At 44.3% G+C, this 57,671-nt stretch carries 62 protein-coding genes and 2 pseudogenes (2 of these 64 only partly in view); 7 read left to right on the top strand and 57 right to left on the bottom strand.

Annotated features, from left to right (window positions below):
- Positions 1-1,144 carry the 3' portion of an asparagine synthase (glutamine-hydrolyzing) gene (gene asnB / locus DHAF_RS04975; protein WP_005807776.1) on the top strand. 710 nt of this gene lie to the left of the window's left edge, so only the last 1,144 of its 1,854 coding nucleotides appear in the window; the start codon falls outside the window, past its left edge; the stop codon is at positions 1,142-1,144.
- 156 nt (positions 1,145-1,300) lie between these two features.
- On the opposite strand, the gene DHAF_RS04970 is transcribed toward asnB, so the two are convergent.
- The 12 genes from DHAF_RS04970 to DHAF_RS04910 all read right to left on the bottom strand — a co-directional run bounded on the left by DHAF_RS04970 (position 1,301) and on the right by DHAF_RS04910 (position 11,187).
- Positions 1,301-2,902, bottom strand: a complete 1,602-nt coding sequence (locus tag DHAF_RS04970) for a hypothetical protein (protein ID WP_005807777.1) — start codon at positions 2,900-2,902, stop codon at positions 1,301-1,303.
- A gap of 204 nt (positions 2,903-3,106) precedes the next feature.
- Entirely contained in the window at positions 3,107-3,673 is a 567-nt protein-coding gene (locus tag DHAF_RS04965) for a hypothetical protein (protein ID WP_011461759.1), read from the bottom strand.
- Positions 3,674-3,683: 10 nt separating this feature from the next.
- Positions 3,684-4,205, bottom strand: coding sequence for an NUDIX hydrolase (locus DHAF_RS04960; protein ID WP_005807782.1), 522 nt, complete (start codon positions 4,203-4,205; stop codon positions 3,684-3,686).
- Positions 4,206-4,943: 738 nt separating this feature from the next.
- Entirely contained in the window at positions 4,944-5,465 is a 522-nt protein-coding gene (locus DHAF_RS04950; protein WP_015943137.1) for a hypothetical protein, read from the bottom strand.
- A gap of 41 nt (positions 5,466-5,506) precedes the next feature.
- On the bottom strand, positions 5,507-5,872 hold the full coding sequence (locus DHAF_RS04945; RefSeq protein ID WP_015943136.1) for a hypothetical protein: 366 nt from the start codon (positions 5,870-5,872) through the stop codon (positions 5,507-5,509).
- 13 nt (positions 5,873-5,885) lie between these two features.
- The gene (locus tag DHAF_RS04940) at positions 5,886-6,539 is read right to left on the bottom strand and encodes a C39 family peptidase (RefSeq protein ID WP_011461761.1); all 654 of its coding nucleotides are present in this window, start codon (positions 6,537-6,539) and stop codon (positions 5,886-5,888) included.
- Between the two features lie 14 nt (positions 6,540-6,553).
- On the bottom strand, positions 6,554-7,624 hold the full coding sequence (locus DHAF_RS04935) for an EFR1 family ferrodoxin (RefSeq protein WP_005807789.1): 1,071 nt from the start codon (positions 7,622-7,624) through the stop codon (positions 6,554-6,556).
- A gap of 20 nt (positions 7,625-7,644) precedes the next feature.
- Positions 7,645-8,052 carry a molybdenum cofactor biosynthesis protein MoaE gene (locus DHAF_RS04930; protein ID WP_005807790.1) on the bottom strand — a complete coding sequence of 136 codons (408 nt, stop codon included), beginning with the start codon at positions 8,050-8,052 and terminating at the stop codon, positions 7,645-7,647.
- 78 nt (positions 8,053-8,130) lie between these two features.
- Positions 8,131-9,036, bottom strand: coding sequence for a hypothetical protein (locus tag DHAF_RS04925; RefSeq protein ID WP_242659982.1), 906 nt, complete (start codon positions 9,034-9,036; stop codon positions 8,131-8,133).
- A 312-nt stretch (positions 9,037-9,348) separates the two neighbouring features.
- A complete protein-coding gene (locus DHAF_RS04920; protein WP_011461763.1) occupies positions 9,349-10,014 on the bottom strand; it encodes a class I SAM-dependent methyltransferase in 666 nt (221 codons plus the stop codon).
- Positions 10,015-10,133: 119 nt separating this feature from the next.
- Positions 10,134-10,481 (bottom strand): SHOCT domain-containing protein, encoded by a 348-nt coding sequence (locus tag DHAF_RS04915; protein ID WP_015943133.1) that lies wholly within the window; start codon positions 10,479-10,481, stop codon positions 10,134-10,136.
- 184 nt (positions 10,482-10,665) lie between these two features.
- Positions 10,666-11,187: a hypothetical protein gene (locus DHAF_RS04910; RefSeq protein ID WP_015943132.1), complete on the bottom strand. Its 522-nt coding sequence runs from the start codon at positions 11,185-11,187 to the stop codon at positions 10,666-10,668.
- Between the two features lie 202 nt (positions 11,188-11,389).
- Between DHAF_RS04910 and DHAF_RS04905 the strand changes: the two genes are divergently transcribed.
- Positions 11,390-12,748, top strand: coding sequence for an IS1182-like element ISDha11 family transposase (locus DHAF_RS04905; protein WP_015942619.1), 1,359 nt, complete (start codon positions 11,390-11,392; stop codon positions 12,746-12,748).
- Between the two features lie 71 nt (positions 12,749-12,819).
- Here DHAF_RS04905 and DHAF_RS04900 read toward each other — a convergent pair whose 3' ends face one another.
- The 7 genes from DHAF_RS04900 to DHAF_RS26315 all read right to left on the bottom strand — a co-directional run bounded on the left by DHAF_RS04900 (position 12,820) and on the right by DHAF_RS26315 (position 16,095).
- On the bottom strand, positions 12,820-13,029 hold the full coding sequence (locus tag DHAF_RS04900; protein WP_242659937.1) for a hypothetical protein: 210 nt from the start codon (positions 13,027-13,029) through the stop codon (positions 12,820-12,822).
- Positions 13,030-13,140: 111 nt separating this feature from the next.
- The gene (locus DHAF_RS04895; protein ID WP_015943130.1) at positions 13,141-13,716 is read right to left on the bottom strand and encodes a hypothetical protein; all 576 of its coding nucleotides are present in this window, start codon (positions 13,714-13,716) and stop codon (positions 13,141-13,143) included.
- A 116-nt stretch (positions 13,717-13,832) separates the two neighbouring features.
- Positions 13,833-14,453, bottom strand: coding sequence for a hypothetical protein (locus DHAF_RS04890; protein WP_015943129.1), 621 nt, complete (start codon positions 14,451-14,453; stop codon positions 13,833-13,835).
- Between the two features lie 276 nt (positions 14,454-14,729).
- A complete protein-coding gene (locus DHAF_RS04885) occupies positions 14,730-15,188 on the bottom strand; it encodes a GNAT family N-acetyltransferase (RefSeq protein WP_041271921.1) in 459 nt (152 codons plus the stop codon).
- A 96-nt stretch (positions 15,189-15,284) separates the two neighbouring features.
- Positions 15,285-15,641, bottom strand: coding sequence for a cupin domain-containing protein (locus DHAF_RS04880; protein ID WP_015943127.1), 357 nt, complete (start codon positions 15,639-15,641; stop codon positions 15,285-15,287).
- 47 nt (positions 15,642-15,688) lie between these two features.
- A complete protein-coding gene (locus DHAF_RS26255; protein ID WP_242659936.1) occupies positions 15,689-15,862 on the bottom strand; it encodes a M20/M25/M40 family metallo-hydrolase in 174 nt (57 codons plus the stop codon).
- Positions 15,814-16,095, bottom strand: a complete 282-nt coding sequence (locus tag DHAF_RS26315; RefSeq protein WP_041271920.1) for a hypothetical protein — start codon at positions 16,093-16,095, stop codon at positions 15,814-15,816. Before DHAF_RS26315 ends, DHAF_RS26255 begins: the two co-directional genes overlap by 49 nt.
- A 230-nt stretch (positions 16,096-16,325) precedes the next feature.
- Here DHAF_RS26315 and DHAF_RS04870 point away from each other — a divergent pair, with 230 nt between their 5' ends.
- Complete coding sequence (locus DHAF_RS04870; protein WP_005808763.1) at positions 16,326-18,077, top strand: bifunctional 3'-5' exonuclease/DNA polymerase; 1,752 nt, start codon at positions 16,326-16,328, stop codon at positions 18,075-18,077.
- Positions 18,078-18,084: 7 nt separating this feature from the next.
- Here DHAF_RS04870 and DHAF_RS04865 read toward each other — a convergent pair whose 3' ends face one another.
- The 16 genes from DHAF_RS04865 to DHAF_RS04790 form a co-directional block, all read right to left on the bottom strand.
- On the bottom strand, positions 18,085-18,468 hold the full coding sequence (locus DHAF_RS04865) for a hypothetical protein (protein WP_015943126.1): 384 nt from the start codon (positions 18,466-18,468) through the stop codon (positions 18,085-18,087).
- Between the two features lie 27 nt (positions 18,469-18,495).
- The gene (locus DHAF_RS04860; RefSeq protein WP_015943125.1) at positions 18,496-18,948 is read right to left on the bottom strand and encodes a GNAT family N-acetyltransferase; all 453 of its coding nucleotides are present in this window, start codon (positions 18,946-18,948) and stop codon (positions 18,496-18,498) included.
- Positions 18,949-19,097: 149 nt separating this feature from the next.
- A complete protein-coding gene (locus DHAF_RS04855) occupies positions 19,098-19,427 on the bottom strand; it encodes a GNAT family N-acetyltransferase (protein WP_015943124.1) in 330 nt (109 codons plus the stop codon).
- A gap of 52 nt (positions 19,428-19,479) precedes the next feature.
- Positions 19,480-19,950, bottom strand: coding sequence for a hypothetical protein (locus tag DHAF_RS04850; RefSeq protein ID WP_005808757.1), 471 nt, complete (start codon positions 19,948-19,950; stop codon positions 19,480-19,482).
- Between the two features lie 16 nt (positions 19,951-19,966).
- Positions 19,967-20,800: a methyltransferase domain-containing protein gene (locus DHAF_RS04845; protein ID WP_005808755.1), complete on the bottom strand. Its 834-nt coding sequence runs from the start codon at positions 20,798-20,800 to the stop codon at positions 19,967-19,969.
- Positions 20,801-20,987: 187 nt separating this feature from the next.
- The gene (locus DHAF_RS04840) at positions 20,988-22,346 is read right to left on the bottom strand and encodes an IS1182-like element ISDha11 family transposase (protein WP_015942619.1); all 1,359 of its coding nucleotides are present in this window, start codon (positions 22,344-22,346) and stop codon (positions 20,988-20,990) included.
- 215 nt (positions 22,347-22,561) lie between these two features.
- Positions 22,562-23,251 (bottom strand): hypothetical protein, encoded by a 690-nt coding sequence (locus DHAF_RS04835; protein ID WP_005808753.1) that lies wholly within the window; start codon positions 23,249-23,251, stop codon positions 22,562-22,564.
- A gap of 858 nt (positions 23,252-24,109) precedes the next feature.
- Complete coding sequence (locus DHAF_RS04830; protein WP_015943123.1) at positions 24,110-25,393, bottom strand: IS110 family RNA-guided transposase; 1,284 nt, start codon at positions 25,391-25,393, stop codon at positions 24,110-24,112.
- Positions 25,394-25,485: 92 nt separating this feature from the next.
- Complete coding sequence (locus tag DHAF_RS04825; RefSeq protein WP_015943122.1) at positions 25,486-26,853, bottom strand: FtsW/RodA/SpoVE family cell cycle protein; 1,368 nt, start codon at positions 26,851-26,853, stop codon at positions 25,486-25,488.
- Entirely contained in the window at positions 26,837-27,184 is a 348-nt protein-coding gene (locus DHAF_RS04820) for a PadR family transcriptional regulator (RefSeq protein ID WP_015943121.1), read from the bottom strand. Before DHAF_RS04820 ends, DHAF_RS04825 begins: the two co-directional genes overlap by 17 nt.
- Before the next feature lie 76 nt (positions 27,185-27,260).
- A complete protein-coding gene (locus DHAF_RS04815; RefSeq protein WP_018306497.1) occupies positions 27,261-27,797 on the bottom strand; it encodes a GNAT family N-acetyltransferase in 537 nt (178 codons plus the stop codon).
- An 82-nt stretch (positions 27,798-27,879) separates the two neighbouring features.
- Positions 27,880-28,341 carry a GNAT family N-acetyltransferase gene (locus DHAF_RS04810; RefSeq protein WP_005808744.1) on the bottom strand — a complete coding sequence of 154 codons (462 nt, stop codon included), beginning with the start codon at positions 28,339-28,341 and terminating at the stop codon, positions 27,880-27,882.
- 150 nt (positions 28,342-28,491) lie between these two features.
- Positions 28,492-28,932, bottom strand: coding sequence for a DUF4275 family protein (locus DHAF_RS04805; RefSeq protein WP_005808743.1), 441 nt, complete (start codon positions 28,930-28,932; stop codon positions 28,492-28,494).
- Positions 28,933-29,041: 109 nt separating this feature from the next.
- Positions 29,042-29,428, bottom strand: coding sequence for a nucleoside 2-deoxyribosyltransferase (locus DHAF_RS04800; protein WP_005808741.1), 387 nt, complete (start codon positions 29,426-29,428; stop codon positions 29,042-29,044).
- Positions 29,429-29,487: 59 nt separating this feature from the next.
- Positions 29,488-30,270, bottom strand: coding sequence for an aminoglycoside nucleotidyltransferase ANT(9) (ant(9), locus tag DHAF_RS04795; protein WP_015943119.1), 783 nt, complete (start codon positions 30,268-30,270; stop codon positions 29,488-29,490).
- Between the two features lie 109 nt (positions 30,271-30,379).
- Positions 30,380-30,760, bottom strand: coding sequence for a stage III sporulation protein AH (locus DHAF_RS04790; protein ID WP_242659935.1), 381 nt, complete (start codon positions 30,758-30,760; stop codon positions 30,380-30,382).
- Positions 30,761-30,811: 51 nt separating this feature from the next.
- Between DHAF_RS04790 and DHAF_RS04780 the strand changes: the two genes are divergently transcribed.
- Positions 30,812-31,992, top strand: a protein-coding gene (locus DHAF_RS04780; protein WP_085930657.1) for an IS3-like element ISDha7 family transposase whose coding sequence is annotated in 2 segments (ribosomal slippage) — positions 30,812-31,064 and positions 31,064-31,992 — 1,182 coding nt in all. Because the reading frame shifts where the segments join, the coding sequence is not laid out codon by codon here.
- A 258-nt stretch (positions 31,993-32,250) separates the two neighbouring features.
- On the opposite strand, the pseudogene DHAF_RS26020 reads toward DHAF_RS04780, so the two are convergent.
- The 8 genes and pseudogenes from DHAF_RS26020 to DHAF_RS04745 form a co-directional block, all read right to left on the bottom strand.
- Positions 32,251-32,358, bottom strand: a pseudogene (locus DHAF_RS26020) (TrmH family RNA methyltransferase); the annotation flags it as partial.
- A 540-nt stretch (positions 32,359-32,898) separates the two neighbouring features.
- A complete protein-coding gene (locus DHAF_RS04775; protein ID WP_005807942.1) occupies positions 32,899-33,096 on the bottom strand; it encodes a hypothetical protein in 198 nt (65 codons plus the stop codon).
- Between the two features lie 365 nt (positions 33,097-33,461).
- Positions 33,462-34,178, bottom strand: a complete 717-nt coding sequence (locus DHAF_RS04770; protein ID WP_005807940.1) for a hypothetical protein — start codon at positions 34,176-34,178, stop codon at positions 33,462-33,464.
- A 280-nt stretch (positions 34,179-34,458) separates the two neighbouring features.
- A pseudogene (gene fosX / locus DHAF_RS26725) lies at positions 34,459-34,865 on the bottom strand (FosX/FosE/FosI family fosfomycin resistance hydrolase).
- Positions 34,849-35,595 carry a hypothetical protein gene (locus DHAF_RS04760; protein ID WP_005807934.1) on the bottom strand — a complete coding sequence of 249 codons (747 nt, stop codon included), beginning with the start codon at positions 35,593-35,595 and terminating at the stop codon, positions 34,849-34,851. The pseudogene fosX and the gene DHAF_RS04760 overlap by 17 nt, the downstream one beginning before the upstream one ends.
- A 636-nt stretch (positions 35,596-36,231) precedes the next feature.
- A complete protein-coding gene (locus DHAF_RS04755) occupies positions 36,232-37,749 on the bottom strand; it encodes a glutamate synthase subunit beta (RefSeq protein ID WP_015943115.1) in 1,518 nt (505 codons plus the stop codon).
- Between the two features lie 12 nt (positions 37,750-37,761).
- Positions 37,762-42,381: a glutamate synthase large subunit gene (gltB, locus tag DHAF_RS04750; RefSeq protein WP_015943114.1), complete on the bottom strand. Its 4,620-nt coding sequence runs from the start codon at positions 42,379-42,381 to the stop codon at positions 37,762-37,764.
- A 222-nt stretch (positions 42,382-42,603) separates the two neighbouring features.
- A complete protein-coding gene (locus tag DHAF_RS04745) occupies positions 42,604-43,158 on the bottom strand; it encodes a helix-turn-helix domain-containing protein (protein ID WP_015943113.1) in 555 nt (184 codons plus the stop codon).
- A gap of 169 nt (positions 43,159-43,327) precedes the next feature.
- Here DHAF_RS04745 and DHAF_RS04740 point away from each other — a divergent pair, with 169 nt between their 5' ends.
- Positions 43,328-44,035 carry an AzlC family ABC transporter permease gene (locus DHAF_RS04740; RefSeq protein ID WP_015943112.1) on the top strand — a complete coding sequence of 236 codons (708 nt, stop codon included), beginning with the start codon at positions 43,328-43,330 and terminating at the stop codon, positions 44,033-44,035.
- Positions 44,032-44,334, top strand: a complete 303-nt coding sequence (locus DHAF_RS04735) for an AzlD domain-containing protein (RefSeq protein ID WP_005807927.1) — start codon at positions 44,032-44,034, stop codon at positions 44,332-44,334. Before DHAF_RS04740 ends, DHAF_RS04735 begins: the two co-directional genes overlap by 4 nt.
- Positions 44,335-44,360: 26 nt before the next feature.
- Here DHAF_RS04735 and DHAF_RS04730 read toward each other — a convergent pair whose 3' ends face one another.
- The 3 genes from DHAF_RS04730 to DHAF_RS04720 all read right to left on the bottom strand — a co-directional run bounded on the left by DHAF_RS04730 (position 44,361) and on the right by DHAF_RS04720 (position 47,973).
- Positions 44,361-45,494 carry a mechanosensitive ion channel family protein gene (locus DHAF_RS04730; RefSeq protein ID WP_005807926.1) on the bottom strand — a complete coding sequence of 378 codons (1,134 nt, stop codon included), beginning with the start codon at positions 45,492-45,494 and terminating at the stop codon, positions 44,361-44,363.
- 150 nt (positions 45,495-45,644) lie between these two features.
- Positions 45,645-47,267 carry a sensor histidine kinase gene (locus DHAF_RS04725; protein WP_005807924.1) on the bottom strand — a complete coding sequence of 541 codons (1,623 nt, stop codon included), beginning with the start codon at positions 47,265-47,267 and terminating at the stop codon, positions 45,645-45,647.
- Positions 47,260-47,973 carry a response regulator transcription factor gene (locus DHAF_RS04720; protein ID WP_005807923.1) on the bottom strand — a complete coding sequence of 238 codons (714 nt, stop codon included), beginning with the start codon at positions 47,971-47,973 and terminating at the stop codon, positions 47,260-47,262. The genes DHAF_RS04725 and DHAF_RS04720 overlap by 8 nt, the downstream gene beginning before the upstream one ends.
- A 366-nt stretch (positions 47,974-48,339) precedes the next feature.
- Between DHAF_RS04720 and DHAF_RS04715 the strand changes: the two genes are divergently transcribed.
- Positions 48,340-49,053, top strand: coding sequence for a poly-gamma-glutamate hydrolase family protein (locus tag DHAF_RS04715; protein WP_015943111.1), 714 nt, complete (start codon positions 48,340-48,342; stop codon positions 49,051-49,053).
- Positions 49,054-49,205: 152 nt separating this feature from the next.
- Here the strand turns inward: DHAF_RS04715 and DHAF_RS04710 are convergent, their stop codons facing one another.
- From DHAF_RS04710 to DHAF_RS04665, 11 genes are all read right to left on the bottom strand, one after another.
- A complete protein-coding gene (locus tag DHAF_RS04710; protein ID WP_015943110.1) occupies positions 49,206-50,042 on the bottom strand; it encodes a poly-gamma-glutamate hydrolase family protein in 837 nt (278 codons plus the stop codon).
- Between the two features lie 17 nt (positions 50,043-50,059).
- Positions 50,060-50,194, bottom strand: a complete 135-nt coding sequence (locus DHAF_RS26545) for a hypothetical protein (RefSeq protein ID WP_005807916.1) — start codon at positions 50,192-50,194, stop codon at positions 50,060-50,062.
- Positions 50,195-50,209: 15 nt separating this feature from the next.
- Entirely contained in the window at positions 50,210-50,665 is a 456-nt protein-coding gene (pgsC, locus tag DHAF_RS04705; RefSeq protein ID WP_015943109.1) for a poly-gamma-glutamate biosynthesis protein PgsC, read from the bottom strand.
- On the bottom strand, positions 50,646-51,863 hold the full coding sequence (gene pgsB, locus DHAF_RS04700) for a poly-gamma-glutamate synthase PgsB (RefSeq protein ID WP_015943108.1): 1,218 nt from the start codon (positions 51,861-51,863) through the stop codon (positions 50,646-50,648). The genes pgsC and pgsB overlap by 20 nt, the downstream gene beginning before the upstream one ends.
- Positions 51,864-52,068: 205 nt before the next feature.
- Positions 52,069-52,986: a LysR family transcriptional regulator gene (locus DHAF_RS04695; protein WP_011461798.1), complete on the bottom strand. Its 918-nt coding sequence runs from the start codon at positions 52,984-52,986 to the stop codon at positions 52,069-52,071.
- Positions 52,987-53,303: 317 nt separating this feature from the next.
- Positions 53,304-53,672 (bottom strand): hypothetical protein, encoded by a 369-nt coding sequence (locus tag DHAF_RS04690; RefSeq protein WP_011461799.1) that lies wholly within the window; start codon positions 53,670-53,672, stop codon positions 53,304-53,306.
- A 53-nt stretch (positions 53,673-53,725) separates the two neighbouring features.
- Entirely contained in the window at positions 53,726-54,937 is a 1,212-nt protein-coding gene (locus DHAF_RS04685) for a GNAT family N-acetyltransferase (protein ID WP_015943106.1), read from the bottom strand.
- 12 nt (positions 54,938-54,949) lie between these two features.
- On the bottom strand, positions 54,950-55,333 hold the full coding sequence (locus DHAF_RS04680; RefSeq protein ID WP_015943105.1) for a hypothetical protein: 384 nt from the start codon (positions 55,331-55,333) through the stop codon (positions 54,950-54,952).
- A 168-nt stretch (positions 55,334-55,501) separates the two neighbouring features.
- Positions 55,502-56,860 carry an IS1182-like element ISDha8 family transposase gene (locus DHAF_RS04675; RefSeq protein ID WP_015942731.1) on the bottom strand — a complete coding sequence of 453 codons (1,359 nt, stop codon included), beginning with the start codon at positions 56,858-56,860 and terminating at the stop codon, positions 55,502-55,504.
- A gap of 262 nt (positions 56,861-57,122) precedes the next feature.
- Positions 57,123-57,500 (bottom strand): ArsR/SmtB family transcription factor, encoded by a 378-nt coding sequence (locus tag DHAF_RS04670; RefSeq protein WP_015943104.1) that lies wholly within the window; start codon positions 57,498-57,500, stop codon positions 57,123-57,125.
- A gap of 80 nt (positions 57,501-57,580) precedes the next feature.
- Positions 57,581-57,671 carry the end of a heavy metal translocating P-type ATPase gene (locus tag DHAF_RS04665; RefSeq protein WP_015943103.1) on the bottom strand. 2,312 nt of this gene lie beyond the right edge of the window, so the window shows 91 of its 2,403 coding nt (coding positions 2,313-2,403); the start codon falls outside the window, past its right edge; the stop codon is at positions 57,581-57,583.

Genomic DNA, 57,671 nt, shown 5'->3' with positions numbered 1-57,671 from the left:
GAATCAGGACAGCGAAGCTGCTATCGTCGCCACCACCCGGGATCTGTTGGTGGATGCCATTGAACGTCAGCTGGTCTCCGATGTCCCTCTTTGCACTTTCCTTTCCGGAGGATTGGATTCTTCAATCATCACCGCCGTGGCAGCGCAAAAATATCAAGCCGAAGGACGGCAGCTTGCTACCTATTCCTTTGAACATGAAGGCAATAAAGACCATTTTAAGCAGACTCTTTTCCAACCGCAAAGTGATGACGAGTTTGCCGTTTATCTGGCTCAGCACCTGCACACACAGCATCAGATTCTGACCGCTAAAAAGGAGCATTTGGTGGACTACCTGGATGAAGCCGTAAGGTATAGGGACTATCCCGGCATGGCAGATATCGATTCCTCCCTGCTCTTTTATTGCCGTCAGGTAAAAGAACACCACACGGTGGCTTTATCCGGAGAATGCTCTGATGAAGTCTTCGGGGGCTACCCCTGGTTTTATCGTCCGGAAATGCTCACACGGGGGTTTTTCCCTTGGATCCACGAACCCCATGCCCGGATTAGTCTGTTCAAGCCTGAACTGGTTCGCCCCCAGGAGGGCTTTGCGTACACTTCGGAGATTTACCGCCGGAGCGTCGAGGCCTGCCCCTTGCTTCCAGATGAGTCGGAGACTATGCAGAACTCCCGCATCGCCAGCTGGCTTTCCATTAATTACTTTATGACCTCCTTGCTGGAACGCAAAGATCGCATGAGCATGGCTTCGGGCTTGGAAGTCCGGGTTCCTTTCTCCGATCACCGCTTGGTTCAGTACGTCTATAATGTGCCATGGGAGATTAAATTCAAGGATGGCGTCGAAAAGGCACTGCTTCGGGCCGCCATGCAGGACTATCTGCCTCCTAAAATCCTCTATCGTAAAAAAAGCCCCTTCCCTAAAACCCATGATCCTCATTATGAAGAGCTGGTATTCCATCTTTTCCGGAAGCGGCTGGACTCCGGCAGCGGCATGCTGGCAGAGCTATTGCAAAAGGATGTGCTCAATCGCCTTATAAGTCCTGGAAATAACACCTGGTTTGGCCAGTTGATGGGGCTTCCGCAATTGCTGGCTTGGCTGGTGCAGCTGGACTATTGGTTTGAAGCCTACCAGGTGCAATTGGTAGGCTAAGCCCCCTTATTCCCTTTTCATTGCCAAGGCAAGGCATAAAAAAGAGCATCGCCCTGCTCATGATCGAGCAGGGCGATACTCCTTTTTGGCTTTATCCTCAATCGGGTATGGTCAGGGACAGGAATCTTAAAATCCCCTGTACCTTAATTACTACCTCTATTGCAGCCTCATTATCTCATGCACACCCTTATATTTCTCCACATAGCGGCCTTGGATTTCATCACCAATCTTTAAGAAAGGTAACTTCTCCGAGACCTTGATGCTGGCGACAAAGATGTCGCTCCGGCCGTCGAGAAGAATATAGAAATAGGTGTTGCCATCCATAACCACATTCTGTATATCCGTGATCTTCCCTTGGATGTCGAATTCCTCTTTTGGTTCCTCAGGCGTGGTTTCTGTCACCGTTCCCGATCGGCCGGTAAATGCTCTCAAGGCCTCTTCAAGAGTATTGCCCACGACAACCTTCTGGTAATTCTGAGCATCCACCAGGGCATACATCTTGATCAACCCTGCCGCATCCTTCAGAGACATAAAATAGACCGGATTCCCTTCAATATTGAGGAGAAGAGGAAACGTAGATACATAGCCTTTTTCCTGAACTGCCCCCTGTGCACTGCCCATAGCTGAATACTCTTCGGCCGAGGGAATGCCATAGAAGGTTGTTTCTTTTGTCCGCATATTGATCAGAATAAATCCGATGTTGGACTCATCCCGTACCACGGAAGTGATCCCCGTATACAGATACACATCATCGTGAAGAGCCAGGTAATTATACCCTTCGGTGGTGGCAAGAACACCCTTCTGACCAAAAATTGAGTTGATGAAGCCGTTTTGATAGCGGCCGTTATAATTGACCTGACCCACCACAAGGTCGGCATCATAGACCCGGTCCACCCATTCCGGAACCTCTTCTAATTTAAGCTTCTGATGTTCGCCGGTGGTCGCATTAAGCATGATAGCTTCCTTAATATCCGTTCCTCCGAAAAGTCCGATGGTATTATGCCGCACAGAGACAATCCAATAAGGTACCCCTTGCTCATCGACTTCAAAGCTGAAATCACCAAAAATAGCCATCGGATAATGCATGCGCAAATAACGCCGCACATTTTCAAAAAAGAGTTCACTCTCGGAGTATTTGATGCTCTGTTCCGGAGTAACGAGCTCCACGTTTCCAGTGACCATGTCCACCCTGATATAGCTGGGAAGTCCTTCTTTGGTGTTGCTCAGCCATTTGAAGAAGTCTGCATACTCCAGTGGAGACACACGGACCGGCTTTCCCTGATAATTGATTTGGGTGTAATCGGGTGCCACATTGAATTGGGAGACCAGTTCGACGATCTCACCCATTTTTCGATCCCCAAGTCTCAAGGCCGTATCCCGGTCTACCGTGGGAATTTGATTAATAGGTAGTTCCTCTACATCCTTGGCAAAATCCCCTTCCTGCTTGTCAATGAGATTGGCATAAGCTTTGGCATGGAAGACGGGCAGGGAGTAAAGGAGCATAATCCCCCCTACGATAGTCACAAGCAAGGTAGCCATAACGAGATAGGAACCGATATGCTTGGTGAGGGTGAGCCTCTTTTCAACAAATACTTGATGAAGCAAAAACAGCCCGGCACCTACCCCTAGAACGTAAATCAAAAATACCCAGAAACCGGGCGACTGCAGGTTAATAGGGACGAGTGCAAAATAATAAGAGATTAAAGTGAACGCTATCCAAATTGCAGCGAGGATAAGCTTGCCCTTGGAATTTCTCATAGCCTTTTCCTTTCTTTTTAAAACTCATAAGGTCTTGGTTAAAACAATGATTATCTTAATAGTTTACCATGCTTTATATAAAAACTCCAAATTCCCCCCTTCAGGAGGGGCTATCTCCTAAGTATCGTCCCCAAAGATGAAGGGCGCCTCTTAAGCACATTGTGCTCATAAAGCGTCCTCTAAGCCCCTCCGCTATCACAGATCTTAGATGAGGAACATAATGAGTTGATATTCCGGTATACTTTTGATGTATTCTAAGTTGCTTGAAACCATGCCGGACATTATCAAATCAAAGGTCAGGGAATTATCATTGGCCAATACGACCACACCACTATCTCTCAATGGATTGCCAAACTTCCCTTTTAGAGTCAAAAGATGCTTAAAGGGCCTTCCACTCAAATCCTTCGCACTGGAATCAAATAAATAGTAGTAACCCTCATTGTAGAATAAGTCAGCGAAGAAGGGGCTGTTTCCATACTCTGAATAGAATTTTGCCATGCGCAGGGAAGTATTTTTCCCTTGGGAAGAAGCCGCCAGAAAATCATCCCACAAACCGCCGTTGGCAACTACCTCTGAATCACTCATGACATAGTATCCGGCATTTTGAGCCATTTCCGGTGTATATCTGGATGGTATGCTATTAAATCCGGTGTACTGCCCCCTATTGTCGAAAGCAAATTCCAGGGAAGAGCTTTGCTGTACCACAGTAACACCGCCTGCCAGCAACACTAAGAAGCAAACCAGACAAACGATAATATAATTTTTCATCATTAATCCCCTTTCATCCCGTAAAGCGATATCCGGCTCTGTGTTTCCGAATGTCAAAAAGCTGTTCCATAAACCAATAACCAATGAATTGACCTTCTTCAATAAGCTGCATGATTTCATCCTTACTTGCCCATTTCACACATTGAACTTCTTCATATTGCAAGCATAAGCCATTGATGTCGATATCTCTCTCAACGAGGTAATAGTCATCAAAGCCTCTTTCAAAATTCACGGTGAAAAATGGGCGTTCAGCGGACAAATCAATTTTATAGCCTATTTCTTCAAAGGTTTCTCTTTCGGCGGCTTCCGCACTGGTTTCACCGGCCAAAGCACTTCCCCCGACAGTGATATCCCACATATTAGGCCATCCCTTTTTCCAGGGTTGCCGTTTTTGAATCAACAGTTCGTTTTTTGAGTTGAAGATACAAACATGAATAACCAGATGATAATCGCCTTTAGCAAATTGGCTTCCCCGTTCCATTGTTCTCCCGGTTAAAGTTCTGTTTTTATCGTAGATATCCCATAGTTCTGTCATTATTCTACTTCCTTATGATGAAATTTGGTTTCTCTCTTCCGGAATATTTGATGATGTACTTGCCTCCTGAGTGCATCCGTTTAAGCCCACTATTAGTATGAGAAGTATAAGGATTATCCTTCTTTTCATTCCCTCACCTTTTTCAAGATGGATATGAGGATTTCCCAAAGACATTATAGGAAAGAAAAGTATACTATAAATGAGAGTGCAATGAATAGAATCCCCATGAACATATTCCACAGCAGATCCTCATCCGAGCTCTTGATTAATATAATCGAAAAGAAAACGATTATAAAAAGCAGAACAAAAGCAACAAGTGCAAAGGATATGAATTGATTTATACCCGACAGTAATCCAGGAGCGCTGTCCAACATCGATACCCTGTATCCATTAAGAGCAAGGATCGCCAATATATAGAAATTCATGGTGCTATACCTTCTCTTCTTCCTATAAAGGCTGCTACCCTTCTCGCCACAGCTTCGATAGAATCCTGGATTCAGAAAAGCAGAAAATCTCTCATAGAAAGCTCTATTAACACTTAACAACATAGCCAATACCAAGGAGCCAACTGCCAAAACCAGCATAGTTACGCCCGATTTAAGTATTAGCATGATAATGATAAGTTGCAGCAGTAATGCCAGTATAATAAATGACTTCAGATTTGACTTTAGATTCATCTCATCCTCCACTCTTTAAAGTTTGGCTCGCTCTTCATCCTGCCCATATAATTCCATCAATCTATAATGCTTGGGGGATTGTTGGCAACACGCTACCGTCTTTATCGTAAATTTTTATCGCACCTGAGCCCACAGGTAGAACAATCGCAAAGGGTTTTGTATGATCAATATCAATAATTTCGACAGTGTTGCCATTATCAATTTCAATTTTTGCAACCTGCTGCTTGTTCATTGAAAGATAAGCCTTTTCCTGACGTCCCTCTGCTCTGTATTCAGTAATACCTTCATTTTCCGTATTTGTTGAGCCTCCGCTGCGGAAGAAGTAGCCAAATGATAGCCCTTTTCTATTTTCATAGATTGAGAAGATGTAGTTACTACTGTCTTTATCATAAAAAAGCATGGCAGACATGGCATCCGTTGTTGATTTTGCTACTTGCCAGCTGGAATCAATTTTATGAGAAATTCTTGCATCCTTCTCAATCTTTGCTTTAGGAGTACCAATAGCATTGTTAAAGTATAAACTCAGAAATAAACCGGCTATCATAACTGCAACGATACCCGTATACTTAACTGCTTTTTTCACAAAATCACCTCGCCCAAATGACCATCTATACACCTTACCACCTATCTCCGGACCTTCCTATCCAATGTTAATAAAATGGCAGAAGCTAAATAACCAAGTGAAACCAACAAAAAAAATCTAAGGACGCTTGGCGTCATTGCTGCGTAAAGGCTGAGTGGCAGAGAATAAACAAACACACCATACATTAACCGAATGATTCCATAGAATGAAGCCACTAGTCCAAGAATCACCGGGAGCCCAAATCCTATAAAAATTATGGGTATCGTTTCATTGAATGTATATTGAATTGCCCATAATGCCCATAAAATAAACACTATAATTCCGCTTACAGTAGCTGCTATGCCAATAAATATTCCGACCCGTCCTATCCTGTTCAGGCTTTGAAAGGACCCCATAAAGACTTTCATCGGAACCCCTCCCCTACTGCTCCACTACAAAGTAAATTTGTTCAAAAAAAGGTATTTCATTTTTCCACTGAGATAAGAATTCCTCATTGGTCATTGTTCTGTTATACCCTCTGGAATTATCAGTATCCATATTTGAATCATAGAGAAAAATAGTGTCTTCATCGTATCCGACAACCGTTACATAGTGTTGCCAGCTGACAAAATGTCCTATTAACACAATAACCGGCTTTCCCTGATTTAGCCGTGTTTTCAGCTGTTCCAGATTCCCACTAAACATGTTCACTTGATAATTATATTTCTCAAAAATGTCTATTAGTGCTTGGGGCATTACATACCCATTGGAAAATTTGTGCCCAAGTTCTTGATAATTGTCCCTCCCGCTTATTTCTTCGCCCAAAACTCTAAGAACATAAGCAGAAGAAAAGCCGGCACATTGCCCCTTTTCCTGTTTTTCGAAATAGCTCTTTGTTTCCATGAAATACCCAGGGCTGTAGTTTATGGCTTTCGTATCTTCCCGGGGCAAGGTTTGAGCATAAATATCTAAAACCGTTAATCCAGCTCCGCTCAGTGTTAAAACTAATTGAAGTGCAATGTTGAATGCGATCACCGTACTAAGTAAAAAAAGTACGATTTTCTTGAATAGATTCATCTTTTTTAAGTATCTCAATAGTTTGCACTCCCCTAGACTTGTTTTTTGAGCATATCCCCTAATTTTGTATCAGGCTCATGATACCGGCGGTAAATATGGGTCAATGTCGTGTAGGTGCAAAGCTTATTAAGCAGAGGAATTTGAATAAGCAAAAAAAGAACAAGGTTGGCTATAAAAAACACAAACAAGATGTAACTATAATTAAGCAGAGCACTCACAACAAACAAATAGGGTCCCATGGGCGCGGATTCACCTAGTTCATTTAATATATAGACGGATACCGGCAGTGTCGCCAAAAAATACAAGATAACGGCAAAGGGGTGGCTCACTTCAACGGCTTGGTTAGGACAATAGCCCATGCATCTCATGCAGCTTTCACAAGCAAATGTCCAATATGGTCGGGGTTTGTTATTCCCCACCATTTTTATAGCCTTAACCGGACAGCTTTCAGCACACAAACCACAACCCGTACAATCCCCGGAGGCAAAAAACAGTTTCGACAGAAAAAAACGCCCTATAATCAGATAGCCCAAAGAAACGGGACTCAGCATCAGGCCCAGGATGAGGGGGACAATCCCTCTAAACCCTTTCTTACCTTCTAAAATGCTGTTTATGAAAGCATCCGCCTTAGCCTTTGCCCTATCAATGATGAATCCGGAATTAACAGAATTCAGCCCCCAGTGCAATGCTATCCAGTTGGATGGCATATCAAGCCCCATAACTCCCCGAACACTGTATCCCTTCAAAATCAGTATAAGGGCAATAAGATAACCCGCAGTCCCCTCCATTCCGGGAAACGGAATAGAAGCGATTCTACTCCCGGCTCTTGTGGCCACCACAAAAGCATGTTTTCCCCTTCCCAAAGGCAGACGCAGCGCGTACCTAATCACATGCCAAGGTGCTGTAAATCCATGGGTGGGAAACACCACTCCCAACAGCTCACCGGAGCCTTTATCCACATCAGACTCCTCCCGGCATCTGGCGATCGGATACAGCTCCGACCTTATCCCTCTTTGCTTACCCATTTTCGTCATCCATGCGGCGGCTCTGAAGGAGTTTCCTGTTCCGCTCATAAAGTTTATTAACAGGGATTTATAATCCATACCGGCCTCCCTTTGCCTGACTACTTCCGCTCAATTTCGGTAACGCATTCGTTTTTGATCCTTCCCACCAGATATTGGAGAGCATCCACCACATGAGGCCTGATATCTCCTCCTATCAGGACAACCATGATATCATCACCCAGCTCAAGCTGACCTTCATTAAGCCAAACCCTGACATGGAAAATCCCGTCCATCTTATAAGTTTCCGCAATTACTTCATCAACCTTTGCCGCATCATAAGCGAATTCCATGCCTTTTACCATGGACCCGTCATCAATTCCCTGGCGCACTTTTGCCTTAGGCGTTTGACGCACAACGCCATTATGAACCAGAAACATTCCCTCCTGTACTGCCGCCGGATCAGCTTTTGCCTCTTTGAGCCACTCATCAATCGATGGCGGCGTTTTTTTCATTTTTCCATTAATCATAAATCAAAACACTCCTTCATTGATATTTAAAGCAAATACTTAAAGCACCCTGCTTCTGTACGGCCACTCCCTGAGCAGCTAAAAAATTCCGGGTATCAAATAAGCCATATAGAGCCCCAAACCAAAGGATACCGCATTGGCAACCAGGGCATAGAAGGGAATAAGCCATCTTCTCTTCAAATCCTTACCGCTGTATTTAGGCAGAAGAGCAGAATACACCCCTGCTTCAATGACAAACACAAGAAATTCCATCCAAATATAGTTAAATACAAACATCATACTCCCTTGATTATAGTTGATAACATTGAGCAGGATGTTCAGGATCGATTGAGTAACAACATTTACAGTTCCTATAAGCAAAAGCTGCTTTTTGGCTCTGAAACCAAACAGTAGCGCAATCAGAACTTCAATCGCCACAGTTGCGATAATTCTGGCCAGAAGAGAAATCAGTTCCCATGTATAATCATAATTCCTCACCGCTTCGATATTCTCAATGGGTGTAATTGATTCTAACTCCAAACCTTTCACATCGGTACTATAATAACTGTGAAAAGCATAGCGTTCATATGCTTCTCCACTAACGGCAAATTGATCATATGCAGGAAAGTAAATTAAAATTTTAAACTTGGGCGGTGGATAGTACCCCCAGGTAAACTGGGCTGTCTCGCTGCATTCTCCGAAATACTGCAAAAAATAATATCCGTCTTTGTCCTGATAGGAAAGGAGCTTTTCCCAAATCTCATAATCTTCATCACCTTCATGATATCTTTGGTTACCAGGATGTTCTCCTAAGGCACTATGAGGTCCAGTGGAAGCTATCTCAGACAGCAGAGTTACATAATATTTTTCGTCTTCAAGACCCTTGAAGTCAATAACCACGGAAGGCTTAGGGCCTATATCGGCATAGACTGCCATGGGCATGACGGTAAACATAAGTATAATGCCCAGCACTATGGAAAATACTTTCCTTTGCAAAAGCTCCACCACCTTCCACTAACCTTACTTACTCGTACTGCGCAAATGATTCATAGACCGCAGAGCCATTCTTATCCAAACTTTAGCTATCTTTGCCCGGAAGCTTATCTATCAGCTCCTCGATTTTTATGATAATTAATTCATCATTTTGGGTTTTCCTCTTCATAAAATTAATGATACTTATCATAAAGAATATTATGAAAGCGAAAAATGCTAAATAGATTATAAGGATAATTTCAGGCATCTTTTTCCTCCTCTCATCTACATCCCATCATGGACGGCAGAAGTTCCTGGCGATAATGGCAATCTGTTGTGACGGTTTCAAATATGTTCTGGGCCGTCGCCTGTTACACACTGCTTCTTTGCAAGAAAAAACATATCGTTCGTTTTGCTTCCATCACTTTCAAGATATTCATCACGTTGAACTTCATTAATCTTTAAACCGTTCGTACATAATACATTCGATATGAACTCTTCCGAATAGTAATTAAAAAATATAAAATCATTCGAACTAAAACTTGTCGTCTCGAAACCAGATCTGCAGCCTTCCATACAACTTAGGTACAATAGCCCCCCTTCACGTAATACTTTGCTAATATCTTGGATAAACGTCCCAGCTTCCTCATCTGTTAAGTGCGGTAAGCAAAAGGATGCTATTACTGCGTCGAAGGCATTTTCCTCTAAATCCATATTCCTAATATCTCCTACCCTAAACTCGACGCAGGGGGAAATTACATTTACCTTTGCATGCCTGATCATTTCACTGGAAAGATCTATCCCTAAAACCTCGAATTCCTTATCCAATTCAACCAATTGCTTGGCTACATTTCCAGGACCACACCCAAGGTCAAGGACTTTTGCTCCAGCCGCTAAAATTCTGCCAAAGGATTGAATTCTCTTAGCATACCCAGGAAAATTCATAAACTTTTCCTCATACAAACTAGCATGTAAGTCGTATGTTTCGATAGTCCGCTCTGTTTTGTCCACTTTAGTCTCTCACCTCATCGATCACTTTCTCGATAGACCTTATCCGCAGTAACTAAGCAATATCACTATATTTATCAAAGTAAAAAAGGCAAAAGCTTTCCGCATTATACTCTCTCCCATTACCATTCCGACTTCATGATATCAGCACGTTTCTTTGCAAATTCAGAATCTGTGATTAATCCGTCCTCTTTAAGCCTATTAAGCTTGCGTAGCTTTGCCTCAAAATCCTCTTCCCTATTAATACCTTGATGATTAGGCTCTACATCTATCTCCCAAGAAGCTACACCTTTATCAGTAAAGTAATTATAAGCATGCATTCCTGCTATAGCCATCGCCATTATGGTCCAAAAAATACCGAACATCCCCATCATGGGTATAATACTAAATCCGATAATAACAAAAACGGCCCCACCGATCATCCCAACAAAAGACTGAGATTTACTCGGTTTAACACGCACTCTTCTCACTCTGATCCCCTCCATCCATATTTAGCCCTATCTATAAAAACAGGCTTCTTAATCAGGTTCCGGCCATGGAGCAATATAGTAAAACCAGCTCTCCCCTATAAAGTGCCTATACAGTACAATTCAATATATACTTAAACATTCCTCCAATTTATCCACTTATTTTACATATCGTACCTGCCCTGGCTCAATAATCAAACTTATTTTGCCATTGCTCAAGCCAATCACTATAATTTATGGAGTGAACTTCTTCCAATGTCTTGCCATCAAGAGACCAATAGCCGCCGGCCATTGGTTCGTCGATAGCCGGATAGGAAATTCCGCCGACAACCTCTTTATCAGCAATATATACCCAGACACGGGTTTCACCCTTTGACTTTACGATATTCTCAGGATACCTGCTTGTAGACTGCCAGTTATCAAAAGGATGATTCTTAATGATGAACTTTTCCACATACACCTCTTTGCCCAGGTGCTTGCTGGGATCTTCCCTTTGCAATCCCCAGTAAATCATATAAGGCATGCTCATGAGCTTTTCCTTAGTCAGGATATAGTTTTCTGCGTTACCCTCATACGCAATAATTTCGTAGCCCTTATCTTTTAGGTAATCCGCTCCTATGACGCTATTTTCACTCGTTATCTCTTTAGTAGAACACCCGCTAAGCAAGAGAGCTATAATCATAACCGCAAAAGCAACTATTTTCTTCACTTTACTCGCCTCCATTTAATATAGACGCTGATGGCCATATCTTTCTTCCCGATAATTTCATATAGTTGAATTAGTTTCATAACTTGAACCCATTGATATTTCTACTTTTTTTGACAACTAAAAAAGGAGTACCTCCCCAACATCTCGAAATTGTAGTCGTCCAAAACACAAACACCGAGAGGTGGGAAAGGAGTACTCCCTGATGTTTAATATTCGCCAAGAACGTCTATTTTCCTTGGAGGAAATTTTAGAAACTTCTCCAAGAGATTCATATTCTCTAATTCTTGGGTCTTTGGACATTATTCCTTTACTCAATGCAGTTTCTAAAAAGGCTATCTTTGGAGCCCCAACTCAACTAAACTATTCTGCTATGATCTACTCATTAATCATTCGAGTAATTGAAAGAATCCCTACAATTAAGGATTTGCGTAAGCGGTTAAAGAACAGCTTAGAGTTTCGATTCGACTGTGGATTCACTCTTGCTGACTCTGTTCCTAGTGAAGCATCCTATTGCCGGATGATTAAGAAAATCCAAGATTCCTCTGCCTTGGCAAATTCTCAGGATGATTTGGTGCTTCAGGCATTCAAAGAAGGGTTTATCGGTCCGAAATGTGCTGTTGCAATCGATGCTACCCATATCGAAGCCAGAGATCGCAAGCCTGAAAAAAAGAAGGAAAAAACAGTGGTTGAGCAAGCTCCCAAAAAGCGTGGTCGAAAGCCCAAAGCAGAACGCGAGGCTTGGCTCAAAGAACAGGAGGAGCTAGAAAAGAATCGCCCCATATTTGAAAAGAAGATTGAAGATCAACTTCCCTACAGCTTTACAGAATTAGTACAACACATCCCACTTGATCCTCAATGGGGTATTAAGAAGAATTCAGAAGGTAAAAACGTGTTCTGGTATGGCTTCAAAGGGCACCTCCTTGTCGATTGTAAGGGCCAATACGTTTTAAGCTCCTTACTCTCTTCGGGGAATATAAATGACGGAAAAATGGCCATTCCTCTAATTAAAGCTCTGAGTGAAAAGCACCCTTATTTGAACCCCTCCCATATCCTTGCGGATGCAGGATATGACTATGCTCCAATTTACGAGCAAGCTAGAAGTATAGGAGCACAAGCGCTGATTGATTACAATCGACGAAATGAGCAACTTCCAGAGGGCAAAGATAAATATTTTCGTCCAATATGCCAGAAGGGTTATTCATACCGCTACGACAGCTATGATCCATGCTATGACACTGTAAAATATACTCAACCCAAGGAATGCAAGGAGTGTTCACTTAGGGAAAGCAATACCTGTCAAAGGGTGTTTAAGATGAAGGTTTCATCAGATCCTAGAAAATACACTGTACCAGCTAGGGGAAGTGACCGTTACTTTGAACTTTACAAACAACGAACTGCTGTAGAGCGAGTCAATGCGTATCTCAAGGAGTATTTCCAGCTCAACAATATCCGTCATCGTGGAAAACGTGCCCAAGTAGATTTTCAGTTTTCAATCTTGGCCTATACCCTATGCAAATTAGCTGTCGATCGCCTAAATAAGTCAACGAGTATGGCCGCTTAGTTTTTTAAAAAACGGAAATTCCGAAATTCTGTTAGTCTGTTTTATTTTCGGACTAACATTATGAAATTAACTCAGTTCAAATAATCATACCGGCGACAATCTGCCGGATTTCCCGCCAACACCACCGGATAGAAAGCTAAAGGCGGGATACTTCCCGCCTTTAGACCTGTTTTTTCTTTAGCATCCTTTTCATCTGGCATTGTTTTTCTCAGCAACATACCGCACCGCTCTTCAACAGCAGCCTTAGCACCGATCATAGAGCTTTCAGATATCCTGTTCACAATTGACTACCACACCATCGGATTGGCTAAAAAACAAAATTCCCAAACGTTTGGGAATTTGACCTATACTTGAACTGTCCTGCTCCTGAGCCTATATGGCCACCCGCCACCTCAACCTGAAGACTCTCTCCCCCAATAATTATCATGGAAAAGCTGCCATAAAACTTCACCATCCTTAGACTTACAACGAATTTGATAATAGTCCTTATTCCCAGGTTCTGTTTGAAACGCAACAAACCTACGGGAATTTACTTCAGCAATAGACAATAGTTTCTTTTCCGTATCCGTTTCATATTCAACAATTATGATTTCCGGGTCAATTACTTCGAGTATTCCGAAGCAGTCCAGGCTCGACATTCTTACCGGATCTTCAGGCTTATAAGGCTGTTGCCCCATGTGTGCAAAAGTCCACTTATCGGATTTCCATTTATACACAGATGACCCAAAGATCTTGGTTCCATCAGCAAACTCACCATCAAATAGTTCAAACTTTTTCTCCCCATTTGGGGTTAACAACCGAAGTACCGGCCCCTGCTCCTCAATACCGGTCTCTATTATGAACGGCTGCGATCCTCTTATCGGAGGATCATCCAAAACGAAGCAGGTTGTTAAGGCTAATAATCCTCCCAGCATAACACTAACTATTGCTAGATATATTAGTCCTTTAACACCGGCTTGCAGATGCATCAGTAATTCCCCCAAATCACTACCTATAACTATTTAAAGCTTCCTAGGCATTTGCTAATGATAATTCTCTGATAGCATTCCTGGGATTCCCAATATGTCCCGTTATCAAACTCTTTCTACAGTATATCGATAAATGAAGTTTCCGTGAAAACGCTGCCATATCTACGCAAATCATTTAAATCACTCTGCAATAGACCATTATGATCATACAGTTCGATCGCTTCAACTTCCGCAACCGGTTTCAAAGAAATGATATAGCCCAGTCCCACAGGTTCTTCGATTATTTCTCCATTTTTAAACTTAATCAAAATGCTCTGTATATCAACGGTTTTTTTAGTATCTGTCTCTATCTCCCACTTAGTATCATTGAAACTTCCAAATACTATAGCATTATTTTCATATTCCAATAGATTGACAGTAAAACACATACTAAGGGGTGTAAAACCTGTTGCCCTCTTTTCGATACTTTTTTCGCTATTGATCAGGAACAACTCTGTTGATGAATGACCGTCGCCCGAATATTTTTCCGCCAAAACTAAAACCTTATCGTCTAACGGCCTTTGGGCAAGAATCATTAACTCACCTTCGTTCGTAGGCTCAAACCTCTTATAGTAAGATTCTACAATCTCATTTATGGTATCCTTTGCAGAATCTGGGTGTTCTGCACACCCTATTGTAAAACTCAATAAGCTATATAGAATAACTATGAAAGTCACTGCTCGCCTTTTTCTTGCCATTATATGCACTCCTCTGTTTTACAATATTCGTGATATCCCACAGACGGCGCGCCCTAGACTATCATCTTTTTCACCTTTACAAAAATACCACGTATCACTCAAATGTCACGGGCACAACCTTCGATCTCGTTAGCCTCTTACCCATACTTTTCTTTTACATATACGCATATTATCACAGCAACAATTATTCCTATTCTATACCTGGTAGACAAATAAGCCTCTCCCTTATTATTGGAATTTTAATTTCTTCGACGATAGATCGGGGACTTCAAGGCCCTAAACAGGCTTTCGCATCATGAATACTGATTCGACTCCCTCAAAGCCAAACTGTTCATACAACCCATGAGCATCTCGGGTTACTAAAGCGATCCTGACATTTTTGAACTCTGGTGTCTCCAGAATACATGCTATCAGCTTTTTACCAAGCCCTTTCCTCCTATGATTTCTATCGATATAAACATCACTTATCCATACTATCGTTGCATAGTCGGTCACAACACGAGCAAAACCAACCTGCTCTTCTCTATAATATACTCCGTAACAAAATGAATGCTCTATCGTCTTTTCAATAAGCTCCTTTGTTCTGTCACCAGCCCAGTAACTATCGGACAAAAATTCCTTCACCCGATCCGCTGACACCAACGACTTATCAGTATTTATAATATACTCCCTAAATTCCCACCTCATCATAAAGCCTCCAAACTTATTTTTATGGATAAGCTGTTTTAATGCCATTATACCATTTTCTTCTCCAAGTACATTTATGATTACTTAACCCCGCTCCTCATACAAAACCCGGTGCGCAACTGCCGCACCGGGTTCTTTTTTATATTATTCTTTTACCGAATAAAGGATTACCGCCAGATATTCCAAATCAACGTCACCAATATTCTCGATGGAATGAAAATCCCCCTCTTTGCATTGAGTCATATCCCCAGGCCCAAGTTCACAGATGTTACCATTATCGTTAACAAGGGCTTTTCCTTTGAGAATATAGTAGGTCTCGAAGTCACCGGCATGGGTATGCTGACCGATGGAGCCTCCCGGGGGAATGATGCTGACCCCGAAAAGACGACCGGTGCCGTACATCTCATCCTTCTGCAGAATATTAACAATACGGACCGTATCCTTGCCACCTTTTAAATTCGGTTCCAATTCGATAGGCAAATCTTTGGCTTTCTTAATCATGATTATCCTTACCTTTCTCATAGTGATTATTGCATGGTGTATAAGTATTATTGCATATTCAGAATCAAATCATAGATAACAGCAACCGCTTTGGCTATATCAGCGTATTCGCTCCATTCGACAGGGCAGTGGCTCCTGCCGTCCTTACTCGGCACAAATACCATTACTGTATCTAGAACCTGACCGATAGCCAAGGTATCGTGTCCTGCTCCGGAAGGCATACGCTGCCAACTGTAGCCATGAGTTTAACAAGACCCATTTCTATTTTTTTCTGCTCAAGCACCGGACCTTGCTCAATATGCATTTCGATAAATGCCTTGATTGTGCTCAGATCTACCTTCGCTTTCAGAACATTCTCCGGAACAAGGCCATATTCCTGCATAGCTTCGTAAACTGATATATCGTCTTTATCTTTATACTGATGCAGATCCTCAAGGGTAATCTGCCCCAGCATTGCTTTGGAGCCATCGATTTCAAATCAGCCTCAGTAAAAGTCTTCTCCAAATCCATATCCAATACGGCTGCGACAACCAGGAGAGGAGCGTTCAACCCATTTATCGGTTCTCTCCGCTGTGATATAATCGGTATGCCCCTAACTCCACTAATGTAAACGCTAAATCGGCTTGTCCCCATGATTCCACAGGCTTGCTATGATTTGATTTATGGTGGCCGAAAGGAGGAACTATGGATCTAAACGCTATGGATATAAAACGCATCCTCCACCCTGCTGATCTAGTGCCCTATATGGAAAAGCTGACAGCCGCCAAGGTCATCGCGGTGGATACCGAGACCACCGGACTGGACCCCCACACCTGCCAGCTCCGGCTGATCCAGTTGGCAGCGGAAGACCTCCCGGTGCTTGTGATCGACTGCTTTTCTTTCCTGCCCGAAGGCCGGGAGCTTATCAACGCTATCCTATCCACTTCAGGCGTCAAAGTCTTTCAGAATGCCAAGTTCGATCTGCAATTTCTGATGGCACTGGACATCTTTCCCCCAACTCTCTTTGATACCATGCTGGCCTCCCAGCTTCTGCGGGGCTCAGGGGGCCCTGTTCAGTCCAATTTGAAGGCGCTGGCCCAGCATTATTTAAATGAGGATCTGGATAAAGAGGAACAGACCAGCAACTGGCAGGGAGAGCTGACGGAATCCCAGATCCTCTATGCCGCCCGGGATGCGGAGATTCTCCTGAGATTGCGCAAGGTGATGATCCCGCAAATCCTGGAAAACCACCTGACCCAAATCGCCGAGATCGAGTTCCGTTGCGTCAAAGCCATGGCCCATCTTGAGTACCGGGGTATCTATCTTGATCGGCAAAAATGGCAGGAGCTTTATGAGAAAACGGAGGCAGAACGTAAAACAGCCCTTGACGAGCTCTATACCTATGTAGAAAGGCCTCTGATGCAGATGAGCCTCTGGGGGGAAGACGTGGCCATCAATCAAAACTTTGAAAGCCAGCAATTTGTTTTGAACGTACTGCACGAGCACGGCATTCCGGTGGCTGCTACGGCCAAACAAGACCTCTATCCCCATCGCCGGCATCCCTTAGTCAAAACTCTGCTCTCTTACCGGAAAGCCGCCAAATCCATCTCCGCCTTTTTGCAGCCTTTTACACCCCTGATCCACCCAGTGACGGGACGGCTCCATCCCCGCTACGGCCAGATCAGCGCCTGGAGCGGCAGAATGAGCTGCTGGAATCCCAACATCCAGCAAATTCCCCGGGATTCGGAATTCAGAGCCTGTTTTGCCGCACCACCGGGGCGGAAATTGATTTTAGCCGATTACTCCCAAATCGAATTGCGGGTAGCAGCGCAAATCTCCGGAGATACCCGGATGATTTCAGCCTATCAGCAAGGCGAGGATCTGCATCTGCTGACCGCTTCCCTTGTCGCTCATAAACCCATTGAAGAAATATCTCCTCAAGAACGCCAGGCTGCTAAAGCCGTGAATTTCGGGCTGATCTTCGGCATGGGGGCACCCGGGCTCCAACAATATGCCCAGCAAAATTACGGTGTGGAGATGTCCCTGGAACAAGCAACAGAATTCCGGGAGCGTTTTTTCAAAGCCTATACCGGAATCCACCGCTGGCACCAGTCCATTAAGGCTCATCTCCCAAAAGAAGGGCGAACCTTGGCCGGCAGAAAATTCGTCTATTATGAAAAAGCCGGGTTGCCCGGATACTATAATACACCTGTCCAGGGAACCGCGGCGGATATTGTGAAAAAAGCCTTGGGGCTTTTGATTGAACGCTTAGCGGGAACCGATACCTATATCGTCGGGATCGTTCATGATGAGATTCTGCTGGAAAGCCCGGCAGAAGAAGCTCATACAATGGCTGCTTTACTTAAGTCCACCATGGAGGAAGCCGCTAACGCCATTTTGCCCAAAGTGCCGACGAAAGTTGATGTGCTGGTTTCGGAGAGCTGGGCGGAGAAATAGAATTAAGCTATTTTATAGGAACAGAGTTTTGTGGCAGTTGCAGCATAAGCACAATACTATGCAAAGCCGCTACGCAAACACCAACTTGACTGATGGATTTCCATGATAAGACCGAAGCTATAATACATACTACTAAGCAAACTCGCACTGCCTTTCCCGTATTCGCTTTTCTGATACCGAGTAAGAGCAGAAAAACGACAACAATGGATAAAAGAGCTGTGATAATGGGGAGCCAGTTACCATATCCGAAGGGCATCAGACTAAAATATGAAAAATATCTAGTTACAAGTTCTGTGGGACCAGGTGCAAATGTCATAGCTATACCATATGGCGTCGCCATCAAAATTATGGCAATCAACATACAGCAAATTGAAATACCTTTTTTCACCATAATCGGTCCCCTCCTCTACCATAGGGTTCATTCAAACTCCATTCCCAATAATACATATTCCTCATTGAAACCACATCTTCGATAGAATCCCTGCGCTCCTTCATTGGCCCTCTCTGTTCCTACTTCAACTTCATCAAAGCCTCTTTTTAAAGCTTCCTCTTGAACCATTTGAACCAATCTTTTGCCGATTCCTTTCCCACGCTCAGCCTGGGTAATGATCAACTCATTAATGAGTGCCGTACCACCCTTATGAAAAACCGTTCTATAGAAAATCGCGGAAATGAATCCTACCACTTTTCCCGAAATCTCCGCAACTACATTTAAATATAGCTCTGGTCGTTGCTCCATTTCCGTAAAGATTTTGTTCACGTCTCGGAAGGCGATTTCATCACCTTGGACTACTTCCCTGAGCTCATTCATCAACTTAACTACGTCAGACAAATCATCCCTCTCACACAGTCTGATAATTACTTCCGACATAAAAATACCTCTTTTCACTTTGTTCCAAGTATCTTTCTTTCCACATTTCATTGCAGAATCATTTTAATATGAGGAAGTCCTGTTTTAGGGGATGAAAAACTATCTCCAGTGACCCACAAAAGCGAATTTTTTATAAAATTTGGTTGCTTCTACTTTTGCGCTAAGGTTACTCTATCCTTTTTATCCAAGCGGGCTTTATCAAGTAAACACTTTACCAATTCACTTCCCAAACCTTGATTCCAATATTCCTCGTCCACAACTATCTGTGATAATATTGCTTCCTGACCTTCATAATTCAATCTGGCATATCCATTAATTTTTCCCTCCGTAAGACAAATCATATGAATTGCTGTGTCCTCATATGAGTCAAAGATTATCTCTTGCTTAATATTCCATGGCCTGAAAAAGATCCGGTAACGCAAATCCACGGCCTGTTGATATAAGGGGTTATCCATATTTATAAATACATATTCAAACATTGTGGCCTCCTAAATCAGGTGTCAAAATACTTGGCAATGATAGCAACTGAGCTTACCCGTTAATTTCCTTGCGGTGCTGCAAGTGGATACCGATATGCCCGATTCCTAAAACCACGACCGCTATCAAAAGCCAGGCTACTTTCCCATAGATGCCAAGCAAAAAGAACGCCATAACAGGCAGTGTCGCACCGGCTACAGGAACACCGCAAAAGCTGCTATAAAAGTCCCCCAATGTCTTTTGGCTTCTGAAATACCGAAACCACCAAACTTCATACATAAGCATTAGTATCACTGCAGCAACAAGCCACAGCGTCCATAAAGACCACGGGCGAAGATTAAAGTCTGAGAAAATAAGGGCCGTACAGGTAACAAGAACCTGACCGATACGCTCAAAGAACAACAGGACCTTATTCTCGATTCGAAAATCATACCCCTGGGGCTGATGTCTTATCCATAGGAGGTTAGGAATTGTCAGCATCAGCAGAAAAATCAGCCCTATATATGAAAAACCCAGATGGCCCATTGCTTTACCCTCACTTCTACGTTCTCTTGCACCGGCATTTCTGAGCAATCACCTTATTCATCGCATGTTGGTGCAGTATGCCGGAGGAATCACAGTCAAAAATCACTTCTGAACATTCTTGAATCAACCAATCATGATAATGTGTAAATAGTTCACCTGAAACCCATTTGCACGCGGTCGGCTCTTTTTCCGGAGGTGGATCTATAAACGGTTTGTTTACAAACACATTAAAGATATGCAAACCATTAGGGTTGGTAAATTGTTTATAGTTGCTGAATATCTCTTTCCGCAATTGAGGTTTAACATAATGCAAAACACCACTTGAAAATAGGATATCAAAATTAGTATCCAAGCGGTAATCCAAAATATCTGCCTTAAATACTTTAACTTGGATACCGGCATTGTCAGCGAGACGCTTTGTTTTCTCGATGCCGGCATCAGAAATATCAAATGCGGTTACGTCATAACCATTCCTTGCAAAGAACACAGCGTCTTTCCCTTCACCGCATCCGATATCCAATAGTTTTAAACGAGTAGTTGGCGGTATTAACTCAAGTACACGCAAACACATTTTTGAAGGCACAATACCCCAGTAATACTCCTGAGTCTTATATTCTTCCTCATAGATAGTTATTTGCTTATCATAAGAAACGAAACCCAGTAACTTATCAATGCTTATATCCAATAGTTGTGACAACCCCGGCAACAGGGTTATGTCCGGCAAAGTCTGAGACGTTTCCCACTTTGAAACGGCTTGAAATGTTACTCCCAGTTTCCTGGCAAGCTCCTCTTGCGTAAATCCTTTTTCCTTGCGATATCTGCAAATATTTTTAGCCAATTCGCCTTTCATGCTTTCACGCTCCTCTCTACAGGACTTATTTTATTGTTCGGAAAGGAGCGATTCAATAACTCCACAGTTGAAAATCCTATCTATTCAACCTATGGTTGAATAACCTTAATAGTTGAGTTAATTTCATAATGTTAGTCCGAAAATAAAACAGACTAACAGAATTTCGGAATTTCCGTTTTTTAAAAAACTAAGCGGCCATACTCGTTGACTTATTTAGGCGATCGACAGCTAATTTGCATAGGGTATAGGCCAAGATTGAAAACTGAAAATCTACTTGGGCACGTTTTCCACGATGACGGATATTGTTGAGCTGGAAATACTCCTTGAGATACGCATTGACTCGCTCTACAGCAGTTCGTTGTTTGTAAAGTTCAAAGTAACGGTCACTTCCCCTAGCTGGTACAGTGTATTTTCTAGGATCTGATGAAACCTTCATCTTAAACACCCTTTGACAGGTATTGCTTTCCCTAAGTGAACACTCCTTGCATTCCTTGGGTTGAGTATATTTTACAGTGTCATAGCATGGATCATAGCTGTCGTAGCGGTATGAATAACCCTTCTGGCATATTGGACGAAAATATTTATCTTTGCCCTCTGGAAGTTGCTCATTTCGTCGATTGTAATCAATCAGCGCTTGTGCTCCTATACTTCTAGCTTGCTCGTAAATTGGAGCATAGTCATATCCTGCATCCGCAAGGATATGGGAGGGGTTCAAATAAGGGTGCTTTTCACTCAGAGCTTTAATTAGAGGAATGGCCATTTTTCCGTCATTTATATTCCCCGAAGAGAGTAAGGAGCTTAAAACGTATTGGCCCTTACAATCGACAAGGAGGTGCCCTTTGAAGCCATACCAGAACACGTTTTTACCTTCTGAATTCTTCTTAATACCCCATTGAGGATCAAGTGGGATGTGTTGTACTAATTCTGTAAAGCTGTAGGGAAGTTGATCTTCAATCTTCTTTTCAAATATGGGGCGATTCTTTTCTAGCTCCTCCTGTTCTTTGAGCCAAGCCTCGCGTTCTGCTTTGGGCTTTCGACCACGCTTTTTGGGAGCTTGCTCAACCACTGTTTTTTCCTTCTTTTTTTCAGGCTTGCGATCTCTGGCTTCGATATGGGTAGCATCGATTGCAACAGCACATTTCGGACCGATAAACCCTTCTTTGAATGCCTGAAGCACCAAATCATCCTGAGAATTTGCCAAGGCAGAGGAATCTTGGATTTTCTTAATCATCCGGCAATAGGATGCTTCACTAGGAACAGAGTCAGCAAGAGTGAATCCACAGTCGAATCGAAACTCTAAGCTGTTCTTTAACCGCTTACGCAAATCCTTAATTGTAGGGATTCTTTCAATTACTCGAATGATTAATGAGTAGATCATAGCAGAATAGTTTAGTTGAGTTGGGGCTCCAAAGATAGCCTTTTTAGAAACTGCATTGAGTAAAGGAATAATGTCCAAAGACCCAAGAATTAGAGAATATGAATCTCTTGGAGAAGTTTCTAAAATTTCCTCCAAGGAAAATAGACGTTCTTGGCGAATATTAAACATCAGGGAGTACTCCTTTCCCACCTCTCGGTGTTTGTGTTTTGGACGACTACAATTTCGAGATGTTGGGGAGGTACTCCTTTTTTAGTTGTCAAAAAAAGTAGAAATATCAATGGGTTCAAGTTATGAAACTAATTCAGTTAAATACTTTATTCGTTCCAACCACATTCATCATTCTCCAGTCGCAGGCGCTCTGTCTTATAAGGCGTGATCGCCCTTTATGTACCATGATAGATAAGCTTTGAAGAGTCTATATTATTAAAAAGCTCAAATTCAAAGGTTTCCCAATACCATTGAGAATCAAAGACGTTATCTCTGGTGATGCCATCGGCTAATTGAACCGAAATCTCTTTATCAACGATTATGGGTCTCCTGCGGCCAAACGATTTATATGATTCGTCAAAATCAATAAATTCTTTATCAAAATAGACCGTCCATGAGTCAGGCAGATACATTCTGATTTGAAAATCGCTCATGTCTTCTCTATAATCGGTTAGTTCCAACTTTATATTCAGTGTAACGTCATGATCTGTTATGCTTGAAATTTCAATGTCGATATCCTTAAAATCTATAGACCTCATTTCGTTATTTAGGTTTGATAGATAGATTGTTTTTGCTATATCCAGCGTTCCCCTCATTGCAGGCATTACCAGTATAAGCACAATGATAGTTATCAATAACTTGCTTTTGTCTGCAAACCACTCCAGCCTACACAATCCTCTTATGCCGATAAATAGCATTATTAATGGAACCAGGCCGGATAGATTAAGAACTGAGTTTTCAAATCGAATCGGCTTAACAATATACTGTATCATCGAATATGAATCCTGCGGCAGTTTATACACCAGGATCACTGATATAAATATAATGCCTAAGTATATAAACGCTCCCTTCAAATTTTTCCCCATTTCAAAATTCCCCCTGTCCTAAAGAACATTCCGATAGGATTATTCCTTATAACGTTCTGAGGGTCTACGACGCCGGATTATATCTGCATATTCCCCGATGCCACAAACCCTCTGTTGTATGCTGTGCTGCACTTCCTGTCCGAAGCCCGCTATTTAAATTTGGTGCTTCCTCAGCGACGATGTTCCAAGCAACACTGAATTTATCTGTCAGGGCAGCATGGAATGAACTATAAAATGTTACTCTTCACCTTCCATAATACTTGCTCAGCATCATTAGTCACAACTATTATTTATCGCGGTACTCACTCATTTTATCAACCAACTCATTATGACAATTCCATTATTACTTACCGCTTTCTTATCATGAAGGTCTGGATTTTACGAACTTTTAGAGCCTCCCCAGATTTATTGAGCCGCTTTAAGATTGATTATAATCTTTCCATCCCTATAATATCTTAGGATTTTCTTTGAATATCTCGCTTTTTCATAGAATTCCTAACTAACCAAACTAGCTCATCACGGATAGAATTTGCATAGAATGCCTAATTCAGAGAATTCGGGTATGGCAAAGCAAACGTCTGCTATTTGGCATATGTTGGCCGTTGTAAACCCATTATTCTCACGGTGGTAAACCTCCCATGTCTAACAGGGTCAAGATTATAAACCTGCCCTAAATTCCTTCGTTCCACCTATCCATGATTGGGTGTCAGTTATGCTCCTCAACCGAGTCCTTGCTCTAATGGAAATTTATGCGACTGACTACCAGCTCTTTTGTCTTGCTAGGTTACCTGGATTGTTCACTTCTGTGGTGACGCTAACCACAGACTGTTTTCTTTTATGGTTTCACTTCTCTTTCTATTACGCTGCTAAATACTCAACCGGACGATGAATGTCCATAATGAGCTTTTTCGGGTCGTAGTCTGTACCCTTTGTTAATATGGCGTAGAATACCCGGATCAGTTTACAGCTTAAGGCAATTAACGATTGTTTCTTCTTCAGAGGATTTTGGGTCCTGGTCGTATAGTAGTTGTGTATCTCTGCGAACTCTGCGTTTTTGGCGACGAGCGGCATCACCGCTTGAAATAGAATCGCCCTCAGCCGCGCTCGGCCTCGCTTGCTGATTGTGGTTTGCCCTTTGTGCTTACCTGAGCTACTCTCTCGCAAGGCCAACCCTGCGAGTTTTTGGATTTGCTTTGGAGAATTAAAGCGTTTAATATCCCCAACTTCAGAGAGAAAACCTGCCACGGTGACAAGGCCTACACCCTTGATTTCAAGCAGCTTGGCTACTTCGGGTATCTGGCGGCACAATCCATCGATGGTTTCAGTGACTGCCTGATATTGTGCCGTTTTAGTGTGATAGTCTTGGAGTAATAGCTGGATTTCCATTCGGGAACAAGACTCTCCTTCGGTGCAACCAATACTCTTCTGAGCAGCCTCATACAGGCTCTTAGCCCTTTTCATTCCGACTGCCCTCAATTTGTTGTCTCTCCAAATTCGGTTTATTCCTTCTACTCCAAGCCTCTCAATATCCCTAGGTAGCGGAGCGACTTGCAACACGAGCATACTACTCGTGGCATCAAACTTTCCAAACACAGTTTCATGCTCGGGAAAGTAGATCTTCAGCCATCGCTGAATACGATTTTTTATGCTGTTCATTTCCTTTTGTATACGCACCCTGCAAGTCACCGCTATTCGTAGTTCTGCATAGAGCCCCTCCGGTATATAGGGCTCATTGTATCTACCCTCGATGACCAGCTTAGCGATGGTTTTGGGATCCTTAGCATCCGTTTTGCTGGGGTGGTTGTCATCAAGCTCCTTACTACGCTTTACATGGAATGGGTTTACGAGTACTAACTTTATGTTTTGCTCTTTTAGGTATGATGCCAGGCCAAACCAGTAATGGCCGGTTGGCTCTGCCCCTACCACAATGCTGTCCTTTTGTGCTTGCCTTTTTATACGTTCAATCCATGCATAGAGATTCTTGAATCCTTCAGCGCTGTTCTCAAACTTGAATACCTTGCCCAGCTCGACTCCTCGCCAGTCAAAAGCCCTTGCGTAATGAAGCTCGCTGGCGATGTCCACTCCGATGACAATACTTCTTTCGGATAGTTGCTTTAGTTTCTCGTTTTGTGTAAAATTCATTTGGGATGACCTCCGTTATTTTGATTGGATTCTGTTGGCCAACAGTCCTTTCAAATTGTAACGTGAGGTCTTCTTTTTGACAAAGCTCATTTTTAACTACTACAGGAATGCTCCTCATATTGAATTAAGCGCCCTGCCTTTATTCCCGCTCCCCCAACCTTATCACTTACCAAACTGCCCGTACGGAATATTGACAGCAAAAATCCTATCAGACACGTATTAATCAGCAAAGCCCGCCCGCCATAAGAGATAAAAGGTAGTGACACAGGGTTAAATACTAAGAAACCCAAATTAAAAGCAATATATGTCAAAACCTGTATCGCAAATGTTAAAATAATCGCTAACGAAACAAGTTGGCCAAGGGCACTTTTTTGTCTCTTACTCATGAGCACAGCCCGGACAATAAAGACCGCGAAAATGACTAAAATACCGATCAATAACATCCAGCCAAACCTATGTGTCAAGTAAGTCAAAAGGAAGTTAGTATTTATTTCAGGTAAGATCTTTGCTATCGGATAGTATCCATAATCGCCTACAGGCAAGCCTTCTCCAAATAACTGCGAATGCGACAGCAGCTTTTGAACAAGAGTTGCCATATATCCAGCTCCTGTGGGGTCTGACGACGGATTCAATGCAGCTTGCAGTCTAATTCTAACGTACTCTTGATTTATCATCGTAAAAAACATAGTTGAATAAATGACCCCAGAGGGAAAATACACCATAAACAAAGCGTATAATTTTCTTACCCTAAACCATCCCTTGGCAACGGCAACTGTTAATATAATAAGGCAGGAAGTGCCAACCAGAAAAAGAACCGTTAAGTAATGCATAAACGATATTAAAATTATCGGGATAATTGCTAATGCACCGCAAAAAGCAAGCCCCCAATATCCCTCATTCCGCATCCTATACACAAGCCCGGCAAAAATGGTGGGAAACAGCAACAGCGGATAAATTGCAGTATTATATCCGGAAATCCCGCCACCGGAAAGCCAATAATCACCTAACGCTATAGCCATGAGCAGCCCATAAATAATCAATGAGTATTTCCCTATGATCGTAAAGTCCAGAAAATAAGCAGCCAAGAAAACAATCACAGCCAGTCCGGCCCAAGTAACCTGTCTGTAGAACCGTTCCATTCCATCATTGATATCCGTTCCTATAATGAACTGAATAGAGAGCCCCAAAATAATCAATAGAGCTGTCATAGCCAGCAGCGGCCAATCCGGCTGGGGCCTGTGCGTACGATCAAGCTGCTCACCAACCATTACCGGATCACCCATTTCTGCTATAGCCCTGATCGCAGCCGTTTCCTCATCAAGGCCGTCTCTTTGAAAAGCATCCTTTTGGTCAGCCAAATGGTTTTCGATTTCCTCTAAAACATAGGTTTGAGCCCTTTTCCAACGTATCTGTTGGCGGACAGTTTCCAAATAATCGGCAAATTTATTGGACTGTAGCAACGTCTACACCTCCCAAGACATTATTTACAGCAGAGGTATAAACTTTCCACTCTTTTGTTTTCTCATCCAAATACTTGCGTCCTGTTTTGGTAATACTGTAGTACTTGCGCACCCTCAGATTAGTCGTGCTTTTTTCGTAAGAAATGAGCATATTTTTTTGTTCCAAGCTATGGAGCAGCGGATACAATGTTCCTGCTTTTAACTCAAATATGTTCTGCGATTTTTTGCTTAGTTCTTCAATCATTTGATATCCATACATATCCGTTTCTTCCAGTAGTTTTAGGATAAGCATAGTGGTGCTCCCGGTTAACAGGCTTTTATCAATTGGCACAAGAACAGCCTCCTTATATAGATGATCTATATATGAGTATAGTATATCGATAATCTATATATGTCAATAAGCTAAACTATTTTAGCTTCTTTTTAAACCCCTTATATGCTTCCGGTCTATACCCTACAGATTCATAAAAATTACAGGCATCAATTCTATTCGCTTCAGTAACAAAAATTATCTGGTTACATTTCTCTGCTGCTCTTCTTTCAAGCTCTGATATCAGCGCCCTGCCAATTCCGCGATTTCTATGATCTTTATCAACGATCATATTTTCAAGAACCAAAAATGATTTACAATCCCCATACAATTCCTCGCAGATCACGCCCATAACAGAACCGACAAGCTGATTGTCTTCAACCGCACTGAGCAATAGGTGAGAACCATTTCCCTGAAATTTCTTAAACTGTATGTACATCGTATCAATAGAGGAGTCCTCACCCCAAAATTGTTTATACAATTGAGCCAGTTGTGGAATATCCTCTTTAATCATGTCACGCACTATCATTGAGATCCTCAGCCTTTCATAAAATATAGCTGCATTTATCAACAGAACATAGGAAGCCGGCACTAGTATGGTCTGTAATATAACGTTCTCAGAGTTCCCAAGCATCCTATACTATTCACATAGTCTAAGTTTCTAATCTGACGTCTCCTGCCGCCAAAACTAAAGCTTACGGTTGACATGCCCTCAATTAATTATGTACCTTATATGATAATTGAGGTATCATACGTCCTTTTTTAAGTAATGATTCAACTTCTCCAAGAGAATTAGCACCTAACTTTATATAGAAATCTTTTGCTTGCGGGCTTGTTACTATTACCAATTCATGAACTCCTAAGCTTTTACACGTAATGTTCACTAAATGATTCCATAATAATTTCCCATACCCCTTACCTATGCTTTGGGGTTCGATAAAGAAGTATTCTAAAGAACTATCTTTATCGTTTACTAACAGACCATAAAAACCAAACACACTACAATGATCCTCAATAACATAAGTCTCATTATGGCTTATAAACTCTTCTGTTACCTGATACATTGATTTGAACTTTTCCATATAATCAGAGTTATATCCCCAATAGGCCTCGGACTTATAAGCTATGTCCGATAATAATTGCCAATCACAAGCCGTAGCTCGACGAATATTTAACATTTCCCTCTTCCTTGCCTGAAAAAATTCCTATTCACGCAACCAATAATCATGCTCATAACCAATCGACAAATCGCTTCCCCAAGCATTTACTAAAACAGTTATCTAATACACAAGCACTTCTGACGGCGGCCCCTAGAGCCTCCACACAGTTTAGGTTTTGGTATCTTTACGACCAAAGTATGGTCCGCACAACAAGGTTTCATGTGTTTTCACATAAGTCCAGTTAAACTCTTTATCCACGACATAGATATCATATTCGTCCTCTAAATCCTCAGCATTCAATATATATGCATTCTCAAGAATTAAAGCATAATCTGTATGTTGCCAAAAAACATAACAAGAGCCTTTATGCTCATTATTAAAGGCTTTTTCAGCTTCTTCTCTTTTTAGACAAGCTCTTTTTTCATAGCTAAACAAATGCCATAAGTATCCACAAATCCCACTATTATTCCAGAGATAGATACTCTTTTTCTCTTCAACACTTAAATGATTAGCAAAATTATCTTCCCACTGTTTTCGCAGAAAAGCTCCCCATTTTGGAATTTCAGTTACTTTAATCTTTTTATTTTTAAGCACGTTTATAATTCCCATCTACTGCCTCTCTTTCTTATAACTTTTTTACACAATTGCTTGATCATTCCGGAAACAACAAACCACACGAAGGGCACTCCTGGCAATAAAGACTTGGCCTTGTTGTGTGTTATTTACTAAACATTGTTACCATATCTTCAAGTTCTTCATAAATAAGCACTTTCTTTGAAATTCCGAGCATTGTATTTGACATTTCAGAACCTTTTTTTGCAACTATGTACACTGGTATTCCTTTTGCATATGCGTATCCCGACTCTATTCCTAAACCGACACCTTTTTCGGTTACATCAATTACAACTACATTGCTTGAATCGATTTCTTTGAAAGTTGCTTCCATTAGTTCGTTTGGAGCAAGCGTCACTGAACCCCATTTTTCTTTGTCACGGATTATGCAACTAGTCTCATACCCCGCATCTTCAAGAATCGAAGCTATCTTTTCGATTGTAACCCTATTTCTGCAGTCATGATGATACTTAATTCCAATATATGCTTTCATAAGTCAACTCCAAATAATAGGTATTGTTTTAGAAGGTGCCCGACTCTCTATGAGCATGCTCAGCTACCAAGACCAGACTCTATCGACAGCTTCATATGACCAACCAGTTCTATAATCTCATGCTCTCGTCCTTCCCAACTATCATTGCCTTCTCCACGATAGGCTCTTCGGGCTAAATCAAGCAGAGCCGCTTGTTCTTTTGGTAGCCGGGGTATAGCCCATGTAGCAGCTGCATCTTTAGAAGAAATTTCACCAACTGTCACTGTCAGCCACATTCGTGCAAGAGTCAGGATTACATTACGCTCATCACCCTTAATACCCTCCATTAATCCAGGCATCGACTCCTTAATTGCTCTGCGAATATCTTTCATCGGTACGAGATCGAGCATGTCTGAAGCATCAGGCCCCACCAATGAAATACTATTTTCTCTTATTTGCTTCAGCACGATAGCCAAATCAGGATCATAAGCCGGTTCTGGGATTTGTCCTCCCTCATACTGCTCCCTGAGCCACTCACCATAGATAAATTCATTTTTGGGAGGGTATCGCCAAGGTACAACATCAGTTTTGTTTATAATCGTAACTTCAAGAGGTCGGATAGAATCAGTATTTCCTATCTTACCAGAGACCTCCATCAATCTGGTGACGAGGTCTTTTCGAGTTTCTGCGGGTAGTCTCCGGTTAACAACCACGAGAACATCCACATCACTGTTTACTTGCAAGCCGCCAACAACCACTGAACCAAAGAGATATACTCCTACTACTGCACTACCGAGCAGCTCCTGTACAATCTTGAGGGCTTGAGTTGCTTCTAACGGTATTGTTTTGCTCTCTGTACTCATCTACTATAAATCCTTTCATCTATCCCTCGAATCGGAGGCATTGAAAACAACTATCAGGCACTACTTATAACGTCCATGGCTTTGCTGCCACGGGCAGCCATCCCTTTGACTATTTCTGCTTTATTTTTATATTCCTAATTCCTAAAATCTCCTCAAGCTCTTCCTTTTCTTCAGTAACGAAATAGCTTTCTGATTCATGGGATGTATTAACGAGCCAAAGATTATTCCCTTTCATAAAGGATAAATCTTCTGGCAGATCAGGTTGCACCCATGAGTATAAAGAATTGGAAACCTCTTTTAATATTTTCTTTGCGTGGTTATCGGTTTTGAAATAACATACTATGGCAGGTTCTCCACCACCTAATATGGTTCCTGGCCATTCAAACTGTTCTCTAATTGCAATAAGTGAATCGGATAAACGGCTCAAGACTAACTTAGCTTGAAAAGATAGAAAAAGGTCTTTTCTCACCACTAAAATAAACTGACCCATACCCGGTTTGTCGGACACAGGAGAGTTAGGGTAAAATAAGACCTGTGGAGGATGATAAACGTGTCAAAAAACGGGAAACGGTATAATCAAGAATTCAAACATGACATTATACGCTTAATCACTGAAGAAAACCGTTCAGTTTCAAGTGTGGTTCAAGATTTTGGGGTCAATGAGCAAACTGTGCGCAACTGGCTTAAGCAAACCAAAGAGAGGCAAGATCCTATCAAGACCAAGATAGCCGAGCTTGAAGCTGAGCTTAAAGCAAGGGATAAAAAGATTGCCGATCAGGAGTTAACGATAGATATCTTAAAAAAGGCTACCGCCATCTTCGCCCAAAGCAACCGGAAATAATCTATCAGATGATTAAAAAAGCCAGCAGCTCCAGCTGCCCGGTTGAGAAGATGTGCGAAACCTTAGAGGTATCTCGGAGCGGTTATTATGATTGGGATAGGCGTGAACCCAGCAAGCGTCAAAAAGAGAACGAAACGATTCTTAAGGTGATGAAGGAAAGCCATACCAAGGCTCAGGCAATGATTGGTCTGGATAAACTTTGGAGCGATGTCAAAGAGGCAGGGTTTCAATGCGGTAGAAACCGGGTTTACCGATTACAAAAGCAACATGGACTATACAGTGTTCGAAAGAAGCCCTATCGCGTCTGTCTCACCGACTCGAATCATGATTTGCCCAAAGCCCCGAATCTCTTAAACCAAAAATTTAAGGTTGAGCACCCGAATAAAGTCTGGGTCACGGATATCACAGAATTTAAAACAGCTAAAGGAAGCAAGCTGTATCTGGCTGCCATCAAGGACTTATTTCATAAAGAAATTGTGGGTTGGGCTTTGGCTGAACACATGAGGACTGAGCTCTGTTTGGAAGCCTTAAGGAACGCTGTCAAGCGTCATAGACCGCTCAAAGGGTTGATTCATCATTCGGATCAAGGGCGGCAATACTGCAGCACCGTCTATGTCGAAGAATTAAAGCACTGGGGAATGATACGAAGTATGAGCAGAAAGGGCAACCCCTTTGATAATGCCTGCGCAGAGTCTTTTTTCAGCACCATTAAATCAGAAAGGCTCCATCACAAAACATACAAAGACATCGAGGAAGCAAGGCGGGATATCTTTTGGTACATCGAATGTTTTTATAATCGACAACGGAGGCATCAAGCGTTAGGGAATCTGACACCGGCAGCTTTTTTAAAGAAGCACTGTGAGACCCAAAAGGCTGCTTAGGGTCAACTTGGTAGGCGCCTGTCAAGGGGCGGTGTCAGCCGAGACGAAGTCCTTGCCCTTGATAGGCCAACTAGCTAAGACCCTTATGTCTCAGAACAGTTTAAAGACTGTTCTGCTGCCACCCGGCGAGGGCGGGGTTTCAGGGGCTGGCCCCTGAGAGAGCAGCTTGGAGCATTTACTTAAGATGAAAAAAGAAGCAATCCTGCGATTCTGGGAGAATCCCTAACTCTAGAATGTCCGTTTTATCGAGAAAAGGTCAATTCCTATCTCCGGCTCCAACCGGTTGCGCAGCTGCGTTTCCGTCAGGCGAGCAAAGACATCCAAATTGGGCAATGAAAAATCGCTTATCTCAATGATATTTGACATCTTATCTCCTTATGTTCGAGGTTAGTGAAACATATAAACCTTGATTTTTTTGCAATATAAAATCCTTTTTTACCGTAAGTAAGAATTACACCACCATCAATATACTATACTATTAACTACACTATATTGCATATAAGACACATCTTTCTACCACTACGAAATAATAATCTACAAGTACGAATTTAAGTTCTCGTCTATATCCCGCCATGGACGGCGGGCGGTCTTGAAGGAAATGTCATATAACGTTCTGGGCATTCCCGACGCATCCTAACCACATACATCGTCCTCTAAGTGTCGGGAACCTGCCGTTATAAGAAGTGGCGCGCTCCAGAGCCCTACTTAATCCTTTAGAAATCCGAATGAATGAATCCAAGAAATTCTTTACCAAAATCGGTGATATATAGTATGGTTAATCCCTCTTTTCCCAAGTCGTTGTATGTGTTTCCTATATTTTTTTAATCTATCAACAGAGATTTTGATATTAGGTCACATATATAAAATTCATACTTACCTTCCATTTCAATCGTTGTCAACTCCTGCTCATATTGACGAATTCTTTGCTTTATTCTTTTTCATAAATGGACTCAATAAACTATTAGTAAAATCTTTTAACCTTTTCTGTGCAATTCTACCTCTAATCTCAAAAAGAACCTCATTTAGTGCCTCACCGACATGAGGAATAGCCGCTATACCGGATTTTAACACACCGATTAATAGCTCTCTTTTATTGTTGTCCATAAAGTAATAACTCCTTTACAGCTAGTAAAAACCTACCCGAAATAAGAGCCACATATGCATCATTTCTTATAACGGATGTGAATTCCCGACGTTCTCCCGCCTTAGATAGCTCTTATCTTAGGCGGGAGGATGTGGTGCCTGAACCTGCCCCAAATTCCCTCATCTAGCACCCTTGCGGGAATTCTGGGTTATCTGACGCTATGCCCCCATATGTAACTTAAAATAATCAACTTTCTTCATTACCTATTATCGATAGCCATCCGGTCGGTGATTTAGCTTAGAAAGATTTACTATTTTCTTCCCATTGTTCTACTTAGTGAAATTGAAAAGTATACTCCCCCGGAAAAGGCATCGTTGCCTCCGGATTATTTTACTATTCTAACGAACTTTTCTTGCTCAGTGTCATATTGATATATTTCAACAGTTTGCTCGACCTTATCTGGCTTATCTATTTTGTTATATAATTCTTCGGTTATAGAATAAACCAACGTTTGATTGTCCATTGTCAGATTTATACTTCCTATTGTTCTGTAATCGGGGACTTGTCCCCCAAACATAAACTTCTCAGCTATTCCAGACCAGATTTCTGAATAGCCTTTACTTGTATATCCAATGACATGAAATGAGTTTTCTTGAACACCAGTTCCTCCATGACCTGAAATGAATGCCAGTAACTGTTTTCCTCCACCATATACTTGCATACCATAGACTGGTTCACTTTTCGAGTAAACTTCTACGTATTTACCTTGCCTAAATTCATAAAGTATAAAATAGCCATTCACTCTATCAATTGATACAAATGCGGCGACTTGACTTTTATCAGACTCTTTTAAGTTAACCAGTATGAAAGTAATATCCTCTTGCTTTATGGATGTTGTTGCGCTATTAAATTTCTGCTGAAGTGATTGATATAGCCAATCTGGTACTATTTCATTCGTGAATTGTTTAACACCAGAATTCATTGAAGAATTTAGTATTTGTACATCTTTGTTGTTGTCTTCTGGAAGTTTCGTTGTATCATTCCCACAACCTGTTAACGGAAGGATTACTATTATGATGGCTAGAAATACAATCTTTCTCATTATATTCAACCTCTCAAAATCGGCAATGACCAAGAATCGTTGTCAGTTGCCATGGATGGCAGCCCTTTAATCATTGAACCACTCTGCCACAAAATAAAGAATATGTAATAAAAGCACAATAATCAGGAATATTGAGTATAAAATCCGGAGAATCCGGGTGACAGAGCCGCTGATATTCTTTCCAGTCTTCAGATGTAACTTCTAAATCTATTTCTCCCCAGCGCATTTGAAATAATTCTGTCAAAGCAATTTTTGCGGCCCATGGAGCGCTGCGCCTTGGTTATCTCACAGAGCCGTATCTAACCAATCTATCCGCAAGTGTGCCGGTGTGTAGTTCAAATAGATGACCGTCGTAATCATAAAATATATTGATCGACCTTCTCCCTTAACCCTTGGTCTAGAATTCATTATTTCTAATTCTGAAGCTCTGATCCTTGCTTCATGTATATCGAATTCACCATCGTCTATTTTGAAGGCAACCTGATTATATGTCCGCTCCGCTAAAGATTCACCTTCCATTATTGCTATCCATTGATCATTAATTAAAAAGTACTTTTCCCTTGATATTGAAAACATCTCTTCATCGCTAGAATATACCTCCTGAGCGTCAAATATATATCGAAAAAATTCAGATGAGCGTTCTCAGTCTTTAACTATGAAAGTTAAATGGCTAATGCCTTCTATCATATTCAACCTCCATTCTCATCTCGTCTATTATTTTCTTTAATCCGTTAGTGATCAGAAACTCACTATAATTAGTGTAAATTACTTCATATTTGTCAATTCTCTTTTCTAAACTGAATCTCTTTAGGTCTGGTATGGATATATATACCGTTTTAATCTCCTCATTCCAAAATTTCAAATATGATTGCATGTTTGGATTAGAAGAATATTGCTTTGGAACGTGCACTGGTACTTTAGTGAGTAAATCAAAAAGCCCCTTACTTAATATAATTTTATTTACCTCATCGTAACCCTTGTCTATTTTAAGAAACTCAACTACCGATCCAGACCAAATTAATGAAAAATAGGTTGCATACTTTTGACTATAAATATACAACTTCTTTTCAAATTCGCCTGGACCTAAAAGTTTAATCCCGGATGATAAAGTGCCTAATGCTGCCGCTATGATATTTCCAATTATAGTAATGGAACTAACCCTTTTGTCTTTACTAACAATCTTTCTCAATGACTCAGTATTACTGAATTCTTCAATAGGTGTCGACAGGAACAAATTCATTTTTCTAAATGCTTTATGTTCTTTAGATAAACAATAGTCAATAGCTTTTAAAAATCCTGTTTCACTATTCCAAGGAGCATAATCCAAAGGCTCGTCAATCACAATGCTTCCATTTATATCAATTGCCCTTAAATAATCATGTGCTATTTCAATTCCTAGATACATTTTCTTAAACATATATGACCCCCTAGTTGAGCATGCATGATAGTTTCTCCTAACACTTTTTTACCACAACATCAATGCAATTGGACCGATAGGTCTTTCTTAATTCCCGACTTGTCTAAGGCATTCTTAAAGATTACCTGGTCCGTCCGCTCTGATATGTGAGTTCCGGATCTTCCCCGCTAAATAGCCACTTCTTGGGTTTATAGTAGGTAATGTATTCATTCAAGACCTCTATTGCTGTATCGGAAAGCAGACTATACCTATCTTTTTCCCCTTGCCCTGTTTGATGCGGACTAATTTCCTATCTGGATGTAAATCATTTAATGTTAGCGTAACAACCTCACAACCCTTAATCCCGAGGAGTATGTGATTATCCGAATAGACCTATTATAACTTTATTCTCCACAAACTACCTATTTCCTCTTAATTTTCCTAAATCTTACACAGCACCTGCAAAAACTACACCAACATATACATATCTACTTTCTTCCATACACCAAAGGTGCATTTCACTTCACACAAATACACCAAGAACAAAATAATCCAAAATAACAAAGGGACGATTCATCGACAGCACCCTGTCCAATGAATCGTCCCTTTAATTTACTCCACATTTCCTACCTATTTCACACACCTCTTACCTACCCATTACCTAATCCCGCTCCTTCCCATCAAATACTTATCCACCTCACGGGCGGCCAGCTTCCCTTCCTGGAGAGCCGAGACCACCAGGCTCTGCCCTCTTCGGGCATCTCCTGCAGCAAAAACCTTTTCCACATTGGTTTCAAACTCTTCATACACCGCTTTAAGGTTGCTGCGCTCATCCCGCTCAAGATTCAGCTCATTGGGTATAGCATCTTCCGGGCCGAGGAAACCCATGGCCAAAAGGACCAAATCTGCTTCCCATACTTTCTCGCTGCCGGGCACTTCCTGGGGAACCATTCTTCCTGAGGAATCTTTAATCCAGTGGACTTCTACGGTATGAACTTCCTTAACCTCACCTTGCTCGTTGCCCACGATCTTTTTCGTATTGATAAGGTAATGACGGGGATCTTTTCCGTAGAGACTGATGGCTTCTTCCTGACCGTAGTCAACTTTAAGCTTTTTGGGCCACTCCGGCCAGGGATTGGTGGCCTCGATTCGTTTGGCAGGGGGCTCGGGCATAATCTCGAATTGGTGGACGCTTTTGCAACCATGACGGATGGAGGTCGCGACACAATCCGTTCCCGTGTCTCCACCGCCGATGATGATAACGTTTTTTCCTTGGGCACTGATCCAGCCGCCCTCCTGGCCATCTTTCTCAGCCATGGTTTCCAAGCCTTCAAAATTGGAGTCCAGCAGGCTTTTGGTGTTGGCCTTCAGGAAATCCACCGCATAGTGGACCCCTTTCAGATCACGGCCTTCCACGTTGAGCCCCCTGGCCTTGGTGGCACCGATGCAAAGAACCACCGCATCATATTGATTCACCAGATCCTGAGCTGGAACATCCCTGCCCACCTCGGTATTAAGGACAAAGTGGATACCGGATTCCTTCATTAAGTTTATGCGCCGCTCCACCACGTTTTTCTCCAGCTTCATGTTGGGAATGCCGTACATGAGGAGTCCGCCGGGGCGGTCGGCCCGCTCATACACCGTGACCTCATGGCCCACGGCATTGAGATAATTCGCTGCCGATAGTCCCGCGGGGCCGGAACCCACCACCGCCACCCTTTTACCGGTGACTTTCCCTTTTTTGGGCTTTACCCATCCTTCGGCAAAGGCCTTCTCGATGATTTCATACTCTATACAGTTGATAGTTACCGGCTCCATAATATAGCCTTCGGTGCAGGCTCCTTCACAGGGCGCAGGGCAAACCCGGGATGTGAATTCCGAGAAGGGACTGGTACGGCTTAAACGCCGATAAGCTTCTTCCCATTGCCCTTTATAAATCAGTTCATTCCAGTCCGGAATCAAATTATGCAGCGGGCAGCCCGAAACCATGCCATTGAGCACGACCCCCCCATTGCAGAAGGGAACGCCACAATTCATACAGCGGGCACCCTGGGTCTTAATCACCTCAGGGTCTCTGGGCAGCTTAATCTCCCGCCAGTCCTGAATACGCTCCTCAGGAGCACGCTTCTTTGGGTCAATTCTCTGATACTCTAAAAAACCTGTTGCTTTTCCCATGTTTGTCCCCCCTTACTTAGCCGCTTCCGACGTTTTAAAATGCTCGGCAAAGGCTGCCATCAGTGCTTCATCCCCTGAATATCCGTCTTGGCAAGCCTTATCGATATTGGCCAGCATCCGCTTGTAGTCCTTGGGAATCACTTTGGTAAACCGGGTTGCATAGCTTTCCCAATCCGCGAGAACTTTTCCTCCCTGGGGACTATGGGTATACTCCACATGCTTGCGGATCATTTCCTTGACTTCATCAAGCTCGGCTTCGGATTGGATGTTTTCCAGAAGCACCATGGATTTATTGCAATAGTTCTCATCAAAATCCAGGATATAAGCTACCCCGCCGGACATTCCCGCTGCAAAGTTCCGTCCCGTCTTGCCCAGGATGACCACCTTGCCGCCGGTCATATATTCACAGCCATGATCCCCTACACCTTCTACCACGGCATGAACACCGCTGTTTCTGACGCAGAAGCGTTCCCCTGCAATCCCATTAATATAGGCTTCCCCTGAGGTTGCTCCATAGAAGGCTACATTGCCGATCAGAATATTCTCTTCAGGAACAAAATCCGCCGTCCGGGGCGGGTACACGGCGATTTTACCGCCGGAAAGTCCTTTGCCCAGATAATCGTTAGAGTCCCCTTCCAGCTCCAAAGTCAGCCCCTTAGGGACAAAGGCCCCGAAGCTTTGACCGGCTGAGCCCACAAAGGCCAGTTTAATGGTATCTTCAGGCAGTCCTTGTTCTCCATAGCGTTTGGAGATTTCGCTGCCGATGATGGTCCCCACCACCCGATCCACATTGTTGATTTTCAATTTGGCACGGATCGGCTTTTGATTTTCCAAAGCAGGCTGACAAACCCGCAGGAGCTTTTTCATATCCAGGGATTTTTCCAGCAAATGCTTTTGGGCTTGAGTGTTATAGCGGCTTACATCAGAGCCGGCATAAGGCTGATAGAGAATCTGGGAGAGATCCAACTGGGAGGCTTTCCAGTTCTTAATCGTCTCTTTGCTTTTCAGGCGGTCGGTACGGCCAACCATCTCATTGATGGTCCGGAAGCCCAGTTTAGCCATGATTTCCCGCATTTCCTGAGCGATAAAGCGCATAAAGTTTTCGACATGCTCAGGCTTGCCTGTGAAGTTCTTTCTTAATTCCTCATCCTGAGTAGCGATGCCCACAGGGCAGGTATTCAGGTTACAGACCCGCATCATGACACAGCCCAAAGCGATCAGGGGTGTAGTGGCAAAACCGAACTCTTCAGCACCCAGCATGGCGGCGATGACCACATCACGCCCTGACAAAAGCTTGCCGTCTGTTTCCACCACCACCCGGTCTCTCAGTTTATTGAGGACCAGAGTCTGATGAGTTTCAGCCAGGCCCAGCTCCCAGGGAAGTCCCGCATTGCGGATACTGGTGCGGGGGGAAGCTCCCGTCCCTCCGTCATAACCGCTGATCAGAATCACATCGGCTTTTCCTTTTGCTACTCCGGCGGCAATGGTGCCGACTCCCACTTCAGAAACCAATTTGACGTTGATGCGGGCCCCCCGGTTGGCATTCTTCAGGTCGTGGATCAGCTCCGCCAAATCTTCGATGGAGTAAATATCATGATGAGGAGGGGGAGAAATCAGGTCCACACCCGGTGTGGAGTGACGGGTCTTGGCCACCCAGGGATAGACCTTGCGTCCCGGCAGCTGTCCCCCTTCGCCGGGCTTGGCTCCCTGAGCCATCTTGATCTGAATCTCCTGGGCATTGACCAGATAATTGCTGGTGACACCGAAGCGTCCGGAAGCCACCTGCTTGATGGCGCTGTTCTTGGTATCGCCATTGGTAAGAACCTTAAAGCGCTCGCAGTCTTCCCCGCCTTCACCGGTATTGCTCTTGCCCCCCAGCCGGTTCATGGCAACAGCCAAAGCTTCGTGAGCTTCCTTGCTGATGGAGCCATAGGACATAGCCCCGGTTTTAAAGCGTTTGACGATGGAATCCACGGATTCCACTTCTTCGATGGGGATGGTGTCCCCGGCATTATATTTGAAGTCCAAAAGATGTCTCAAGGTATAGACTTCTTCTTCATTGATCTTTTTGGTGTACTCTTTAAAGAGAGCATAATTGCCTTCCCGGCAGGCCTTTTGAATCAAATAGATGGTTTCCGGATTATAGAGATGCTTTTCCCCATCTTCTTTACATTGGAAGTAACCGCCTACCTCCAGACTGTCTGCATAGAGAGAGTTTTCATCGTAGGCGCTTTCATGGCGCATTTGGTTCTCCAGGGCAATCTCTTCCAGACCGATCCCTTCCAGACGGGAAGGAGTCATGGTGAAATACTTGTCGATCAGATCCTTCCGCAGCCCCACCGCTTCAAAAATCTGGGCGCCATGGTAGCTGTGCATGGTGGAGATCCCCATTTTGGTGAGAACTTTAAGCATTCCTTTCACCGAAGCTTTAATGAAATTTTTGATCCCTGCCTGGGCGGTCAGTCCGTCAAGGAGGCCCTTAGCCGCCAGATCTTCGATGGTCTCATAAGCCAGATAAGGATTGATGGCGGTGACACCATAACCCACTAAAGTACAAAAGTGATGAACTTCCCGGGGTTCCGCAGATTCCAGCACAATACCCAGGTTCGTACGGATTTCTTTGCGAATCAGATGGTGGTGAAGGCCTGAAGAAGCCAGGAGGGCCGGAATGGCTGCCTGTTCCTTATCCACTCCCCGGTCGGAGAGAATGATAATATTGGCCCCCTCTGCAATTGCCTTATCCGCTTCTCTGCAGAGCCGCTCCAAGGCCCGCTCCATAGCCTTCGGGCCCCCCGCCACGGGATAAAGCATGGATAAGGTCACGGTTTTAAACTGCCCATGCTGCAAATGCTTAATCCTGTTAAGCTGTTCATTGGTCAGAATGGGATGCTCCAGGAAAAGGGATGCCGTATTCTCCTGATCGGGGTCCAGCAGGTTCCCGGAATTACCCAGAAGCATCGTGCAGGACGTGACGATTTCTTCCCGGATGCCATCGATAGGAGGATTGGTTACCTGAGCAAAAAGCTGTTTGAAATATAAATAGAGCATCTGCGGTTTTTCCGACAAGACCGCTAACGGAGAATCCATGCCCATGGCTCCCACAGGATCTACTCCTTCTACCGCCATCGGTTGGATAGTTTTTGTAATGTCTTCAAAGGTATAGCCAAAGGCTTTTTGCTGCTGAATCAGCTGCCCCTGATCTTTGCTTTCTTCCGATTCCTCAACTATCCCAACTGACCCAGCTCCCTGATCCATCCGGGCTGCCTCAGGTAAACTGCTGAGCTTCACGATGTGCTTCTCAATCCACTCACCATAGGGGTTTTTCCGGGCTACGCCGGCTTTGATCTCCTCGTCGGCAATGATCCTCTGGGCCTCCGTATCAATAAGCAGCATTTTTCCAGGCTCCAGACGGCCTTTGTATTGAACATTCTCCGGCTTGATATCGATAACTCCCACCTCGGATGCCAGAATGACCTTATCATCCTTGGTGACATAATAGCGGGATGGGCGCAGCCCATTGCGGTCCAGTACCCCGCCGATCACCACCCCATCCGTAAAGCCCATAGCGGCGGGGCCGTCCCAGGGTTCCATCAAAAAACTGTTGTAAGCATAGAAATCCCTTTTCGCCTTAGGCATGAAGTCGTTGTTTTCCCAAGGCTCCGGAATCATCATCATCACCGCATGGGGAAGAGATCTTCCGGTCAGGTGCAGGAACTCCAGGCTGTTGTCAAACATGGCCGAATCACTGCCGAACTCATCCACAATGGGATAGACTTTGGCTATATCCTCAAATAAGGAAGAATCGATACATTTCTGACGGGCTCTCATCCAGTTCACATTCCCCCGGATGGTATTAATCTCCCCATTATGAACAATATAGCGGTTCGGGTGAGCTCTTTCCCAGCTGGGGAAAGTGTTGGTGCTGAAGCGGGAGTGGACCATAGCCAGAGCCGAGACGAAATCCAGGTCGGATAGATCCAGATAAAAATGACGCAGCTGCTCCGCCGTCAGCATCCCTTTATAAACGATGGTCTTGGCGGACAGGCTGGCCACATAGAAGGTACCGCCCTTATCCTCACACATCGGCAAAATGATCTTCTCGGCACGCTTGCGGATGGTATAGAGCTTTCTTTCGAAATCCATCACGTCAAGAATCTCAGGGTTTTTCTCTATAAACACTTGAATAAAGCGGGGCATCACTGTTTTAGCGCTTTCTCCAATCGTGCTTTTATCGATAGGGACCTCTCTCCAGCCCAGGATCCTTTGACCTTCCTCAATGACGATCCTTTCGAAAGTCTCCATTTGGATTTGCCTGAAGTCAGCATAGCGATGAGCAAAGATCATCCCTACCCCGTAATTCCCCTTTTCCGGCAAGGCAAATCCCAGCACTTCACATTCCCGCTGAAAGAAATCATGGGGGATCTGGACCAGGATCCCGGCGCCGTCGCCTGTGTTCTCATCAGCGCCACTGGCTCCTCTGTGATTTAAATTCTCCAATACGGTTAAAGCTTCATCGATTATCTCATGGGACTTTTCACCTTTGATGCTGACCACGAATCCCATTCCGCAGGCATCGTGTTCTAAAGCCGGGTCGTAAAGCCCTTGTTTTTGAGGCAAACCGTAATTTTGCATAATTCTCCCCCTCTTCGTTCAATACTGCTCTCTATACAAATGAACATTGCCGCTGTATAAAAATAAACCAAAAAAGCGCTCCAAAAAGACTTGCACCTGTGCAGGTACATGTCTCTTTGAGCGCCTTTGCTCCATTTTTGATTAAGCATAACTTAACATAATAAGGCTTAGCATTTCAACCGTTTTCGCCAATGTATACAATATTTAAAGCTTAAGCCCTTCTTACATCGGATAATAAATAACCATGCTTGCCCGTGTTAAGTGTTCCGTTCTATTGGAATAAGCATGAGCTCTGTCCGCCATGAATTTAATGGAGTCCCCTGCTTTTACACTGTATTCCTCATCATCCACCTGAATGGTCAGCACACCCTCATAGACTGTAATAAATTCCTGAGTCCTTTCTCCATGAGAATTCGAAGCAAAGGAACCGTCCTTTTCAAGCTCTATCGTATAGACTTCCACTTTTCGCCCATCTTCAGAGGGAAAGATTGAATAGACCTTATATCTCCCATCGTCCTCAACTTGAGGTTCGATCTCCTCTTTCAGGACAAGGAAGGTTTCCGGCTGGGGAATGTTGATGATTGATGTATAAGGTATTTTTAACCCTGAGGCAATTTTCCAGATGGTTTTGATGGTCGGGCTGGATTCACCCGCCTCAATCTGTCTTAACATCCCTTTACTGACATCCGTCAGATCCGCTACTTTGTCCAGGCTTAATTTCATCTCTTCCCTGATTCGTTTTAAGTTATTGGCCACAATCTGGTTCAAGTCTTTCAACTAGGTCTTCCCCCTTGTATCTTATCCCCCGGCAGGATATAATATATCCATTCGTATGTTATATTATACTTATTTGTTCAATATAACATACGATATATACGTTCTATGCTTTATCATTATACCATTGCCCTTAATAATAGATAGACTGCACAGAACCGGAGGAGAAAACATGAACAGAGAAAATCAGCTTGCAGACAGTATCAAAGAAGGACTTATCGCAGCTCTTCCCCTTATCTTCGGCTTTTTCCCCGTGGCTATGGCCTTCGGACTCCTTGCCAAAAATGTTGGCATCTCTCTGCAGGACACCGGTTTATTTTCCGTGATGGTTTTTGCCGGAGCCAGCCAATTTATGGCCTTAGACATGATCAAAGACGGCATTTCGGCGGGAAGCATCATTCTTGCCACCTTTCTTCTGAACTTACGGCATTTCATTATGAGCGCTTCCTTGTCGGTCAGACTGCAGGGAATTAAAAAGCATTGGCTTTTTGTCATTGCCTTCGGCATTACCGACGAAGCCTTTTCCTTGATCTCTCTAAGGAACAGGACCTTAGACATCCCTTTTTTACTTACCTTGCAGATCATTCCCTATTTTTCCTGGGTCGCCGGTACGATTGCCGGGTATCTTGTCGGCACCATGCTGCCGGAAACGGTTCAACTGAGTCTGGGCGTAGGTCTTTACGCTATGTTTATGGCCTTATTGGCACCTGAGATCAAGAAGTCCTTTTCCGTTTTGTTTCTGGCGGTGATGTCCGGGATTTTTTACCTGGTTGGATCACACTTCAAGCTTCTGCCCCCATCCTGGTGTTTCATTGCCGCCGTGATCCTGGCGGCCGGAATCGGCGCTTTCCTTATTAAAGAGCAGGAGGTATCCCCATGAAAAGCTATCTCCTTTTAATTACCGGCATGATGGTAGTAACCTATTTGCCCAGATTGCTGCCCCTGCTGATGATGACAGGAAGACCTCTGCCCCCTGTCTTGAAGCGATTCCTGCAGTATATACCTTATACCGCTTTGAGTGCTTTGATTATACGGGGGATCATGCAATCCGCTCCAGATATGAGATGGGCAACAGTTGTCGGTATCCTGGCCGCCGGTATCTGCTCCTGGTTGAAAGGGAGCTTAGTTTTATCCGTACTCGTTGCCATCATGGCCGCCTTTGTCGTTCTGCAACTATAGCCATCATAGAGTCATCACTGACAAATTTAAGCTTTAGCAGTCGTGACCGTGACAACATCCTCTTTCAGAGCCTCACTCTTCGCTCCTTCGATATAAACGCTTCGTGAAGGCAGGGCTACGAATACACCCAGCTCCTCCAGCAAGGCCATGATCTTAAAGTTAATATCCTCCTGAACCTCGAGAAATTTCTTCCAGTTGGTGGTGTTGGTAAAGAAGTAAACGAAGATATTAAGGGAATTCTCCCCAAACCGCTCAAAATAAACCAGGATGGTTTCGGGATGGACCTCCGGATGTTCTTCCAGAATGGTCCGTAAAGATTGAATGCACTGTTGAAGCTGTTCAGCTGTGGTTTGGTAACTCACTTTGAGCTGAAAATTAATTCTCCGCTTCCCCATCCTCGACCAATTGGTAATAGGGTCATTGCTCATGACCGAATTGGGGATGGTCACTACCGCGTCGGCAAAAGTTCTTACCTTAGTGCTTCTAAACCCAATCTCTTCAATCGTTCCTTCTACACTGGGGGTCAGAACCCAGTCGCCAATGTTAAAGGGGCGATCCAGCATAATAGTCACACTGCCGAATAAGTTTTTGGCTGTATCCTGAGCAGCAAGAGCAAAGGCCAGGCCGCCCAGCCCCAAACCCGTCAAAACACCGGCAATCTCACTAAACCAGACTTGGGCTACGGTGATCGCTCCCAAGACAATGATTACTGCTTTAGCCCCATTGCTCAAAAAAGAAACCAGCATATCGTCAAATTTATCAACCGTGAGCAGGGCCCGTTGTTCAAACAAAGCCGTAAAAACATCCGCAGCCCGGTAAGCCGACCAAAATAGAGTATATAAAATTAAAGAGCGAATAACCCTCTGGACAAACACACTGATCTCCGGGGGCAGGATCAGCATCTGGGCCGCGATCTGTAAGCCAATAATGATGAAACCCAGCTGTACCGGTTTATCCAGCGCTTCCACAATAGAATCATCGACAGTGCTCTTGGTTTTCTTAGCCAATTTTTGCATCAAGACGATGATCACTTTAGAAAATATCTTTTTCAGCAGAAGAGCCAAGAGCAGAATTAATATGGCTCCGCCAATTCTCCTTAGATTAGTGCCATAAATGACCGATTCCCATTGATTTTGCAGTTCCAGCAGCAGCAGATCCATACTTACCTCCACTTAGTTCTTCATCATATTCTTAGAAAGCAGCAACAAACTATACTTAAGAAATTATACCATACTTTAAAGCCCTTCCTAAAAATATCAGACAGCAGCATAAGCCTTTTCCGGGTTAAGCTAACAGCCTCTATATTATAACTATTTGTCAATCGTTCCCTGTTTCCGGGCGTAACTATGATCGGTAAGGGCTGAAGCCTGAAAAGAGGGAAAGATAATGCTGAAAACCGTTCCCTTGCCCAACTGACTGGTGACCTCAATCCGGCCGCCTTGCAGCTGAACCATTTTTTTGACGATCACCAAGCCCAGACCGCTCCCTTTTTCCTGCTGGCGGCCCTCCTGCCGGTTCTTCACCCGGTAAAACCTCTCCCAAATGTGCGGCAGGTCGTCGGGCGCTATGCCGGTGCCGTTGTCTTCAATGGTCAGGACTACCTCCCTGCCGTAGCGCTCCTCCACCCCAACCCGGATCGTACCGTTCTCGGTGGCGGCGATGGCGTTCTTCAATAAATTCCTGATAATTTGTTCCAGCCGGTCCACATCGCCGATGACCACGGTTTTTTCCACTTTTTTCTCCAGGTAAATCCCGTTCTGCTTGCTGGCAGCCACAGCCTCCATGGAAACGACGACCCCCTGGGCCAGGGCGACCAGGTCCACCGGCAGCTTCTCCACCGTGATATTACCGCTTTCCAGGCGGCTTAAGACCAGGATGTCGTCGACCAGCCTGCCGATATGTACCGTTTGAGTGTAAATAGTGTCCAAATACCGCTCCCGCAAAACCTCGTCCTGCACCACGCCGTCCCGGATGGCCTCCACAAAGCCCTGGACGGCCGTGAGCGGCGTGCGCAGCTCATGGGAGATCTCAGCAAACAGGCGGGCTCTTTCTTCATCCATCCGCAGACTTTCGCTCTGGATCTTCTGCAGTCTTTCCGTCAGTTTATTGAGCTGCCCGGCCAGGACATTGATCTCATCCAGGGGCTGGTCGTCCGTGCTCAGAACATACCCCCCGCTGCTGATCTCCCCCACCGTGGCCGCCAACCGGGAAATCGGCCGGGAAATATACATAGCCAGGTTCACGGACACGATCAGAACGATCACCAGGACGGTCATTCCCCCGATCACCAGATAAACATGGAGTTTGTTCAAGGCCAGGTTCACGTTGGAAGGCTTGGTTTCCAGTAAAATACCGTTTTCCGTGGCCTGGTTGTTGTTGCCCATCGGAACGACAACCAGAAAGGCGAGCTGTCCCGTTTCGGGGTCCGTTGTGCGGGTGATCGCCGTCCCGCCCTTGGTGAAACTCTCCACATGCCGGAACTCTACCTTGCTGCCGGGCACCACTTCCTGCTCCGCCGAAGTGTCCAGAATCGTTCCCTCCCGGTCAAAGATGGTGATCCTGGCGTCAAAGAGATCGGCCAGGTATTTCAGGAAACTCTGTTTCTCCTGGGCCTGATCATTGACCTCTCCTTCCGGCGCTTTGCCCCAGATATAGTTCGTTTGCTGGAGCAGGGCGAAATTGACCCGCTTGGCCTTGCGCAATAGCTCCTGTTCCACCTGGTCGTAAGTCACCTGTTTGACCATAAAGCCGGAAAACAGGATGAGGGCGATCAAACCGACGACAAAGACCGTAACATTGGTGAAAAGAATACGGGTATAAATATTTTTATTGAACTGTTCCCCCAACAGGCGCTTGACCCCCAGCCAGAACCCCCGGACGGCGCCGGCTGCCTGCTGAAGTTTCCGCCTGATCCATCGCAAATCATTACGCAAAACCGGTCTCTCCCCCCTTGACCGGAGGTGTGAACTTGTACCCTACACCCCAAACAGTCTGCAGGTATTCGTGAGGCAAAGACGCCAGCTTTGTCCGCAACCTGCGAATATGAACATCCACTGTACGCTGATCGCCGAAGTAGTCATATCCCCAGACAGCCCCCAGCAATTCCTCCCTGGTAAAGACCCGCTGGGGATTCTGGGCCAGGTGATAAAGCAGATCGAATTCTCTGGGGGTCACTTCGCTTTCCGCGGCGTCCACCAGCACTTTCCTGATATCGGCCCGGATTTCCAGCCCGGGGTATTTCAACTGCCAATTCGTGGCCGGGTCCGCCGCCTGGCTGCGCCGCAGCACCGCTTTGATCCTGGCGACCAGTTCCCGCGGGCTGAAAGGTTTGGCAACATAATCGTCGGCACCCATTTCCAGGCCGAGAACACGGTCCGCTTCTTCCCCTTTGGCCGTCAGCATAATGATCGGAATCATGCGCACCGCCCTTAATCTTCGGCACAAAGAAAGCCCGTCCTGACCGGGAAGCATGATATCCAGGATGACGACATCCGGATTCTCCCGGTCGAAGGCGGCCAGCACCAGGTCCCCGTCGTCGACAGCGACCACTTCGAAACCCTCTCTCTCACCATATAACTTGACCAGTTCCAAGACATTCTGGTCGTCGTCGACCACCAAGACTTTCCCCAAAAACAGCATCGTTTCCCTCCTCAGCGGTTTTTATCCTACTCTTACTCATAGTTCATCGATTTATGGCTGTCCACAAATTGCCATTTTTCTTCCGGCCGGAAGCGGAAAATGCTGAGAAGCAGATACTTCTCAGCTCTTTTCTTTTCGTCCCCTTACCGCAAATGTTAATCATTGTTACAAGAATCACACATTTTTTCCCTTCTCAGTCATTATAGGGCAGAAATTTTACCTATCCTTTACCCCAATGTGAAAGTATTTTGCCAATCTGTTAACAACTATTACAAGACGAAAACTGCCGCCCCGGGAAGTTGCCAAGTGCGGAAAGCATCCTTTATAATACAGATATGAATTTTGGCGAAAAAGCGGGGGATGAAGATGATAAACACAGGCATTTTTGCCAGACCGAAACGAATTCTGATTTGCTCCTGCCTGCTGGTTTTGCTGTTTGCGGAACCAACTGCGACAGCTTCCGGCGCTACATACCTTGAGGCCCGGGAATTACCTCCCCCGCCAGAGGCCACCCTTGACGATGAGGTGAACATAAACGTGAAAAACTTCGGCGACTACGAAATCAGAACGGGTGTGACGGATTCCAAGGTTGCCGTCATCGCCATTCATGGGGGGAAAATCGAGCAGGGGACCAGCGAATTGGCTTACGCCTTGTCCGCCCGCAATCATTACAACTATTACACCTATCTGGGCGTGAGAGACAAAGACAATGCCTCCCTGCATATTCCTTCCGCTCAGTTCGAAGAACCGGCCGCCCTGGCCATGGTGGCCCAATCGGAAACAACCTTATCCATCCACGGCTGTTCCGGTGCGGGCGAGTTTACCTATATCGGGGGCCTGGACACCCCATTGGCCGGCAAAGTCAAGGACGCCCTGACGGAGTACGGCTTTACCGTGCTGGATGCGCCGAAGCACCTGGCCGGCCTGTCCCCGGACAATATCGTCAACCGCAACCAAAACGGGGGCGGCGTTCAGCTGGAAATCTCAAAGGGCTTGCGGGCACAGTTTCTGGATGCCGACAGCAGCCAACTTACCAGGTATGTTGCGGCGCTCAGCGAAGCCCTCGGCAACAGGCCATAGAGGCTGCCCAGGTCAGCAATCTGTCTGGATCGGCAATCAAAACAGTACACTCAATTAAAACGGTACACTCTTAAATACGAAAGCTGCAAACCCTTTTTAGGCGGTTTGCAGCTTTTTGTTTATTCCTGTTGTTACTCTCGGCTATTTTCCAGTTATTCCTGGATATTTTCAATCAATTCTTTGGGGGTTTTGGCTCCCTTCTTCAAGATCTGGTTGACCTTTTTCTCAAAGCTGGGCTTGGTCGGGTCAAACTTGTGGAGAAATCCATTATAATTGGCGTTGGTGATTTTCTCCAGCTGGGAAACGATCACCGGCCAGCTGCCGCTTAGCGCGTCATCGATGGCGCCCGCATAGCCGGTTAAGCTGGCGGGATCCGCTGCCAGTTTATCCCGTAACCCTTTGGAAACGGCGATCTGAACTCCGCCCAGCCGGTAACTGTCCTTAAACAGTTGATTCTGATTCACGATATTGCTGTCCAGGATTCCGGCGATCCGGTCGGGGACACTTAAGGTCTGCACCTGGTAGCCTTTAGTGGTCAGGTGCAATTTGATCAATTCCGCCAGCAGCTTATTCTGGCCGCCGATATAGGTGATTTCATCATCCCCTGCCGCTCCGACCACGGAAACCGTGTAATCCGAATCCTGAACCATGCTGACCGCTGTGGGTTCGTCAAACTCCACGGCCATCAGGAAAAGGCTGCCGTTATCCGCCGCTTTCAGACCCTCAAAGGAATAGGTATTATACTTGCCGTAGCCGTTCAAGGCTTCGACCAGCTCCGAAGTCCCTCTTTCAATCCCGCCTCCGTGCAGGGCCAAAACGGTGGTGTCGCTGCCGATATCATTGGTTTTGATGGTGTAGTCCGCAGCCGCTTCCGCCGCGGACAGTTCGGCAAAACTGTGATACCCCGGTGTCAGGGCATAGGCGCTGGCGCCAATCCCAAATGTAAACACTAAAGCAACCGCTAAAACTTTGTTCAGTCCTTTTTTCATACTTTTTCTCCTTTCAACTAGAGGAACAAATAATTGACCCCGATAACCGCCAGCATGACTCCCATAACCACAAGGGTCTGGGTGCCGGTCCTGCGCTTGCTGATCTTCATCAGATACAGGCATTTTTCTTTGATGGTCAACGCCTTATTCATCGTTCTCCTCCTTTCTCAAATTTGGACATTCAACAGCACTGCGCACCCGTAAGTCAGCACACTCAGCAGGCCCGTGCTCAAAAATGTTGTGGCCAGGCCCTGACGCTGAATGGTATTGGCCAACAGACCGGGTACGATAATGCCGACTGCCGCCAGTCCGGAGATCATACTATAATCAAAAACAGGCACCAGGGCATGGATGATAAACTGTAAGACGATAGCCACCGTGATCATGGCCACAAATTTTCGCTTGCCGTATAAAATGGTGACTTTACTTACACCGAAATAAACGATGGCATAAGTCAGAATGCTGATCAGAAACGTCAGGAAAATGGCCTGGGGCTGTCTGGCGAGCATGGCCAGATAGCCGGGCACCACCAGACCGGCAGGCAGTATGCCCGTGATTTCCGTAAACAGCAGACTTAAGATCACACCCATGATGATCATCGCGTCAATATTGGTCAGCAGCAACGATCTGCCTCCTTTCCTCCTGTTGGATGAAGCCATTGCCTGTGGGATATATGATCAATTCGACCAGTTCTTCCCCGCCCCCGTGGATGTTGCCGACGCCGAAAACCATCCTGCCTGCGAAATCATCCTTGATCATGTGATACACCTCATGGGGAGACAGCCCCTCGGCATTGATATATTGGCGGGGCTCTATTTTCCCGGTGTGGACGCCTTCGCTGATGGGGCCTACTGTCTCTCCCATGGCCACGAGAATCTCAATATCCATCTGCGGCAGGACCTCTCCGGCAAACTGCAAAGTCCGGTCCACCCGGTCGGGCCGGCAGTTGACAATGACCATGGGGTTTGCTGTGGCATAGCCCATCGCTGTGATATGATCCCAGATTAGGCGGGTCGAATTGGGATCATTGGCCGCAAAGCCGTTGACAAAATAACTCCCCTCCTGCTTATCCAGGGGATGGATCATCAGGGCCCCCGGGTCCGGATTGGCATTCAGCATTCCCCTTAAGGCGATGTCCTTATCGATGTTCAGGGCTCTGGCCACCGCCAGCGCCAGGGCGATATTTTCCGGAAAAACGATATAGCCAAACTTCTCCAAATAACCGTCCGGAATTTCCTTTTCATCGGTAATCAGAACCCGGCTGTTCCGTTTGCCCGCCTCCCGCCGGAAATAATCGTTATAACGGCTGTCCGCCACAACCAGGGTTCCGTTCCTGGGAATGGTGGCTGTAAACGACTCGGCGATAAAGTCCAGGGTAGGGCCGCACAAATCCATATGGTCTTCCCGCACATTGACAATCACGCCGACATTGGCTTTCACCAGCTTCTCCTGGAATGTGATCTGGTAATCGGGATTGACCGCCATGCACTCCGTGACAAAGGCGGAAGCACCCAGCCGGGCCGCTTTGCGGACGACCGTTTTTTGTTCGATGATGTTGGGCCCCAGAGGGCCCCGTTTGATCGGTTCTTCTTCCTCCCGGTCCCAGTAAATAATTCTGGCACTGGTTCCGGTCGTTTTCCCGACAACCTTCTCCCCCGCCTCCTTCAGGATCCCGGTAATCAACCTGGTGGCCGTTGATTTGCCCCTGGTGCCGTTGATATTGACGCGAAGGGGGATACTGTTCAGGTTTCGATTATGTCTGATCTGCTCATACACACCCAGGCAAAAAACAAAAAACATCAGCGCCAGCGCAAACTGCAAATCGATCTGTCCTTTCGTCCAAGAATTAACAAATGGAACCCCCTTTCGCCGTTCATTATACGGGACAGATATGACCCAATATTTACCGGAAACAGAATATTTGTTACAGATTTTTAAACAAATGTTACAAAATGCCTATAAACTAAAAAAACTCCGAGAGCATCTCTCGGAGGAAATAGGTTTCCATTATGGACAATGAACAGGATCAACAACGGTAATCCTGGGTTGTTAACTTAAGATAATCGATAAGCTCCTTGCTGATTTCAGTTTGGGAATTGACTGCACGATACACCACCCCAATGGTGATGTTATTGTGCTTTTCGATGGCTATAGGGACCACTTCCCCCTTCTTAAAGATAAGCTCTTTTTCCAAACCGATTCCGGTAACGAAACCCACCGCCAGGCCTTCTTCAATCACCTTTTTGTAAATCTGCATACTGTTTGATTTCTGGATCTGCAGATCGGCGGGGTCCTGATAGCGCTTGATAATCTCCAGAATCCAGCCATAAAGATCCTCGGAAACGATCAGTTTTTGCTTAAAGAGCTCGGTATGAGTGATCACGCGCTTGTTTTTGAGGGGGGACTTTTTCCCGGCACACACAAAAATCTTATCGTCAAGTATACTTTCGTAGCTCAATCCCAGATCATGAACAGCCTCAAAAAATCTCGGATCTTCACTTGTCCGAAAGATAATGCCAAGATCACTTATCCCTGCGGCTACATTACACATAATTTCCTGGGGACTATGCTCTTCTAAAATCACATTGACCTGGGGATGCAGCTTATAAAAAGAAACCAGAATATCCGGCAGGGTCATATAGGGAACCACATCAATGCGCAGCTTCCCTTTTAAAACCTTTTTAGGAAGGGGCTTGCTGAACTGGGAATAGAATTCGTCAATCTTAGTTAGGAGCTCCTGAGCTTTATTGACAAACTCCTCCCCCTCCTTTGTAAGCGATACACCCTTATAGGAACGCACTAAAAGCTCAACGCCGAACTCCTTCTCCAAATTACGAATGGCGACGCTAAGATTCTGCTGTGAGACATGAATCTGCTCAGCAGCGACACTCAGAGATTTATTTTTGCTCACTTCAACAAGATAATATAGCTGCTCAATACGCATAAACAGCATCCATCCCATCATCCATATAGCAAGTTCTGTATTAAATTAATTATAGATCAAATAGATACCCTTTCCCAGCTCTATTTGTTCTATATTTCTCATATTTATTTAGATTTCCACTTTACTGCTGAACCAACTGTCAACGAGTACATACTTTACACGGAAATCTTGTTTTAAGGTACGCTTGAACCTAGTTAAGACATTCGTAATATTCCTTCTTACATTCACGAAGGCGTTTGGCGCCAAGGGATTGAGGATCCCGTTCTTTTCTGTTTCCTTCCTCACCAGATCTGTTCTGCCCAGGGCGAGGAGCTCTTCTATTTTTCATCTTCCAAAAGAGTAACCCTGATTACAGGATTGACTATTCTTCTTGGATAGCTCTCTTGAACTTCACCGAGATAAGTAACAGAAATAGTGTCCCCTATCTGTAAATCTTCCCGGGTGATTTGTGTATGTCTCCATTCTAACTTGGTTTTATTATCAACGCTAAAATAGACTTCACCTCGATTATTTATATCATTGACATCCAAACCATTTACCAGGAAGTTATTTTGATCAATATCCTCAATAGTTGCATAAAATGTAGCCCCTGCTATCGGATCAGCAGTATTTCGTCCAATCCAAAACCCTCCGCTTGCCACTGCCACTAATAGTATTAAATAACCAATTAAAATAGTTTTTTTCATTACACACCTCTTATTCGCCGGTTAGAATTATAGCCTGGACATCACCACGGGTCTTAAAAATAATCCGAAAAATACGGTGTCTGCTGTTCAATAGCATCCTCAAGCATATCCACAGTTTTCGATCTGCAGGATATGCGCCCAATCTTGTGCAGATAGTCCGGCCGCTTATATCCTAACAACATAGTCGTCATGGTCTGAATATCAATTTTATCGTTGCTTTTCTCCGACGCACGAATGACCTCGCCTTGGCCTGCCGCAGTGATACGCAGTGTAAAAACACCTTGATTCCACGAAAGCAGCGGATCATCCAACATAAATGTCCATTCTCGATCCGTCGTGTCCGGCTTAAAGGGGTATTGGGCAATAAATTGCTCTAAATCCACGATCCGTGCCATGAAATAAGGAGAGATCGTTTCCTTGATATCCGCGTCCTCCAGCAAAAACGCCAGAGGTTCGTCCGTGTACGTATGGCCTACGACCTTGGCAATCATAGAAAAATGTGCGCTGATAAAATTCCAGAGTCCGCTGCGAGCCTCCTCATTGATAAAGATCATATCCTTTATATGAAAAACCTCATCAGCAATTCGGTAAAGCACATAACCATCCGGCTGTCCGCTCTCATTATAGTATACAGCCGCCATCATATCATCAGGATCCCACAGCCAATATTCCCGCCACGCAAGATCATTGCGCAGCATAGCGCCATGAGTTTGAAGAGCGAAGCGCTCATACGTTTTTTTCACCTGCTCGTCTTCCACCGGTACGCGTTCTATCTCACCAGACACCTGTTTATTCTTAGGCAGTTGATAATCCTGAATTTCATATATGATTCGATCGGAAATGATCTCCCAGCCTTTCCGGCGATAATAAGGGATGGAATATGGATACAGGAAGGAAATCGACTGGCCCTGCTTTTTCATGTTTTCCAGCGCCTGATACAACAACTTATGCATGAGTCCTTGATTGGTATACTCCGGGTATGTGCCGACTCCGGTAAGCCCTCCCATATTATAAGTTTTATTGAAGATGCGTACCTGTAAAGGATAAACCGCTACCTGAGAGATAAGTTTGTCCCCGTCAAACCATCCCCACACATCCGCCTGCTCCAAAACAGGGGATTTGGCACGTATAATCTCATCCTCTTCCCAGCCAATTTGATGTAATTGCCGGTCAGTTACCTGAAAGACATATCTCAGCAGTTGATTGTACTGTTCAAGATGCTCCAGGCCGGCCTTTTTGATTTTTAGCTGCTTTCTCCTGCTCATAAAATCCTCCTTTCAAGCAACTCTTTGTTCGATACGGTGGGGCACTCGCTCATTCATGATAATCATCGCTACAATAAAAACACAGCCCAATGGGACATAGTGCTCTTCTCCGTAATAAAGACGTACGACGACAACGCCTCCTTGCTGAAGCGCCATAACGATTTTACTTGTCTGGCCGATAAAGACATTTTCTTTAGTCAGATAAGCGATTTCAATGGGGAAATCTTTAGCCTTGCCGAATTGACACAGCCAATTGCTGATAAACATCATAGCCATGGCGGAAGTCCCTTTTTTACCTATCTCTCCCTTATCATTATAGACATCCAGACAATAAAACATAATATATTTAATAGCATCGGGTGGTATTTCTTCCCGATCAAAAAGAGCTGATAGCATTCATCATCGTTGTTGGCCCGCAGTCATATTCGGTCGCTTGATAACTTAACGGAATTTTCATCGGCCGCACCTCAATCCCAGATAATTATTATTAACTGAGTTAATTTCATAATGTTAGTCTGAAAATAGAATAGACTAACAGAATTTCGGAGCATACGTTTTTAAAAATTAAGCGGCAATTCTCATGGACTTGTTTAGTCGGTCAACTGCTAATTTGCAGAGGGTATAAGCAAGGATTGAAAACTGAAAATCTACTTGGGCACTTTTTCCGCGATGACGGATATTGTTGAGCTGGAAATACTCCTTTAGATACGCATTGACTCGCTCTACAGCGGTTCGTTGTTTGTAAAGCTCAAAGTAACGGTCGCTTCCCCTAGCTGGTACTGTGTACTTTCTGGGATCTGACAAAGTCTTAATCTTAAATACCTTTTGGCAGGTATCACTATCTTTGAGGGGACACTCCTGGCATTCCTTGGGTCGAGTGTATTTCAAAGTATCATAACGCGGATCATGGCTATCGTAGCGGTACGAATAACCCTTCTGGCATATTGGACGAAAATATTTATCATTGTCTTCTGGAAGTTGCTCGTTTCGCTTATTGTAATCAATGAGTGCCCGTGCTCCTATACATCTCGCTTGCTGGTATATGGGGATATAGTCATATCCAGCATCTGCGAGGATATAGGAGGGGTTCAAGTAAGGATGTTTTTCACTCAGCGCTTTAAGCAAAGGAATAGCCATTTTCCCATCATTTATGTTCCCTGAAGATAGTAAAGAACTTAAAACGTACTGACCCTTACAATCAACAAGGAGGTGCCCTTTGAAGCCATACCAGAACACGTTTTTTCCTTCTGAATTCTTTTTAATCCCCCATTGAGGATCAAGAGGAATGTGTTGTGCTAATTCTGTGAAGGTGCAGGAAAGTTGATCTTCAATCTTCTTCTCAAATATGGGGCGATTCTTTTCTAGCTCCTCTTGTTCCTTAAGCCATGCCTCTCTTTCTGATTTGGGCTTCCGTCCACGCTTTTTAGGAGTCTTTTCAACCGGAGTTTCTTCTTGCTTTTTTTCAGGCTTGCGATCTCTCGCTTCGATATGAGTAGCATCTATTGCCACAACACATTCTGGATCAATAAACCCTTCTTTAAATGCCTGAAGCACCAAATCATCCTGAGAGTTAGCCAAAACAGAGGAGTCATCTATCTTTTTGATCATTCGGCAATAAGATGCTTCGCTAGGAACCGAGTCAGCAAGCGTAAATCCACAGTCGAAACGAAATTCCAGGCTGTTTTTCAAACGCTTACGCAAGTCCTTAATTGTAGGGATTCTTTCAATGACTCGAATGATCAAAGAGTAGATCATAGCGGTGTAGTTTAGTTGAGTTGGAGCTCCGAAGATTGCCTTTTTTGAAACCGCCTCAAGTAAAGGGTTAATGTCCAAAGGCCCAAGAATTAGAGCATATGATTCTCTTGGAGAAGTTTCTAGTATTTCCTCCAAGGAAAATAGACGTTCTTGGCGAATATTAAACATCAGGGAGTACTCCTTTCCTACCTCTCGGTGTTTGGTTTTGGACGACTACAATTTCGAGATGTTGGGGAGGTACTCCTTTTTAATTTGTCAAAAAAAGCTGAAATATTAAGGGTTTCGAGTTATGAAACTAACTCAACTTATTATACAAATATCAAGCCCATGGGGACAACCAAAACAACGATAGGCTATTGCCGCAAAATAATTGTTTCAAATAAAAAAGGCGTACCCGCTCCACTAATGAGAGAGTACGCCTTTGTCTATTTCATTCATCAATATGCTCTAATCCTTGACGGTAAAGTTCCTGAACATGGCTATCATGAAGGGAATAATAGACCATTTTCCCCTCCCGCCGGTACTTGACAAGATTGCTGCTCCGCAAAACCCTGAGTTGATGGGAGGTGGCAGACTGACTTAAACCCAGAAGTTCCGCGAGATCGCAAACACAAATCTCCGTCTTGGCAAGCGCATCCATAAGCCGTACCCGGGTAGGATCTCCCAGAGTCTTGAATAAATCCGCCAATTTGGTGGCCCGATCCAGGCTCAGCATCTGATCAGCATAAGCACGAATCACATCCGGGTGGGTACACACCACCTCACATGAAATGTTTTCATTATTTTCATGACACTTATTGGAAGTCATTGTCAGATTCACCCCATTATGCTAGTCCCTGCTGATTAGTACTATATCAGTAAATCTGCACCATGACAAGTAAAGGGGGCTCAAAGGCTCGGAAGAGCGGCAGCTTTTTCAGGGCGGGTATAACGTCTGACACGGGTAGCATTTAAAATCGCCAGCAAAGCCACTCCCACA

The sequence above is a fragment of the Desulfitobacterium hafniense DCB-2 genome, from assembly GCF_000021925.1.
GTDB classification, from domain to species: domain Bacteria; phylum Bacillota; class Desulfitobacteriia; order Desulfitobacteriales; family Desulfitobacteriaceae; genus Desulfitobacterium; species Desulfitobacterium hafniense.
This window is presented reverse-complemented; position numbering and strand designations above follow the sequence as displayed.

Excerpts from the sequence above, each read along its gene's own strand:
- DHAF_RS04715 (WP_015943111.1), top strand. The coding sequence starts at position 48,340 with ATGATAAACACAGGCATTTTTGCCAGACCGAAACGAATTCTGATTTGC.
- DHAF_RS04760 (WP_005807934.1), bottom strand. The coding sequence starts at position 35,595 with ATGTTTAAGAAAATGTATCTAGGAATTGAAATAGCACATGATTATTTA.
- DHAF_RS04935 (WP_005807789.1), bottom strand. The coding sequence starts at position 7,624 with ATGGATTATAAATCCCTGTTAATAAACTTTATGAGCGGAACAGGAAAC.
- DHAF_RS26255 (WP_242659936.1), bottom strand. The coding sequence starts at position 15,862 with ATGCCTTCCGGAGCAGGACACGATACCTTGGCTATCGGTCAGGTTCTA.
- DHAF_RS04860 (WP_015943125.1), bottom strand. The coding sequence starts at position 18,948 with ATGTCGGAAGTAATTATCAGACTGTGTGAGAGGGATGATTTGTCTGAC.
- DHAF_RS26315 (WP_041271920.1), bottom strand. The coding sequence starts at position 16,095 with ATGCTGGGGCAGATTACCCTTGAGGATCTGCATCAGTATAAAGATAAA.
- DHAF_RS04680 (WP_015943105.1), bottom strand. The coding sequence starts at position 55,333 with ATGCTATCAGCTCTTTTTGATCGGGAAGAAATACCACCCGATGCTATT.
- DHAF_RS04945 (WP_015943136.1), bottom strand. The coding sequence starts at position 5,872 with ATGAAAGTCTTTATGGGGTCCTTTCAAAGCCTGAACAGGATAGGACGG.
- DHAF_RS04830 (WP_015943123.1), bottom strand. The coding sequence starts at position 25,393 with ATGAATTTTACACAAAACGAGAAACTAAAGCAACTATCCGAAAGAAGT.
- DHAF_RS04770 (WP_005807940.1), bottom strand. The coding sequence starts at position 34,178 with ATGAGAAAGATTGTATTTCTAGCCATCATAATAGTAATCCTTCCGTTA.
- DHAF_RS04810 (WP_005808744.1), bottom strand. The coding sequence starts at position 28,341 with ATGTTAAATATTCGTCGAGCTACGGCTTGTGATTGGCAATTATTATCG.
- DHAF_RS04735 (WP_005807927.1), top strand. The coding sequence starts at position 44,032 with ATGAAAAGCTATCTCCTTTTAATTACCGGCATGATGGTAGTAACCTAT.
- DHAF_RS04930 (WP_005807790.1), bottom strand. The coding sequence starts at position 8,052 with ATGATTAATGGAAAAATGAAAAAAACGCCGCCATCGATTGATGAGTGG.
- DHAF_RS04890 (WP_015943129.1), bottom strand. The coding sequence starts at position 14,453 with ATGGCAAGAAAAAGGCGAGCAGTGACTTTCATAGTTATTCTATATAGC.
- DHAF_RS04675 (WP_015942731.1), bottom strand. The coding sequence starts at position 56,860 with ATGTTTAATATTCGCCAAGAACGTCTATTTTCCTTGGAGGAAATACTA.
- DHAF_RS04870 (WP_005808763.1), top strand. The coding sequence starts at position 16,326 with ATGGATCTAAACGCTATGGATATAAAACGCATCCTCCACCCTGCTGAT.
- DHAF_RS04970 (WP_005807777.1), bottom strand. The coding sequence starts at position 2,902 with ATGAGAAATTCCAAGGGCAAGCTTATCCTCGCTGCAATTTGGATAGCG.
- DHAF_RS04720 (WP_005807923.1), bottom strand. The coding sequence starts at position 47,973 with ATGCTGTTTTTGGGGAAAGTCTTGGTGGTCGACGACGACCAGAATGTC.
- DHAF_RS04855 (WP_015943124.1), bottom strand. The coding sequence starts at position 19,427 with ATGTTTGAATATGTATTTATAAATATGGATAACCCCTTATATCAACAG.
- DHAF_RS04905 (WP_015942619.1), top strand. The coding sequence starts at position 11,390 with ATGTTTAATATTCGCCAAGAACGTCTATTTTCCTTGGAGGAAATTTTA.
- DHAF_RS04880 (WP_015943127.1), bottom strand. The coding sequence starts at position 15,641 with ATGATTAAGAAAGCCAAAGATTTGCCTATCGAATTGGAACCGAATTTA.
- DHAF_RS04685 (WP_015943106.1), bottom strand. The coding sequence starts at position 54,937 with ATGAGCAGGAGAAAGCAGCTAAAAATCAAAAAGGCCGGCCTGGAGCAT.
- DHAF_RS04865 (WP_015943126.1), bottom strand. The coding sequence starts at position 18,468 with ATGGTGAAAAAAGGTATTTCAATTTGCTGTATGTTGATTGCCATAATT.
- DHAF_RS04845 (WP_005808755.1), bottom strand. The coding sequence starts at position 20,800 with ATGAAAGGCGAATTGGCTAAAAATATTTGCAGATATCGCAAGGAAAAA.
- DHAF_RS04790 (WP_242659935.1), bottom strand. The coding sequence starts at position 30,760 with ATGGGTCAGTTTATTTTAGTGGTGAGAAAAGACCTTTTTCTATCTTTT.
- DHAF_RS26545 (WP_005807916.1), bottom strand. The coding sequence starts at position 50,194 with ATGAATAAGGCGTTGACCATCAAAGAAAAATGCCTGTATCTGATGAAG.
- DHAF_RS04740 (WP_015943112.1), top strand. The coding sequence starts at position 43,328 with ATGAACAGAGAAAATCAGCTTGCAGACAGTATCAAAGAAGGACTTATC.
- DHAF_RS04835 (WP_005808753.1), bottom strand. The coding sequence starts at position 23,251 with ATGGGGAAAAATTTGAAGGGAGCGTTTATATACTTAGGCATTATATTT.
- DHAF_RS04730 (WP_005807926.1), bottom strand. The coding sequence starts at position 45,494 with ATGGATCTGCTGCTGCTGGAACTGCAAAATCAATGGGAATCGGTCATT.
- DHAF_RS04965 (WP_011461759.1), bottom strand. The coding sequence starts at position 3,673 with ATGATGAAAAATTATATTATCGTTTGTCTGGTTTGCTTCTTAGTGTTG.
- DHAF_RS04805 (WP_005808743.1), bottom strand. The coding sequence starts at position 28,932 with ATGGGAATTATAAACGTGCTTAAAAATAAAAAGATTAAAGTAACTGAA.
- DHAF_RS04690 (WP_011461799.1), bottom strand. The coding sequence starts at position 53,672 with ATGAAAAAAACTATTTTAATTGGTTATTTAATACTATTAGTGGCAGTG.
- DHAF_RS04695 (WP_011461798.1), bottom strand. The coding sequence starts at position 52,986 with ATGCGTATTGAGCAGCTATATTATCTTGTTGAAGTGAGCAAAAATAAA.
- DHAF_RS04885 (WP_041271921.1), bottom strand. The coding sequence starts at position 15,188 with ATGGCATTAAAACAGCTTATCCATAAAAATAAGTTTGGAGGCTTTATG.
- DHAF_RS04670 (WP_015943104.1), bottom strand. The coding sequence starts at position 57,500 with ATGACTTCCAATAAGTGTCATGAAAATAATGAAAACATTTCATGTGAG.
- DHAF_RS04960 (WP_005807782.1), bottom strand. The coding sequence starts at position 4,205 with ATGACAGAACTATGGGATATCTACGATAAAAACAGAACTTTAACCGGG.
- DHAF_RS04850 (WP_005808757.1), bottom strand. The coding sequence starts at position 19,950 with ATGGGCCATCTGGGTTTTTCATATATAGGGCTGATTTTTCTGCTGATG.
- DHAF_RS04840 (WP_015942619.1), bottom strand. The coding sequence starts at position 22,346 with ATGTTTAATATTCGCCAAGAACGTCTATTTTCCTTGGAGGAAATTTTA.
- DHAF_RS04895 (WP_015943130.1), bottom strand. The coding sequence starts at position 13,716 with ATGCATCTGCAAGCCGGTGTTAAAGGACTAATATATCTAGCAATAGTT.
- DHAF_RS04775 (WP_005807942.1), bottom strand. The coding sequence starts at position 33,096 with ATGGACAACAATAAAAGAGAGCTATTAATCGGTGTGTTAAAATCCGGT.
- DHAF_RS04755 (WP_015943115.1), bottom strand. The coding sequence starts at position 37,749 with ATGGGAAAAGCAACAGGTTTTTTAGAGTATCAGAGAATTGACCCAAAG.
- DHAF_RS04800 (WP_005808741.1), bottom strand. The coding sequence starts at position 29,428 with ATGAAAGCATATATTGGAATTAAGTATCATCATGACTGCAGAAATAGG.
- DHAF_RS04710 (WP_015943110.1), bottom strand. The coding sequence starts at position 50,042 with ATGAAAAAAGGACTGAACAAAGTTTTAGCGGTTGCTTTAGTGTTTACA.
- gltB (WP_015943114.1), bottom strand. The coding sequence starts at position 42,381 with ATGCAAAATTACGGTTTGCCTCAAAAACAAGGGCTTTACGACCCGGCT.
- DHAF_RS04815 (WP_018306497.1), bottom strand. The coding sequence starts at position 27,797 with ATGCTTGGGAACTCTGAGAACGTTATATTACAGACCATACTAGTGCCG.